Origin of the sequence: Sulfitobacter pacificus, from assembly GCF_030159975.1 — a bacterium.
GTDB classification, from domain to species: domain Bacteria; phylum Pseudomonadota; class Alphaproteobacteria; order Rhodobacterales; family Rhodobacteraceae; genus Sulfitobacter; species Sulfitobacter pacificus.
Map to the genome: position 1 here is coordinate 1 of NZ_BSNL01000024.1, position 54,379 is coordinate 54,379.

Sequence of the window (54,379 nt, forward strand, 5' to 3'; positions counted from 1 at the left end):
CCTGCGATATTTGACGTCTCCGGGCTGCCAAGCCTTGCTACCGTCAGCGCTCGTGGTGACATCCCTGCTTTGCGCAACCAGTGACATTTCTGAATGGCATTTACAAACTTGCTGTGGGGGCGCGCGCTACTTTGAAGTCGGTTTAGACATCATCCGCTTAAACCACGCTTATCTTAGCTGTGAGCCAATCGCTGCAACAACGCCCTATCGCCCCGATTTTCATTCCGCACCTGCCAAAGATCCCGCTACAAGCTGGCCATCCATAAAGACGGCTTTGGGGTAAACTTTGTAAATCTCATCAGCTGGTACTTCAAAGATGTCTTTGTCGAGAATTTGAAAATCAGCGATCTTGCCCACCGTCAGCGACCCTAGGTCATCATCGACACGAAGCTGCATGGCACCGTTGATTGTGTACCCGGCGAGAAGATCGACAAGATCTGCCTTTTCATCCACTGGGGGGAAAGCCGCGGCGTCAAGGGCGGTGCCGGGTTCGCGTCTATTATGTCCGATATGGATACCTAAGTAAGGATTGGCACGGTCGGTTTCCCACTCAGGGCCTTCGGTAATGTCGCTGGACAAGGCAACCACTGCACCCGTTGCGATAAGGCTCGCAAGTTGATTGGTACGTTTGGCTCTTTCCGGGCCAAGTGTACGTTCCTGCCCGCGAAAATATCCACCGTTCCAATGTGGTGTATGGTTGACGTAAATTCCCAACGACTTGAACCGGTGCATATCCGCAGGATCAACGAGTTCGACATGGGCCATCGTGATCTGAGTTGCCGGCTCACCCACACGTTCGCGCAGCGCCTCAACGGCATCAAGAACAAGCCGGACAGCGCCATCGCCAATGGTATGGACATGGAAATCGATCTGTTCTGCATGCAATTCAGCAAGCAAACCATCGAGTTCTTCACGACTGATGGTCGTAAGCCCGTAGTTGTCAGGCTGCCCTTCATAGGGTGCCAGAAGTCGCGCCGTTCCAATTTCGCTCACACCGTCCAAAAACAGTTTCACCGAATTGAACTTCAGTCGATGGCCACTGTATCTTTCCCGAAGTCGCTTAAATTCATCGACGGCACCGGCCAGTTGGACCGGGCTGTGGACGACAAGACTGCCAAAGTAACGTATTGGCAGCCGCCCTTCTCGGTCGAACCGAGACAGGATCTCATAGGCTTCGTCGTTTCGGATCGCCACATCCAGCAGTTCAATTCCCGCGTCATAGACTGAGGTCACTCCAAGTGCCCGTAGATAGGTCAGAAACCCAAGGAGGTTTTCACCATCCAGCTTGGTAGGAATATCCAATTGTTCTGTGTGAAACCACAGCGCGGCTTCCTTTGCCCACCCTGTTGGACTGCCGTCACTATCTCGCACGAAGACAGACACGTTGGGCACTGGGTCAGGCGTTGCTGCGCTGACGTTCATCTGCTCAAGGGCTTTCGAATTCAACCACTGGCTGTGACCTGAGGAATCGAGGAGCAAAACCGGTCGGTCAGATACGGCCTGATCCAGAAGTTCCTTATTCGGCCCCTCAAGACCAAAAGCATCAATGTCCCACGCACGACCCTTGATACAAGAGAGCTCTGGATGCGCCTTCGCGTAGTTCGCCACCGCTTCGATAATTTCGTGTGGTGCTGCCCCTGGTGGAAGTTCGAGTATCGGCCCGGTCTGCGTGGCCGTGACAGGATGTGTGTGGGAATCGATAAATGCCGGCAGGATCACGTCCGACGAAAGCAATATGTGACGCGTATCTGCGCCGATCAGAGCGGTGGCCCCGTCATCATCACCGACATAAACGATCTTCTCCCCTTTTAAGGCGATAGCACTTGCCCATGGTGTCGCTGGTTCAAGCGTGAAAATCCTGGCCCCGGTGATCACCAGGTCGGCAAAGCCAGTAGTGTTTTCAGGATCAATCTCACGTGTGTTCGGCAATTCAGCGGGGTTTTCGGCCAAGCTTGTTTGCAGCGAAGTACTCGCCATTCGTTTGGTTCTGGTCATCTCGACTTTTCCATTGGGGCCCAGTTTGCGCTTTTCGCGTCAATCGTTTTTCGGCTGGGCAGACAGAATATGCTCACGCATAAGGTTGGACGCCCGCTGCATCTCTCCAGCCGAAACGGCGTCTAATATGGCAATATGTTCCTCGCAGGCCTGCCGAATACGCTCGCGATCCTGATAGTGCCTGTATTCGTCCAGACGGCCTGACGGGGTCGGAAAATCCAGCGCATTGATGAAGTATCTGCTGCCACAATAGGAGGTGAGATTGACATGCAACTCCTCATTGGCTTCGAAAACTTCGGCCACGTCGAAATCCGTTCCCAGTTTTTCAATAAGGGCCACCTGTTTGGCCCGCATCATCGCAATCTGTCCAGAATCGGCCTCAAAAGCGGGTTCCAGCAACAAGGCAGGCTCAAGGACCAAGCGAAAACGGTGCATGTCTTCCGTATCGGCCTCGCGAGACTTCTTGAGTGGTACAAAAACCCAACCATAACCTGGGTTGGGTCGCATAAAACCTTCTGCAGACAAGCGCGACAAAGCTTCCTGTAGGGGCTGGCGATCAATATCGAAACGGCGCATCAACTCGGCGACGCTCACCCGATCAGACAATTCTCCGCTGAAATATGCGTCGACGATCTGATTATACACGCTGCGTACAGTTGTTTCCGCCGCATCCACCTCGATTTCAGGAAGCGCTGTGACCTCCTGATCAAGAAAGTAACCGCGCTGCGGAATATGCTTCACGGCTCCGATTTCGGTCAGGTAACGCAAAGCTGCACGCACCGGCGTGCGCGACACCGAAAACTCCTGCGCCAGCACCGATTCCTTAAGCGGCGCACCAATGCGCAATCCATTTTCCCGTGCTAAATCAATAACCTGCACGGCAATTTCCCTTTGGAGTCTGGAGGGCGTCCCGTCATGTAACGTTAAAGAAGTCATAGCACGGGGATAGCGGACACCCTGAATTTTCTCAAGTGTGTTTTTTCTTACAAAGTGCATTTTTGTTATGGACAACATATTTCGTACTTTGTAGTAAAAAATACATTAGCTTGAGGAAATCGGATGACAGACCCTGCAAGACCCGACGACGCGCCCTATCGGATCGGATATTATGACAAGGGCCCGACCCCCTTTTTCGCACTGCAAAGCGACACACGGCTGAGTTATTGCCTCTATGTTCCGACAGACTACGACCCGGATGGTGACCAGACCTATCCATTGATCGTGCTTTGCCACGGTACAGAGCGTTGGCCGGCTCATTATCGCGACAACTTCTCGGATTTCGCCAAGCAGCATCAGGCCATCGTTCTGGCACCACTCTTTCCCTGGAACCTGTTTTTCGTCGGTGACAGCGAGAACTACAAATTGCTCAAAATGGGCGATATCCGCTTTGATCTGGCGCTCTTATCGATGGTTGACGAAGTCGCCGCGCGCTACCGGCTCAGATCAAGCAAGTTCTTGTTGCACGGGTTCTCGGGCGGCGGGCATTTCACTCATCGCTTCCTTTATGCCCATCCCGAGCGGCTACTTGGCGCCTCTATCGGTGCGCCGGGCGTTGTGACGCTCTGCGATGCGACACTAGATTATCCTCTTGGTCTCAAAGGCATGGCCGAATTTCTGGGTGGGCCAATCAACCCAGATGGTATTGCACATGTGCCGGTGCAATGTGTTGTCGGCTCTGCCGATACCGACACTTGGGAAATCACGCTTACACCGAATGAAACGATGTATTGGGTGCCGGGTATCAACGACACGGGCCGCACTCGCATTGAACGCCTGCGCAGCCTCGCCACCTCGCTGGAGAAAGCGGGCTGTTCCGTGCGCTTTGATCTCGTTGATGGTGTGGATCACGATCAGGATGGCATTGTTCCTACCGTTCAGAGTTTCTTTGCCGACATCCTGAATGCTGAGGTCAAGCCATGAACGCGCCTGTCAGCTTCCCTTACTTCGAAGTTGAGGGTGATCCCGAGGCCATCGGTCGTGATTACGGCAAGAAGGCGATGGACCGCATTCATGAAAGCCTCAATATCTACCGCCCCGTGTTCAAGCGGGTTGGCCTCACCTGGGACGAGGCGTTAGCCCGTGCGTCCGCCTTCATCAGCCAGCTCGAAGGTTTCGATGCCGATCAGGCCACAGAGCTGCGCGCCATCGCCAAGGGCGCGGGGGTTAAGCCCGAGGAGGTTATGGTCGTCAATGCGCGCACGGATATCATCTATGGCGCGCCCAGACCGCCGAGCACGCTGGATGACGGTTGTACCGGGGCCATCGCCCTGCCGGGGGCAACGGCGAACGGCCATCTTATCCACGGTCAGAACTGGGACTGGCGCGATGATTGCAAGAACTCCGTCGTGATCGTTCAGCGCCATCCCAGCAACGGCCCGGCTACACTGAACCTGTTCGAAGCGGGGACTTTGGCCCGATGTGGGCTAAACGAGCACGGCATCGCGCTTACCGCGAATTTCCTGCACTGTGACCATGATACCGACCGCAATCGCCCGCGTAACGGTGTGCCCTCGCCTTTTGTCCGTCGTCAGGTTCTATCGTCGCGGCTGTTGGCAGAGGCGGCAGAAAAAATGATGAACGCGCCGCGTAGTTTCTCAAACAACATCATGTTGTCCGATGCGATCGGTATCGGGATCGATCTGGAAACCACCCCGCGGGAATATTACTGGCTCAAGCCGGAAAACGGCCTGCTTGTACATGCCAACCACTTCATTTCCCCCGCCGGACGCGCCCGTGTGTTCGACACAGGTCTCGGGATCTCTGCGGATAGTCTTTATCGCGACGACCGGGTGCGTGATGCGCTGTCCAAGGAACATGGGCAGATTACCGTTCAGTCCATGCTTGACGCGCTGGCTGATGATTTTGGCTCGCCTGCCTCTGTCAACAGCCCCCCCACCACCGGCGTTGGCGGTGAATCAAGCGCGACGGTCGCCAGCATCGTCATGGATGTGACAGAGCGCAGCATAACCGTTGTGGCGACCCCTTATGCCCAAACCCATTCGGAGACTTACAGGCTGACAACAAAAAACTAATGCCGGAGCAGCCCCGGCTTCACCAACAGAGGAAACGAAACCATGAAACATCTAAGATTGGCCTCAGCTCTGGTTGCGGGGCTTTCTGCCTCGGCAGTTCTGGCTGATGCTCCCAAGATGGGCGGTACCGCAAAAGTCGTGATCGGCTCTGATATATTGGGAACGCAGCCCGGCGTCGCCCGTGATAGTGGCACCGATATGATCCTGCACCATATCTTCGAAGCCCTTGTCGCCTATGATGATAACCTCGAAGTACAGCCCATGTTGGCTGAAAGCTGGGAAATCAGCGATGAAGGCAAGACTTACACCTTCAAACTGCGCGAAGGTGTCACTTTCCACAACGGTGCACCCCTGACCAGTGCCGATGTCAAATGGAGCTGGGACCGCTGGCTGGACCCGGAAACCGGATGGGGCTGTACCTATTGGTATGATGGTTCCGAAGCGCTGAAGATTGAAGCGATTGAAACGCCTGATCCGCAAACAGTGGTGTTCCGCCTGAACATTCCTTCGGGATTGTTCCTTGCTCAAATGGCGAACTTTCAGTGCATGACGGCAATCGCACATTCTGACAGTGTCGGTGCGGATGGCACGTGGAGCACTCCCATCGGCACTGGCCCGTTCAAACTTGGTGAATGGAAAAAAGGCGTGTCCGTCACCCTTTCTAAAAACCCTGAATACTCCCCTGCCCCCGGTGAGAAATCCGGTTTTGCGGGTGCGCGTATCGCCTATCTCGATAGCGTCGAGTTTTTGACTGTCCCCGAGATTGCTACGGCTATGGCCGGGCTGCGCAGTGGTGAATTGCATGTCGTGACAGATATCAACGCGACACAAGAGACGGAGCTCAAAACCGCTGAAAACGTCGAGGTCCAGTCAGGCCCGGGTCTGGAGTGGAGCGCGCTTTTGCTCAACGTCACTGATCCGGTGATGAAGGACCGCAACATGCGTCTGGCTGTTGCGCATGCCATCGATTTTAATGGTCTTGCTCTGGCAGTGACACGCGGTGCGTCAGGATATAACGCGGCCCCATTCTCAAGCCAAAGTGTATATCACGGGGAGGTCCAGAAAGGCGGTTACACGCGCGATCTGGATAAAGTGAAGGAGCTGCTCGCGGCGGCAAATTACGATGGAACTCCGCTCAAGATCCAGACAAGCCGCCGGTATGATGTTTTCTATCAGACCGCTGTGATCATTCAGGCAATGTTGGGCGAGGCTGGAATCAAGGCCGACCTTGAGGTACTCGAATGGCCCGCGCATCTGGACAATTACTTCAATGGCAATTTCCAGATCTCATCCTTTGGATATTCTGCCCGGACCGACCCGGTCATGAACTATTGGTCGATTATCGGTCCACGTGAAGAGAGCCCGGCCTACCAATGGCATGACAAGGAAATTTACGGCATGACTTTCAAAGCTGCTGCCGAGGTTGACCCCGCCAAACGTCAGGCGATTTTCGACACGATCCACAGCAAGATGATCGCCGAAGCGCCAACACTCAATCTGTTTAATTCGGTCAACTCAGCCGCTGTGAACTCCGCGCTGGAGGGATATGAAATCTGGCCCGGCAACAAGCCGCGCCTCTGGGGGACTTGGCTTACCGAGTAACCACATCTGAAAATCGCCACGTCTGGCGGGACGGACCATCGCCCGCCAGACCCTCCTAACTTCCAGCAAGAGAACACAGGCATATGTTGAGATATACCACCTTCAGGATTCTCGCCGCCATACCCACATTGTTCCTCGTCACAATTCTGGTGTTCTTCTTTATTAGGCTCGTTCCCGGAGACCCGGCTGCGGTTCTGGTTGGTGACATTCAGAACATTGGACGCCTTGAAGAGGTCCGCCGCGAGCTCGGGCTCGACCGCTCAATTCCAGAACAATTCTTTGCTTGGATCGGCAAGATCTTCCAAGGCGATTTTGGCGTGTCCATCATGAACCAAGCACCGGTTCTGGATACCATCCTTGACCGGTTTGCTGTTACTGCACAGGTTATCCTTATCGCAGTGCTGTTCACGACGCTGATTGCGGTGCCTGCCGGCATGATCGCCGCTTGGCGGCAAAACCGGCTGACCGACAATATTATCGTGGTTTCGACCATCGCTGCCATGTCGGTCCCGTCCTTCTGGATTGGTCTTACCCTCATACTAATTTTCGGGATCGAATTGGGGTGGCTGCCTGCTGTCGGCTATGTCTCGCTGTTTGAGGACTTTTCACGTGGCGCAGTCTATCTCATCATGCCCGTAGCAGCGCTTGTGCTGGGAGAAGTGGGCGGTGTCCTGCGCATGGCGCGTGCCTCTACCATCGAAATCATGCGCCGCGATTATATCACCCACGCCCGCGCCAAAGGGCTTTCGGAGGCTGCGGTGCTGTCGCGGCACGCCTTCCCCAATGCTTTCGCACCGACCCTGACAATCCTCGGCATGATTATCGGCTCATTGCTTGGGGGGGCCGCCGTGATCGAAACGGTGTTCACACTGCCCGGTCTGGGTCGCCTCACGATCGATGCAATTTCCTCCCGTGATTATCCCATGGTTCAGGGCATCCTGCTGGTGGTCGCTGTTATTTACGTATTGGTCAATTTGATCACTGATCTTCTCTACCCGCTGTTCGACCCACGCGTAAAACTATGAAGGACATGATGATGCTCAGGTTCAACCTGCTAATAGGTGCTTTGCTCGTTTTCGCTGTTGTTATCGCAGCCTTGGTCGGCCTTCTGGCACCGCCGGCTGATCCCCTGCATATTGATTATTCTGCCTTTCTGGCACCGCCGACAGTGCTTCACCCTTTCGGGACCGATGATTTCGGCCGTGATGTGCTTTCACGCGTGCTGGTCGGTGCATCGGTGAGCCTTATGTCGGCACTTGGCACGGTCATTGTTGCTATTCTGATCGGCGGAACGCTTGGGGCCATCGCGGGTTTTTTTGGCGGCTGGACCGACCGAATTATTGGTGTTCTCACGGATACCTTGATGGCCTTTCCGGGGCTCTTACTGGCCCTCGCACTGATCAGCATCGTCGGTGCAGGCATCCTGCCGATGATCATCACGCTGGGCGTGTCTTTCTCGACCATTTTCATTCGTGTGGTGCGCTCGCTTGTCCTGTCTTTGCGCGAGCAGGAGTTCGTTGAGGCAAGTCGCGCGATGGGTAACAGCGAAACCTTCACCATTCTCCGTCATATTCTGCCTAATTGCATGTCTTCCCTCGTGGTGTTGGGGACATCTACCTTGGCCTTTGCGATCCTCGCGGAAAGTGCGCTCAGCTTTCTGGGGCTTGGCGTTCAGGCCCCTTACCCTAGTTGGGGCGGCATGCTCGCGGACGGGCGTGGCCTGATGGGTCAAGCGCCCTGGCTCGTGCTCTTCCCCGGATTTGCCATTTTCCTTGCGCTTCTTGGCATCAACCTTTTGGGCGACGCATTGCGCGATTGGCTTGACCCATGGATGGAGGGCGAACGATGAACAATACAAGCACACCGGTCTGTCGTATCAAAAACCTCTCCGTTGCAATTGGCCGCAGCAATCAAACAGTGGTCGAAGCCGTCAACCTTTCGATTGCTCAGGGAGAGTTTCATGCCATCGTTGGCGAATCCGGTTCTGGCAAAACCATGCTCGCACGCTCTGTTCTGGGGCTGTTGCCTCCGGGTGGGCGCGTGGCGCAGGGCGAAATTCAGTTTGATGGGCAGGATATTGCCCGATTACCCGCCGCCGCGCTGCGTAAGATCCGGGGCAATCAGATCGGCATGATCTTTCAGGACCCGCTGAGTTCGCTCAATCCGGCGCTGCGTATCGGACAGCAGATGACCGAAGCCTTGCGTCTGCATAGCGGTACCGACAAGGCCACCGCACGTGACAAGGCGGCAAAGTTTCTTGATCGCGTTGGCATTCCCAATCCACAACGGGCGCTTGATCAATATCCACATGAATTCTCAGGCGGGATGCGCCAGCGGATCATGATTGCCTCTACCCTTCTGCCTGGCCCGCGACTGCTTATTGCTGATGAGCCCACCACCGCGTTGGATACGATTGTTCAGGCTAATGTGATGGAGATCCTGAAGGAGGTCACTGCCGAGTTTGGTGTGTCAGTGCTTTTCATCAGTCATGACCTTGGACTTGTTGCGCATCGGGCCGACACGGTGACCGTGATGGACAAGGCCCGCGTCATCGAACAGGGCAGCTTTGAAGAGGTGCTTTTCAATCCGCAACACGACAAGACCAAAGCGTTGCTTGCTGCTGTTCCGCAAGGGACAGCAAAGCCAGAAAACAACACCCAGCGCGAAATCTTGCTCAAGGTGCGCGATGCGGTTGTCGAATTCCGCACGTGGGGCAAATTGCCTTGGCAAACCGCGCCCGCTACCCGTGCGCTTGATCATGTAAGTTTTGATCTGCACCGGGGTGAAACACTTGCAATCATTGGCGCGTCCGGTTCCGGCAAGACGACCCTTGGACGGACGATCCTTGGGCTGACGCCCTTGAATGCTGGTGAAATCCGCCTTGGGGATACAGTGATCTCCGGGCTGAAACGCACGGAGCATCGACAGAAAACACGTGGCATCCAGATCGTTTTCCAAGATCCTATCGGGGCGCTGGATCCACGTATGCGTGTCCTCGAACTTGTTGCTGAAAGCCTTCGCCATAGCCCGGACCTCTCGCGCAAGGACAAGCTGCGACGCTCGCACCAAGCGCTGGAGGACTGCGGCTTGGAAGCTGAGCTACACCACCGTTTGCCTCATCAACTCTCGGGGGGGCAACGACAGCGTGTTGCCATCGCGCGTGCCCTTGTCGCCCGGCCCGATATCATAGTGCTGGATGAACCCGTTTCAGCACTTGATGTGACGGTACAGGAACAGGTGTTGCACTTGCTTGACCGGCTCAAAACCCAACATGGGTTGTCCTACATCTTCATCAGCCACGATATCGGCGTGGTCGAAGACATCGCTGACAGGGTCATCATAATGGTCGACGGAAAAATCGTTGAACAGGGTTCCGCGCATAAGGTTTTCAACGGACCAGAACATCCCTTCACACACAGGCTTCTTTCGGTCCTGCCCGAGCTGCGCGAAGTCGATGGCCGGTTCCAGCTGGTTTACCGAAATACCGACGCCCAATCCAAAGGAGAAAAAATTGGCTGATATTGTCATCCAGAATGGCCGCCTCATTACTTTCAACGGCCCCGACCAGCAAGCTCTGGCCATTACGGACGGACTTATCACAGCTGTCGGATCAACTGCCGACATGGCCCCGCACCTCGCCGGAGCCGAAGTGATTGACGCAGAAGGTGCCACCGTTCTGCCAGGGTTTATCGACAGCCATGTGCATCTATTTCAAGGTGCGGTCGAGGCCACCTGGGTCAAACTCTTCGGGATTCGCAGCAAAGACAAAATCGCCGAGGCAGTGCGCGCCCGCTCCAAGGCACAGCCGGAAGACAAGATCATCTTTGCCATCGGGATGAGCCACGGCTGCATGGACGGTGCGGAACCCGACCGGCATCACATGGACGATATCCTGCGCGACCGTCCATTCGCTGCGATGCATGCCGGGCACCATACAGTCTGGGCCAACACCAAAGCGCTGGAAGCGGCTGGCATTCTTGACGGGGCCGATGTGCCTGACGGCTGCGAAGTGGTCATGGGTGAAGATGGCAAGGCGACCGGTGTACTTAACGAGGTTGGTGCTTTTGGCCCGGTCCTACGCCTCACTGCCAGTGGTGCACGCGAGCTTGCCGGGTATGAAACCGGTAGTAACCCCGTGCCCGCACCCTCCGCTGCCGAGCGCGAAGCAGACAAGACCCTTATTGAACTTTCACTTAAACAGATTGCATCCAAAGGGATCACCGGCCTGCATAACATGGACGGCAATTTCTATCAGCTTGAATTGCTTGCCGCCCTTGAGGCCGAAGGCCGCCTTACGGCACGTACCGAAGTGCCCATGCATTTCAAGAATTTTGACAGTATCGACCGGCTGAGCGAGGCCGCAGATATGCGCAGCCAATATTCCGGCGATATGGTCTGGAGCAATCGGGTCAAGATGTTCATGGACGGTGTTATCGAGTCGCGCACGGCAGTAATGACACGTCCCTATACCGACACTGGCACCCTTGCCGATCCGCTGTTTTCGCAACCGTTTTTTGACGAGGTCTGCACCAAGGCCGACGCGATGGATTTGCAAATTGCGGTGCATTCGATTGGCGATGGTGCCGTGCATCGCGTGCTTAACGGGTATGAAGCCGCACGTCGTGCCAATGGTCCCCGCGACAGTCGCCACCGCATCGAACACATCGAGGTCCTTTTGCCCAGCGATCTGCCGCGCTTTGCCGAACTTGGCGTTGTAGCGTCGATCCAGCCGCCACATGGGCCGGGTGGGGGATACTTTGATTTTGGGGACGCTGAAGACAGTATTCTGCGTGCGGAAGAACTGGGGTGGAACTATCCAATGCGGCGACTTCTGGAAGCCGGGGCCAAAGTGATCCTCAACACCGACTGGCCAGTGGTTCCAATTGACGTGCTGCCATCAATACATGCCGCCGTGGTTGGGAAAGATCTTCCTGCACCCTGGGTTGATGACCGCCTCACACTGCGACAGGCGCTCGCGGCCTATACACGTGACAACGCCTGGGTAGAGTTCAATGAAAGCCGCAAGGGTCGGCTTAGCGCGGGGATGATGGGCGATGTGGTCATTCTGGACCGTGACATCGAAGCCGCCCCGCTGAATCAGCTTAATCAGGCAAAGGTCAGAACAACCCTTCTGGGTGGGCGGATCATTTATGATCGTACCAGCCAAAACGCAGATTTTGGTTGAGAGGGAAACGCACCGGTGTTGCTGGCTGCTGATACGACCTGGTTTCCGATCAAGGTGCTGTCTCAGGCGAATTTCGCCGTTGCAGAGAGTGCATGATGGCCCGGAATGCGACATGGGCGGTCTGTTGGACCGCCCATGTACTTGTTTCCATTCGGCTGTCACTGCATTGAGTTCAGGCCGAACATATTGCCTTCGGTATCCTGACAAAGCGCAACCCAACCGTATTCCCCGATCGAGAACTTTGGCCGGATCACCTTGCCGCCAGCCGCCTCGACCCGTGCTTGTTCAATTGCACAATCTTGGGTTGCGAAATAGATGATGGTGCCGCCCACCCCTGGGGAAGCATGGGGCGATTTGGTCAAGGCTCCTGCGGCCCCATAAGCACCCATATCGGCAGGAAAGCTCATCATCTGGGTTTCACCAGTTGGATCACCCATCGCTTCCAGCTTTTGACCAAGCACAGTTTCGTAAAAATCTACAGCCCGATCCAGATCGTCCACGTAGATATCAAACCAGGCCACCGCGTTCATCTTACTCATCTCAATCTCCATTTTGAGTGTCGCTATGACACCCAAATACCAAGGGGCCCTCCCCCTGTATTGTAGATTTCAGACATCAAATTTGCGGGCATATTTTCCCGGTGTATATCCTGTCGCTTTTCGAAATGAGTGGATGAAATGGCTTTGATCCGCATAGGACCAGGTGTCACTGCCGTTCAAAGATTGCTGTAACCTCAGTATCTTAAGGAAATCATGTGGCGCAAACCCGGTGGTGCGCTTGAGGGTGCGTTGTAACTGACGTGGTGACAGGTTTGCCAGTTCTGCCATATCCGCAACGCTCATTACATCATCCAGATGCTGGAATATTTTTTCGGTGATTGGGTTGGGTGCAACCAGCTTTTGCGCAATCAGCATCTCGACCAATTCGCAAAGCAGGGTCTGACTGTCTGCGAAACCTTGTTTGGACAGTTTTTGATTAACCTCCAACAGTGGCAGATCACCAGTATAGGGTGCATCGACAATGCCATGGATCATCTGGTCGGGATTTCCCTGCCAGACACCGGGAAGGAATCGGATGTTAATGAAATGAAACATCTGGCCCAGATTGAATTCTTCCGACTGTGCCCGAAGACGGGAAACCCCGGCAATGTTGCGGTTCAACTGGTCAAAGACGATATAGGTGCAGGCATCCGGCAGGGCGTGAAAACGATAGTCCTCGGGCAAGGGACCATGGGTGTTCAGCTTCAGAAACCGGTGCACGATACCCTGCAGATGGACCGGCGGTTCGGTCTCGACAAATTGCACTTCGCGCACTGTCTTTTCTTTGCCGTTGCCCTTGGGATTATACATGTCGCCCCTGCTTGGTTGCGCTCTGCGTCCTGATCGCGATTTGGAACATAGCCGCAGATATGTACACGATGTTCAGCGGGTTTTGTGAAAGCGTCGTCTTATCAGCCGTGATCAGCACACTTTGATCACCGGCACCCCCGTGACAATCTTGCCGCCGTGGCCGGTGCTGTCGCCAATGCGCATCACACCCTTGCCGTTGATTTTGACCTTCGATGACCCTTTTTTATGCTTATCAGGTCCCGGCAAACCGGTACAAAGCGCCGCGCCGCCTTCGACGGCCCAAGGGATGCCATTGAACTTGACGTGGCTTTGACCGGCGCTGATCACCGGCCCGCCGACATGCGGCCGCGGGCCCGGTGCAACCTTGGGACAAACATGCATCATACCGAGGATGGCAAGGGGTTTGCTACTCATGAAGGGGTTCCTTTTAACCGGCGGTTGCGGGATCTTGTGCGGCTTTGGCCAGCAATTGGGCAACATCCTCCTCAGAGGGGGGCTGTATCCGCAGCGGCATGCCAGTTTCAATCAGATCAACATGGCGGCTTTGCAATGTGCCGTCGGGGCGGAGTTTATGGCGCTGCAAAAATTTGGGATCGCCATGGGTCTCGGCAAAGATCGCGTCGAGCCCACGCAGGAAACTGCTCCGCTGGCTATCGTCAAAGGTGGGCAGATATGTATTCAAATGCTGCGGACGGTAGTATTTGAAGAAATAGGTCTCGCCGTCTTCATCCTCAATCTTGATGAATTTTTTCATCTGCGTTTTCAGGCGCATCAGTGGCAGGCGGCTGTGGATGATGATCCCCCAGTTCTGGCCATAGCCGTCTTCGACGAACCAGTCCCATGCATCGCCGTAACGCCGCAATTCCACCAGCCATGGCCCGACGTCGCCAAGATCCTCAAAAGCCGCGCCGTCAAACAGACAACGCGCCGGCTCTGAAAAGGCTTCAGCGCAGACCGGGATGTCAGGATTGATCGAGGCATCCAGTAGCAGATAGGCCTTAAGCGGTGGTGTCTCTTCGTCTTTGGCCTCTACACGTTTGACTTCATCAGTTTCCAACGGCTCGAAAATCAGTGCATCCAGCGCCAGCTCTACCGCTTCTTTTTCAGGGGGAGGGGAAATAAATTCAGGCAGATCCATGGCTTACTTTCCCTTACAATCCTGCGCGAACGGCTTGTCTGATTTCAAGGCATCCACCTGATCCGGCGCGCCGGATGTGAAATCAACCTTGGGGGATTTCACTTTCAGATGTTTGGTTTTGATGGTGATCCCGCTGTTATCGATGATGATCGTGCCACCGGGGCCACCGATCACAAACTTGTCCTTGGCATGCAGCGTATGTTTGCGGGTGCGGCTGAAAATGGATTTTTTTGTTTCAAGATCGTAATCTTCGCCCACCTTGGTCTGCATCAGCTTGCCCACAGAGGTTGACAGAACATTGCCCACCAATACGTTTTTCGCCAGACCCACCTGTTCGGTTGATCCGGCACCAACGGTTTCCTTTTTGTATTTCTCAACCGTGAGGTTCATCGTCCCGGAGGATGGCATGATCATCTGCAACAGCCGCGCCATGGTGGCCCCCTTGCCCAGCTGATCCGCGCCACCCGCGCTGCGATGGCCGCCAGAGCTGGTGAATTGCCCCTTCATCGCAATGGCCGCCAGTTCATTTGGCAAATCGGACACGCCGGCCACGATCCCGGCAAAACCCGCGACACCGGCCCCTGATCCTGCTTTATTGGCCCCTTTCTTCATGAATTTGCCACCGGCCTGCACCAATGGCATCAGCATTTTCAGCAGGCCCATGCCGCCGCCACCGACAGATATATTCTTGTTCGCGCCGACCCGCTCCATCGAGTTCGCGGCAACATTCAGCGAGGCATTGGCCCCGATCTGCTCCACCCGGTTGGCCGAGATATTGGCGCTTTGGTCGTTCAACACCCGGATCGTCTGGTCTTTTTGCGCATGGATTGCCATGTTTTCCTGACCGGCCTGCGCTTCAAAACTGATCTCGTTAAAGCCTGCCCCCTCGTGGGTATCCGCGCGGATCACATGTTTGGTTTTATGCGCGGGCAGGCTGTAGGGCCGGTCGGTTTTGCCGTTGAAAACACAACCGGTCACCAGCGGTTTGTCGGGATCGCCTTCCAGAAACTCCACCACCGCTTCCATGCCAATGCGTGGAATGACCATGCCGCCATATTCACCAGCCGCTGAATGCTGCAAGACGCGGCAGCGCATTGAATAGGCTTTTTGCAAATCCCAGTGGAAATGCACCAGAATGCGCCCGTATTCATCACAGTCAATCTCGCCCTCGCCCACAACCATAGCGGTCTGTGGCCCATGGATGCGCGGAACATAAGTGTTGCGCGGCGGCAGGATCGGCGCATCCACCGGGGTCAGCACATATTCACCGCTGTAAGAGGCCATATCACTGCCCGATCCACCTGACTGATAGCCATTGGCGGAATAGCTGTGCCGCGCCTCCAGACAGATCAGCGTGCCGGGTTTGCGCCCGGGAATGTCGTCGCCCGTCAGGTCCAGCGACAGACCTGAGGACAAGGAGGGGGCATTGCCGACGATCCGTTGCCGATGGTCAGCGGATTCAATTTGCTTCAACCGCGTCTGAGACAGGCCCTTGCCAGTGCCCGCCTCAAGATAGTCGCCGGGATAGGCATAGGATTCAATCTGCCCATGCGGATGGGTCCGGTTTGACAGCTGGCTGACCTGCATGGCGGCCTTAGGTGTTTTAAAGTTGAAATCGGTGAGTTTCACCGCGCCGGTGGTCAGCCCCCTGCCCGATCGCCAGTCCCAGAAATGTTCGTCATCGGCATTATGATCCTCAACCGAGTTATAATAATCCCGTGTACCCCCCGCGATAGCGCTGAAACTCAGCGGATCGTCTGTCATCACCAGCGTATGCGCCCCCGCCTGATGATCAAAACAATAGTTGATCCCGAAACGCTCCATCTGGCGGCAGATGAAATTGCGATCCGTTTCGCCGAATTGCACCGTATATTCCAGAACAGGGTAATCCTGCAAAAGGCGGTTATCGAACAGGGGCTGCGACGCCTCTGCCCAATCGCCAAAGACTTCCTCAATAATCTCGACCACGGTTTTATTGTGGAAAATACGCTGGTTCTGACGCTGATCCGCCAGCCACAGCCACGGTCGCAAGGTCAGCGAATAAAGATAACCGCCATCGCCAACGCCAAGTGTCTCTGCATCTGTGACGATGCCATCATAATAACGCGGGCCATGCTGCTGGTTGGAAAACGCGACATGCGCATGGGTGCCCATCAGCGCGTTCAGATCAATATCCGGGTTCAGCGATACCGCCTCGACCCGATATTCGAACAAATCGTTAACCGCGTCCTGCCCGGTAAAGCGCAGCAACACCAGTTCGGTTTCACCCAACATCGTGGTCAGGATGGCGGGCCGGTTCTCTTGGCTAAGAATTAAATTCATAAAACCCACTGATCTTATTTAGAATCATCCAAAGAGTAGCCCTTTGGCAGCGCAGCAATCAAATCGGAATGCGCCTTTAGGTAGAATGGAAAACTTCTTACTGATGTACAAGTAGGCAGAGGGCCATTTAACCCGGATTAGGCGCAGGGCTGCATCTTGCGGGCCAGATATATTTAACATGGATTGACGTGGCGGGTTTTTCGGCGAAACTCTGCCGTTATGGCCCCTCATGATCATGCGCCCCCTGCTGAACCGGACAAGACCCAGCCGCCGCTGGCTGCGCTGCGCTATGCCACACCCGCCGAACTATATGCTAAAATGCCGCATGTTTCTCAGCTAACGTTGCACCGCCCCACAGTTACAGAGCGGGCGATAGAATACCTGTATCGGTTACGGGCGTCGACCACACCGGAAGAGGCGGTGACCTATACGGCGTTTGCGACGATGCCAAAAATGGGCGTGTGGTGGGGCTATGAATGTCTGCGCCTGTCCGGAGAGGATCTGAGCGCACAAGACCGTCAGATGATGGAGCTTGTGGCGAATTGGACGCAATACCCGGATAATGAAAACCGCTACCGCGCGATGAAGGCTGCACTTTATGCGCCGGTGCGGACGCCGGCCACATATCTTGGGTTGGCCGTGGGCTGGTCCGGTGGATCAATCGCTCCCAATGATCCTGCAGGGGTGCCCGCACATCGCGGCCCCAAGGCGCTGAATACCGCGGTACTTTCCTGCCTTGCACAGTCCGACCTGCAATCGCGGCCCATCCGTCTGGCGCGGTTCATCGATCAGTCCGAAGTGCTGTATCATGCGAGCTAGGGTGGCAATATGACCCGGTCCTGAGGCCGGATGTTTCGGGATATCCCACTGGAATTGACCGTAATTTTGGCGCAAGTTGGTCCTTAATGACACTGCGTATGCGAATCGATAATTTTGACACGCTGGAAGACGGCGGGCCGACATGGATCACTCTTGATCAGAGAGGGGCAAGTGTCGGACGGCGTGCATCAATGGATTGGATTTTGCCTGATCCCGCCAAACATGTGTCCAGCCACCACTTTGATATTCAGTATCATGACGGGGCCTATTGGCTGCGCGATGTATCGACCAACGGGACCTATCTGCAAGGCAGCTACTACCGGATCGACGGCCCTGTGCAGCTTAAAGGTGGCGAGAGGCTGATTGTCGGTCACTATATCATCGCTGTGGAACTCAGCACACGTCAGGCACCCGCGCCCGCACGCCAGCAACGGCCCGGTGTTACTGTTGATCCCTGGGGGGGCATTGGTACGGATGCGGATCCCTGGGATATGGGGGCGGACCCCAATACCGGTGGGCTTGCGCCGGTGAACCCCCTGCCGAACCCTGCGGCGAACCCGCATCATCTTGATGAAATGGCGCAGGATTTCGTGCCGCTGCAACAGCCCGCCAATCCGCAGCACAGACCGCCGGATGCTTCCCAGCTTCAGCAACCCAATGTTCATCCCTCGCAAGGCGATGCTGTGCAACACCCGCCGCAACAGCCGGTCCAATCACCCCCGCCGCCGCTCGCCGCGCCCAAGGCTGTGCCGATGCCGCCGGTGGGCAACCCTGCCGAAACGGTGATCAAGCCGCCGCCGCGTCGCACCACTCCTGCGCCCGCCGTGGCAGAGCCCATCCCTGTCGCTGCGCCAGGCCGGCCGGACGGTCAGGCAATCCTTGCTGCCTTTTGCGCAGGTGCAGGCATTGACCCGAAAAGCGTTGAAGGGGTTGATCCGCTTGCGCTGGTCGAGGCGCTCGGCAAAAGCGCACGGGTGACGGTGGACGAGGTGATGCTGATGCTCAAGGACCGCGCCAGCGTCAAACAATTCACCCGCAGCGGCGAGCGCACAATGCGCAGTGCTACCGGCAACAACCCAATGAAATTTATGCCTGACAGCGATCAGGCGCTTGCCGCTCTTCTGCTCTCTCCGCGTGAAGGCTTTCTGACAGGGGCCGAGGGGTTCGAGAATGCGTTAAGTGACTTGCGGCGTCATCAGACGGCAGTGTTTGCCGCATTGCAACCGGCACTGGCCGAGGTGTTGACCGGGCTTGCCCCGGATGAGATTGCCGAGCGTGACGGCACGTCCAGCAACCTGTTGAGCGGGTCGAAAAAGACTCGCAATTGGGATGCTTTTGTCAAACGCTGGGATCAAAAGGCCAGTACCGGGGATCATGGGATGCTAGATGTGTTTCTGCGGGCCTTTGCCAAAGCTTACGCCGATGCGACGGGTAAATCCGATCAACCTTGACGGTAGCGGGTTTTTACGCCGTATTCACAACATTCATGAATTGGGGACAAACCCGTGACATTAGACGAATTGCTGACACCTGTTGCGGATGACGCGCCCTGCGGTCCTGATCTGGATGCGACGATGGATGCCGGATATGAAGAATATTATTTCGGTGCCTTGGGCCGGTTGCCTGCCTATTATTACCGCCCCGGTGTTGAACGCCCCGATGGAACCGCTTCGCAGGACATGATCTTTGACAGTGGCGAGGTGGATATCACGACCGAACGCCGCGAGATTGAAAGCCTGCTGACCCGCAGCCGCGATATTCGTCTGCTTGTGCTGCTCGCCCAATGGGAGGCGCTTGCCGGCAGGCTTGATCCCCTGGCCGATGCGGTACAGTCAATTGCCGCACTGCTTGAGACATATGGCGACGATCTGCATCCCCGGCTTGGTGACGGGATAACCGCGCGGCGGGACGCTTTGGGCGATCTGAACAGTCAGGTTACCCTGATCCAGCCGCTCCAGTTTCTCGGGCTGACCGGTACGGATGAGGTCAGCCTGCGCAAAATCCGTGTTGCTGCCGGTGCTGTTACTCCGCTGCAAAACGAACAGGATCTGACTCCCGGTATGATGACCGACGCGCTCAGCGATCCGGGCAATAAAAAACGGTTGGAGCAGCATCATAAGGCATTGTTGCGGCTGGCAGAGGCGCTGGGGCGGATCACCCGGAGCTGTCAGGCGCATGAGGCGGCGGCTTTCACACCTTCCTTTGATCTGCTCACCGCGACGGTCCAGGAAATGCTGGGCGCGATCAGTTCCGCCCGCCCCGAATTGCGCGCCGCGGAGGTACAGGCCAGCGCAGCGCCAGCGCCCACACCATCCCCCGACATGCCTGCAGCCCCGGTTGCTGAGGCAGCTACGCCACCCGCTGAGGCAATCACAAGTCACAGCCATGCCCGCCTGACACTTGAGGCTTGCGAACATTATTACCGGCACAGCGAACCCTCCTCGGCGGCACTGTTGCTGGTCACGCAGGCGCGGCTGCTGATTGGCCGCCCCCTGATCGAAGCGCTGGAAACCCTGTTGCCGGAAAAGGCCAATCAGGCGGTTGTCGATTTTGGCCCGCAAACCGGGTTTTCGCTGAACATCGACCGCTTGCGTCAGTTGACCGACAGCGCCCCGCAAAGCCCGTCACCGCAAACCGATACCGCAGAGTCCGACTCGCCGGCCCCCGACATCCAAAGCAGCGAACAGGCGGCAGGTGCAATGCGCGCAGTGGAAACCTATTTTCTGGCAAAAGAAAGATCATCGCCGGTTCCCCTGTTGTTGCAACGCGCTAGAAGTTATCTTGCCCGGGACTTTCAATCATTGGTTGACGAATTGGTTCCAGTGGTGGAAACAAACCAATAAATATGATTGCTTTGTCAAATATCCTTTCGCCCCAATGCCTAAGATATGGCGTGGCGTTGACTTTGATGGTTAACGCTGCTTCACTTTTGATTGAAAAACCTAGGTTACTTTCTTGGAGTAGTATGAATGGCGTCTGATTCTGGTTCCGGTTTCATCAAACGAAACCGCCCGCCCCGCGTGCAAATTCAATACGAAGATCCCTATGACAGCGAAAAGATGGTCGAGTTGCCATTTGTCATGGGTGTGATGTCGGATCTGTCAGGCAATAACCCCGGGGTTGAACCCGAACCGGCGGATGACCGCAAGTTCTCGGATGTGACCAAAGACACGCTTGATGACTACATGGCCGCGACCAAACCCGGCATGACCTTTATGGTGGGTAACAAGCTGGATCCCGACAGCGGTCAGAAGATGGGCGTGGATCTGCAATTCGAAAAGATGGAAGACCTTGAGCCGGCTGCGATTGCACGTCAGGTGCCCGCACTGCGCAAGATCCTTGAAGCGCGTGAACAGCTGGCAAACCTGCAGCGTTACATGAGCGCCAAGCCCAAGGCACAGGAACATTTGCAAAAGCTGCTCAGCGACCCCGAACTGATGGCCGCATTGGCGGATCGTGCCGGACCTGACACCGATGATGATTAATGTAGGCGGCCCCAGCCCCACATGTCAGCAGATAAGCCGGAAAAGAGATCAAGATGAGCAATGAAACACAACAGGAAAACCAGCAGGGTGCAGAGGCGCTGAACGAGCTTTCCGAATTCTCGGATATCCTGAAACAAACAATCAAACCTCGTTCCGAAGTGGCCGCCAAAGAGGTGGACAATGCTGTTGTGGCCTTGGTGCGCGAAGCCATGGGCGACCAGTCGCTGATCGCCGAGGATGTGATTGATACGCTGGATGCGATGCTGGCCAAGCTTGACGAAAAGCTGACCGACCAGATGAATGAGATCATTCACAACGAACAGTTCCAGCAGTTTGAAAGCAGCTGGCGCGGTCTGGCCTATACGCTGAACAACGCCGAGACCGACAGCACCCTGCGGGTCAAGGTTCTGAACATCTCGAAAAAAGAGCTGCAGGCGATGATGCGCCGCTACCCTGGTGCAAAATGGGACAAATCCCCGCTGCATGACATGGTGTACGAACAAAACCTTGGCACTCTGGGCGGCAAACCCTTTGGCTGCCTGATCGGTGACTATCACTTCAGCCAATCCTCGCCGGATGTGAACCTGCTGAACTCCATCGGTAAGATCGCCGAAGCCTCTTTGGCCCCATTTGTTTCCGGTGCGTCGCCCGAATTGCTGGGTCTGGACAGCTGGAACGAAATCTCCGTCCCGCCGGACCTGAGCGAGATTTTCGAAACCCCGGAATATGCTCAGTGGAACAGCCTGCGCGACAGCGAAAACGCGCGTTTCCTTGCGCTGACCCTGCCCCGCGTTCTGGCCCGTGAACCTTACGGCCCAAACAGCAATTCCGTTGTGGAAGAGTTCAACTTTGTCGAAGATACGGATGGTCACGGCGGCCAGATGTATTCCTGGATGAACGCAGCCCATGCCATGGCGGCAAACATCAACCGCGCGTTTAAAGAAAGCGGTTGGACCGTGCGCATTCGCGGCGTGACTTCGGGTGGTGAGGTGGCCAATCTGCCAACCCATCTGTTTGATACCGGCGATGGCTCCAAGGACCTGAAATGCCCGACCGAAGTGTCGATCACCGACCGTCGCGAGGGCGAATTGTCTCAGGCTGGCCTGATCGGCCTCATTCATCGACAGCACACAGACAAGGCGGCTTTCATCGGGGCGCAATCCCTGTACCGCCCCAAGAAATATGTCGACGATCTGGCCACTGCATCGGACAATATGTCGTCACGTATTCCTTACATTTTCGCCGTATCGCGGTTCAGCCATTACCTTAAGGCGATGGTACGCGACAAAATCGGGCAAAGTCCTGACAGAATGCAACTTCAGATGGACTTGCAGGCGTGGATCAATAAATATGTTTCAGGAAACCCAGACAGTGCCAGCGAATTCGAAAAGGCGAAAAAGCCTTTGGCTGGTGCGAAAGTCGAGGTGGTAGAGGATGAATTGAACCCAGGTTATTACCAAGGCAAATTTTTCCTTAAACCTCATTTCCAACTGGAAGGCATGGATATCGGCATGAGCCTCGTATCCAAGCTGCCAACAGGAAAATAGAAATAAGATTTCCTGCCGCGCAATTAGGCGCGTCAGGTTCCAAAATCCCAAAAGGAGTGAACTAGATGGCCATTGATTGCTTTTTGTATCTCGACAACAACATTGTAGGTGAGTCGCAGGACGACAAGCACCGCGACTGGATTGATATCCTGTCCTGGAACTGGGGTATGACGCAGTCCGGTACGACCCATCAGGGTGGCGGTGGCGGCGGCGGCAAGGTTGACGTCAACGATATCACAATCAGCAAATACGTCGACAAAGCGACCCACGATCTGATCGCGCGCTGCTGCTCTGGCGAGCACATCAAAAGCGGTCAGCTGGTGGTACGTAAATCAGGCGGCCAAGCGCCGGTTGACTACCTCAAGATCGACATGGAAGACATCATCATCAGCACCTACAACACAGGTGGCAGCAAGGATGGTCTGGACCGTGTTCAGGAAACACTGACCCTGAACATGCGTCGTTTTCAGGTGACCTATACCTTCCAGGAGCAGTCCGGTGCCGCAGGCCCCGAAAGCATGGCTGGCTGGGAAATCGCCGAGAACAAGACCTGGGGCAAGTAAGACTGGCTTTTGCCGTTCACTTGTTTTGATACCAATGAGGCTGGCCTTTGGGCCCGCCTCTGCGTCCGAGGACCTTGGGGATAGCCGGCCATGGTTGGCCCAAATGCAAGCGAGATTATGCAAAACGCCCCAACCGACAAACGACTTGCAGCGCGGCGCAACTGGCGCAAGGGCGAACGTGCCAAGGTTTCCATCCTTCAGGTTTTCCGCAATTCCTTTGAAGCCGGGGATGCCCGTGGCAGCGCACCGGGGGACGGCCCCCGCAGCCTGCAACGCCGCGACGGTTTGGACGAGGCAACCTTGCGTAAATATCTTGAAACCGATTTAAATGCCTTGCTGAACACGGTTGAACTGGGCTCGGTGGTCAGCCTGCATGATGTCCCCCATGTTGCCGCATCGATTGCCAACTATGGGTTCAGCGATCTGTCCAGTGTTGCGACCGCAGATATCAACAGCCCACGGATCAAGGAAACCATCCGCAAATCCCTGATCAACCATGAACCCCGGTTGGTCCACGACAGTATCGAAGTAACGGTGGTAGAGCCGGATGGCGACAACCGCCAACGTCTGTCGATCTCTGTCTCTGCCGAGTTGATGGGCGATCCCATTGATATTCCACTGGATTTTGACGCCGAAGTGGATATGGCCGCAGGCAAGCTGAAAATGTCCAAGCTGAGGATGCAGGCATGAAACGCGCCCTGCGCGAAGCCTATAACCGCGAATTGGCGCTTCTTAAGGAACGCGCAGCAGAGTTTGCGCATGACTACCCCGGTCTGGCCGATCGCCTTGGCGGGCTGGTCGAGGAAAATCTTGATCCTACGGTCTCTGGCCTGCTTGAGGGCAGTGCCTTACTGGCCGCGCGCGTCCAGACCAAGATGCAGGATGAGTTCAAGACCTTCACGCATGAACTGCTGGATCAGATCTTTCCTGATGCATTGGCCCCCACTCCTTCTGCGATGCTGGTGCAGGCCAATCTGCCGCTTGAAAACACCGATCTGGCCAAGGGTATCCCGTTTAACGCCGGTGCCTATATGGATGCCCGTTTCAAGGACGCAGACAAACAAATCGCCTGCCGTTTTGCACTGGCCGCACCGCTGAAAATCTGGCCGCTTGGGGTGCGGGATGTAAAATACCACGCCGGTGCAGGGCCAATCGGCGCGTTGGGTCAGGAAATAGCGCAGGGCACCAAAGCAGGCATTGTTCTGACGCTGGAACGGCTGGGCGCGAAAGGTACCGATCCCGCTGATCTGACTCTTGCCGGTCTGGGCGACGATGCCGGGCTGGATGAACTGGTGGTCCATCTGACCGGCCCGTTAAAAGACAGTGTTGCGCTTTTTGAGCAATTGTTTTGTGACACCACCCGCATCTCGCTGCGCTGGCTGAACGCACAGGGCGATCCGGTGTTTGCCACCCTGCCCCAGCATAGTCTTGAACAGGTCGGTTTTGACCGGGACCAACGTCTGTTTGCCCATAACACCCGCCTGTTCGAAGGTTTCGCCTTTCTGCGCGAGTTTTTTGTTTTTCCCCGCAAGTTTGCCGGTTTCCGCCTGAGTGGGATGGCCGATGTCCTGCGCTATATCCGTCAGTCACAGGTCGAGGTGATCTTTGAATTTGATACGGTGAACCGCGGCCTCGCCTCGCGGCTTGAGAAAGAGCATTTTGCCCTGAACGCCGCTCCGGCGATCAACCAATTTGAAGAAATGTCTTCACAGGTGCGTATCAACACCAAAGAACACGAGGCAGTGGTCACCCCCAACTCCACCCCGATCACCCATTACGAGGTGCAATCGATCAAGGATGTCTGGGCGTTTTATCAAGGTCAGCAGAACAAAGTGCGGGTCTATCCGCTTTATGCTCTGCCGCCGGATGCCAAGGATCCGCGTCAGGTCTTGTATTACACTTATCGCCGCCGCCCGCGCCGGTTGACCGCGTCTGAACAGCGCTATGGCGCGTCGAACTATCGCTACCGCGGGACCGAAACCTTTGTGTCCATCTATGCCCCGCCCGGCGACGAGGTGGTGCAGCGGTTGCAGCTCAATACCCTGTGTTCCAATCGGCATCTGCCCGAATTCTTGCCGATCGCGCAGTCAAAAGATGACTTCTTTTTCTGCGACGATCAGACGGTCACCTTGTCTTGTGTCGCCGGTCCCACACCGCCAACCGACAGCCTTGCCGATCTCGAATCCGGGGCCGCCCATCGTACCACTTCGGGTGATGTCTATTGGCGGCTGGTGTCCTATCTGTCGCTGAACCACTACGGGCTGGAAAGTCGCGATGGCAAGGATGCTGCCGCCAGCCTGCGCGAGATGCTGTCGCTGTTTACCGATCTGTCCGACAATGTCAGCGAGGCGCAGATTGCCGGATTGAACAAGGTGGAAACCCGCCCCGTGGGCCGCACCATTCCCCATGCTGACGGATTTCACACTGCGCGCGGGATCGAGGTGACCCTGACCTTTGATGAAGAGGAATACGAAGGATCCGGAGTGATGTTGCTGGCTGCGGTCCTCGACCGTTTCCTGTCGGAATACGCCGCGGTTAACAGTTTCACCCAAACGGTTGTGCGCACCGTGCAACGCGGTGAGATCAAAGTGTTTCCACCGCGCTCAGGCTCTGGACCATTGTTATGAGCAAGCCAAGCAAGACCGAAATCCTGAACCAACGCGATGCACAAGCCAAAGCCGCTTTTGGTCAGGGTCTGTTCAACGTGTTGCGTCGGTTGGAGCGCGAGGGGCAGGACGCGCCGCGCATCGGTCAAAACACGCGGCTCAAGGAATCGCTTGTGCGTTTGGGGCAGGACCCGTTTCTGGCCTTTCCTGATGCCGATATGGCGCGGGTCGATCTGGAAGCCAGCCCGCCGATGATCCGCGCACAGTTTATGGGGTTTTTCGGACCACAAGGCGCGCTGCCGCTGGTCTGGACCGAAGAGGTGCGGCGCTGGTTTGATGCAGGCGACCCCAGCTTTGTCGCCTTCACTGATATCTTTGCCGCCCGTTTTCAGGAACTGTTCTTTCGCGCCTGGTCCGACGCCCGCGCCATCACCCAGTTTGATCACGAAACTCAAGATCGGTTTTCGGCCTATGTGCTGTCGCTGCTCGGCAGCGGCTCTCCCTCCTATCGCAACCGCGACTCTGTGCCGGATACGGCAAAACAACGGCTGGCTCCTCTGGCTGTGGGGCGGATCAAAAGCCCGGTCAAACTGCGCCAGATGTTACAGGTGCATTTCGGTGATGCGGTTCGGATTGACATAGATGAGTTCGAACCCGCATGGCTTGAGTTCGAACCAAACGCCTTGTGCCAGATGGGCCGACAGGCGGCAACTATGGGGCGGGATGCGAACCTTGGTGAACGTGTTCTGTCGATTGGTGAGAAAATCACCATTCAGATTTATGTCAAAGACTATGACGCCTACCTGCGGTTCCTGCCCGGTGGCACTGATCACGCCCATCTGCGCGATCTGACCTTCTGGTATCTGGGCCGTGCTTTTGACATTGAAGTGGCGCTTTGGCTGCCCAAACCCGAAATTCGCCCTGCCGTATTGGGCCAGACGATCATGATGGGATGGATGGCCTGTATCGCGCCAGATCCCGATAACCCCGAACACCTTTTACGGGTGACACGGTTTGAACTGGAACCGCTTGATCATACGCAGCCCGAACAGACCGCCGCCTAGAATAGCGAAGGACACCCGATGACCGAGATCACAATCGAAAAATACGCCGGCAAGATGAACCGCGCCGGCTATGACGCGTTTTTGCAGGCGATGCGCCATGCGCGCAGCGAACGCAACCGGTCTGTCGAATTGTGTCACTGGCTGTTCTATTCCCTGTCAAACAAAGATGCTGATCTGTCGGTGACCCTAGCGGAACTGGGGTTCGATCGCGGACGGGTGTTGAAAGACCTCGACAAGGCGATGAGCGCCCTGGACAAAAACGTGACCGAGACTCCGGGCATTTCCGATTTCCTGTCGGATGCGCTGAACCACGCGTGGACCTATGCCACCCTGTTCTTTAGCGAAGCGCAAATCCGCACCGGCCACGTTTTGGTGGCCCTGCTGAGTGATCCCCATCTGAAACGCCAGTTAACCCGCTATTCCATGGTGTTTGACGAAATCTCGGCAGAGCAAATCAGTCAGGACAGCCGCACGATTTGGGCCAATTCCGAAGAAGAAACCATGCCGCCGATGGATGGCTCCGGCCTGTCTTCGCCCAGTGTCGATGGCGCGGGCGAGGATCGCAAAGGGGCCGCCACGCCGCTGGGACGCTTCGCCAAGGATATGACCGCCGTGGCCGCCAATACCGATCCGATCAAAGGGCGTGGTGACGAAATCCGCCAGATTATCGACGTGTTGTTGCGCCGTCGCCAGAACAACCCGATCCTGACCGGCGAGGCCGGGGTGGGTAAAACCGCCGTGGTTGAAGGGTTTGCACAGGCTTTGGCCGCCGGCGATGTGCCGCCAAAGCTGCAAGGCACATTGCTCTATGAACTGGACATCCAGTCGATGCAGGCCGGTGCCTCAATGAAAGGTGAATTCGAACAGCGCCTAAAATCCGTCATCGACGAGGTGCAGAATAGCCCGACACCGATCATCCTGTTTATAGACGAGGCACATACGCTGGTTGGTGCCGGCGGTGCGGCGGGCACGGGGGATGCCGCCAACATTCTGAAACCCGCACTGGCACGCGGCACCCTGCGCACCATCGGGGCGACCACATGGTCCGAATACCGCCAGTATTTTGAAAAAGACCCTGCCCTGACCCGCCGTTTCCAACCGGTCGGCGTTGATGAGCCTACGGTTGAACAATGCTGCTTTATGCTGCGCGGCATCCTTGGCCCGATGGAGACGCATCATGGTGTGCGCATCTCGGACGAGGCGATTGTTTCGGCGGTCTCCCTGTCGCACCGCTATATCCCGGCACGGCAATTGCCGGATAAAGCTGTGTCATTGCTGGATACTGCTTGTGCACGGGTTGCGGTCAGCCAAGCTTCGGTGCCAGCGCGGATCGCAGATACCAAAGACAAGATTGAAGCCCTGAGCAGCGAGATCGCCAGCAAGATTGCGGAGCGTGATCTGGGCGAAACCGACGAGGAGCGGCTCGCCGAGGCCGAAGCGGAAAAGACCAAGTTTGAGGCGCGGCTGGCCGAGCTGGACGCCAGTTTCACCGCCGAAAAGGAAGTTGTCGATCGGATTCTGGAGCTGCGCTTAAGCCTCGCTGCCAAGGATGCCCAGGAAAGTGACGAAGACGCAGGCGAAACGCTGGACCCCGAAACCGCGCGTGCGGAAATGTACGAAAAGATGGCGCTGCTGGATGGCGGCAACCCCGACAACCGCATGGTCTATGCCCATGTCGACGGGCAAGCCGTGGCCAGCGTGATCAGCGACTGGACAGGCATTCCAGCCGGTCGCATGGTGCAGGATGAATTGCAGGCCGTGCTGCAACTTGCCGACCGCTTGCAGGAACGTGTCATCGGGCAGGACCACGGGCTTAAGGCCATCGCCAAAAGGATCGAAACCAACCGCGCCGGTCTGTCCAACCCGAATAAACCCATCGGGGTGTTCATGCTGTGCGGGCCGTCCGGCGTGGGCAAGACGGAAACCGCACTGGCCTTGGCGGAACAGCTTTATGGCGGCGAACAGAACGTCATTACAATCAACATGAGCGAGTTTCAGGAGGCCCATACCGTTTCCCTGCTGAAAGGGGCACCTCCCGGCTATGTCGGCTATGGCGAAGGCGGACGATTGACCGAAGCGGTGCGACGCAAGCCCTATTCCGTGGTGCTGCTGGACGAGATCGAAAAAGCACACCCCGACGTGCACGAGTTGTTCTTTCAGGTGTTTGACAAGGGCATCATGGAAGACGGCAATGGCCGCGTGATCGATTTTAAGAACACGATCATTTTGCTCACTTCGAATGTCGGCACCGACGTGATCATGGAAATGGCCGAGGCGGGTGAAACCACACCGGATATGGAGGAGCTGGAAGCCGCGATGAAACCTTTCCAGCTCGACGTTTTCCCCCCCGCACTTCTGGGCCGCATCGTCTCGATCCCCTATTTCCCGCTGGGCCGCGACGTGCTGACCGGGATTACCAAACTGAAACTCGGCGCTGTTGAACGCCGCCTGAAAGGCGCGCATGGCGCGGTGATCACCTATGCCGACGGGGTGATCGAACATATTGTTGAACAATGCCGCGACCCCGATAGCGGCGGGCGGATGATCGACAACATCATCACCAATTCAATCCTGCCCGACCTCAGCCGTCAGGTGTTGAGCCGGATGGTATCAGGGGATGCTTTTGCTTCTGTAGAAGTGTCAGTCGAAAACAATGATTTCTCCTACAGTTTCAAATAGCCACCAAAAGGAAACAAGAAATGTCTACAATTTCTCAGACCTATCATGATCTTCGTTTTGCGCCGGAACAGCTTTATTTCACCGATGAGGAATACGCATCCATCGCCAAGGAATTTTTTGGCGTTGAAGGGCCCAAGGAAGCTTATACCAATCGTGACCGCGCGTTTTTGCAAGCTGCTCTGTTTGTCGCTGTCGACAAAAGCGAGAAAGCCAAACTGCTGTTTGATATCTGGTCCTCTTTTGTGTCCGCCGCGCCCAGTGGCTCCATCACCAAACTGATGAAAAAACTGGTGCAATCCGGGGCGAAACACGCGTTTTCGGCCTATATCGACGACAGCCCGAAATATTCTTCTGTTGGCCGGGCTGGTGTTCAATATGGCCCGTTCACTACCCAATGGCGCCTTCGTGTTGGTGTCGGCGATGTTTCAGCGCTGGAAAACTTTCTGAAATACGGCAACTAGCAACAAATCTCACAACTCTACCAACATCGCATCCACTGCGGCACGATAGGCTATCACTTCGGGCGGAATGCGCCGTACCGGAGGCGGTGCTGCCGGTCCTTTGCCCCGCTGCCGCATCTTGCGATCTGACCAGGCGCGTAAGTCGGCGATGCTTTTGCCGCGCAGGAAGGGGTTTGCATTCACCACCTGCGCGCCCATCACCGACAGGACAGAGGCATCCGCATCCGCACGCAGCGCCATATGCGCGCCCGCTGGTCCCAGAAAATGCGCCAGATACAGACGCCCGGCAGTGATTTGATGGCCGCGCGTACGCAGGAACGCCTCGTTTTCGCGGGCCAGATTGCGCACCATGTCACGGCTTAGCGCCGGATCAGTGCGCAGCGCCAGCAATTGCGCACGGTTCATCTTGCGCACCAGATCGGGGCGATAGTCGCGCATCATGCGGAGCCATGTGCTTTGAATAAACTGCCCCAGTCCTGTTGCCGTCGAAAGTGGGTTTTTTGCGGTTGCCACACCGGCACTTTCCACACGAATGATCTGGTTCACCAGCGCATCAACAGCTTGGGTCGCCTGACCATCGCCGCTGCCACCATAGGTCAAGGGATCAACCGGTGTGCCATTCGCGTGCAATTCGAAATGCAGATGCGGTCCGGTGCTGCGCCCTGTGGTGCCGACAAACCCAATGACCTGTCCTGCAGCGACCATTTTGCCTTTCTTCAAGGCTTTGGCAAAGGCATTCAAATGGGCATATCGCGTCTCAACCCCACCGCCATGATCCAGATAAATCACATTGCCATACCCTCCGCCATCGCCAATCCGGGTCACCCGCCCCGCTGCCACGGCCAGCACCGGCGTGCCGGTTGGGGCCGCCCAATCCACCCCGTTGTGATTGCGCACCTGATTAAGGATCGGATGATGCCGTGGCCCAAATCCAGAGGTTTTCACACCGTCCACAGGCACCAGAAATCCGCCGCCCAGACCTGCCCCACCCTGTGACGGGGCGTCGAAGTCGAAACAGCTGAAATCATCCCCGCTGGGCAGAAGATAACAGCGCATTGTCTGCGTGGGGCCGTGGATGCCGACATAAAGCACCTCACCAAGGCCACGACCCAAGGGGCCGGGGTCCGCCGCGCGCAGCACCACCAACTCGTCCCCGTCAGCGACAAACCGATCCAGATCGAACCGCTGTGACATCAGTACAATCAACTCGCCCACCATACCTGTCGACATCCCGTTGCGGATCGCGGCGGAATACAGCGCATCCAGCAGGCGCACTTCACCCGGTTTGCCCGCCTGTTGCCGGACCTTGCCGGAGCGCGACAGCAGATCCGCATCGATCCAGGGGTCCGCCGCCGGTTCAAACCGCCCCGCTCCCACCTGTGCCAGACTGGCCAGATACCCGCCCGGCCCATATACCGACATCAGCATCAACCGACCTGCAAGGGCATCGGGACGCAGCCGCAATGCCACCACAGAACCGGCGGGCAGAGGGGTGGGCAGGGTCAGCTTTTGCTCCGCTGCGCGGGCGGCATTGGCAGCCTCATTCGCAGCCAACCCGCCAGAGACCAGCACGTCCGACAGGTTGCGCCCCGCCTGTAGTACAATGACCTCGTCCTCATACAAAACCCTGCGCTGGCTTTCACGCAGGGTGACGGCGGTGCTGGTTGTGTTTTCAATTTGCGTTTCGACATAGACCGCAGGCGCAGCAGCCGGATCAGCGCCGTTTTCCTCTGATCCAACCAAGCTGCCCCAGCTGCTGTCTTCCTTGACGGCAACCAGCTTGCCTTGCGCGACAGGTGCCGCCGCGCTGCGATCTGTTGTGGCACGAAACCCCTGACTGCGCTGCGCCTTGAACAGGGCAAAGTCATCTCGGCTGGACGGCAGGGTTGTGATCAACCGCCGCTCCGCCACAAACAGGCTGTCCTTCAGCGCCAGAACCGCATCGGGACCACCACGGGACAATCGACCCTGTGCAAAGCTGGCCGGGGCAGGCAGTCGTTTCGACAGATCGCTTTCAGACCCGGCAAAATGCAGGATCATCGGATCGCGGCGCAGATCAATAAAGGAGTTCAGCCGCTCAACATTGATTGACGCCTGAGCGGTTTCGGAACTTTGCACCAATGAAAACGTTTCATCCTCATCCTCCGGGTTCTGTGCCTGTTCGGTTGGGTCAGGCCCCTCGCGCCCCTCATCCGCACCCCAGCCAGTGATCCCCCAGATCAAACCGGCAAGAACACCAAGGGCCAATACCCCGGCACCTGCCCGAAGACCCCAACGGCGGCGGCGTCTGATTTTGGCATGTCGTGCAGTGGTTTGGAAACGTGGATCTACGTCAAACGGCATATGTTACCGGAACACGCCGCCCAGTCTGCCACCAGAAATCGTTCGCTTGGGTGCCGCCTTTGCCGCAGGTTTGGGGGCTGCACGGCGTGTCGTCGTACGCGGCTTGGCTGCTGTGCGATTGGTGGACCGGGTTGTGGAACGCGCAGTGGTCGCGCGCGGTGCTGCGGCAGCCACAGGTGCGGCACAGACGATATCGTCTTGCAAAACGATTTGGCGGAACAGGTCAATGGTCGGGTCCAGTGATACGGCTTCCACGCCATCGATCTCATCAAAGTAGCGCCCGACCGAACGGCGCGAACCCGGACCCCACTGCCCGTCAATGCCAGCCGAATAGCAGCCCATCCGCGCAAGCTCTGTCTGGAGCGCTGTCGCCAGCAAGGGCGCTGGTGGATCAAAGGCACCTGACCCCACCAGGCTCGCGAATAATCCGGCGTCCTGTTCCCGCAGGGTGCGGCGCGCCTCCAGATTTTCGTAGCTTATTTCATTACTGGTCACGTCGCCCAGTGGTTCAGCAGGGGAAAAGGACGCAAGGGTAAGATGCTCGATAATGCCCACGATAATCGACGGCTCTGGCAACCCGGCAGCGCGAGGCAAGGCTGCCTGCTGCGCCTGTGGCGTAGGGGCAAAAATCACAACCTCACCGGCATCCGGTGATGATGCCGGCGCCGGCGCTTCCAACGCAACCGGCAGCAGGGCCACACCCGCCGATGGTGCGGTGACCGGCGTCAGCGAAACCACTGCACTGGCGGAACTAGAAACCACATCATTGCTGATCAGCGAAACAACCGGCGCGGCAACAGTGGGCGCGCGCAGCAAAAGGTCTTCTTGTATGTTGGACGTGACCGTCACAGACGACAACAAAGCACCCAGTGTCATGTCAGCCTCAAGGTCGGCTTTCAGCAGATCCGTCATCCGCCGCCCCATGTCCGGGCAGGCCTCCCCCGTTGGGGCCGAAACCGCGCTTAGCATTTCGATACCCGGTTGGGGCAAGGGCAGCACAAGGTCGACATCCTGTGCCGGGCAGGTTTCGACAAGCAGTGCAAATTTGTTCAGACCCGCAGAAACCAGACGGCTGACCACATCGTCAAAGCGCAATGCGCCCCCTTCCAGCGCAATTGCTGTGCCCTCCTGTGTCAGCGGACCGGTCAGATAAATCACGGCATGATCGTCACTGCCCAACAGATCAAGGGCCGCCAGAACCGCATCGCGCGGCTGGTCGCGCAACATCTGAACCATATCTAACCCGCCATTGCGTAGCGCACCGGCAACATGGAAAGCATCCGCAAAGGCATTTGGCACCGCCGGACCGGACTGGCCGATCACGATGCCCTGCCAGTTTTGCGCGATGGCCGGTGTCGACATCATTATTCCGGCCGCACATCCCAAGGATGCCGCCCATTTGCGCAGATTCCAGCATGGTCGAGAGGGGATCATCGTGCCCGAGCTCCTGTCTTTGAGATCATCCTACATCGAAAATCCGCTCAAGGGCGAGTCGCGATTGGAATTTGAGGCCTGGAAAAACATCAATTTGGTGGCGGATAGATAAAGAGAGTCCAGCGTTCGCTTTTGCGGGTGTCCACCTCGTGAAACCGCGCCTCAATCAAACCGCGCACAAGGCAATCCCCCTCGCCCCTGATCTCAAAACGGTCCGGGGCAACGCACATCGGTGTAGCCCCTGTCAGCACCTCACGACCAAAGACATCCTTGGCAAACACATAAAAATAGCGCGCCGTCAAAGTTTCGTCGATGACATTGGCACATTGGTTGGGGCCAATCGTCCACCAGCCAGAGGTGTTGAATGCCCTGCGTTCATAGGCCCCCAAGGCAACGTTGATCACATCAAAGGTTTGATTGCAGACCGCAAATTGCGCCTCGGCCCGGATCGGCAGAAACGGGGATATTCCCACCGCGCATGCCACAAGGCGGATCAGTTTCCTCTGCATTACCTGTCCTGTCACAAGAGTTTCCAAGATACGTGGCCAGAATTGATCCCGAGAAGGCAATGGATTCAAATGCTTCAGTAGGGCAGCGTGGGGAATATACCACAAATTTGACAGGCCCCGATAAAAAAGCTGAAAAACCAAGTGATATAGGCTATATAGAGGTCATGATACGTTTTGTAGGCATAACAATCGGGTTGGTGATCCTGACCGTTGGCGGCGGCATCGGCCTGTCCAATGCACATGGATCTGCGGGCAAGGCGGCAATTTCTTCGCCTGAACCTTTCGCGCCTGACAATGCCGAACTTGGCCGGCTTGCATGGCCTGTTGAATCTGCACAGACCGCAGAGACTCCTACAGCGGAAGAAATGTCGAATATCGTTTCCAAAGACGTTTCGCGAGCCAATGTCCTGCGCTGGCGGCTTTTCGGATCGGAGCTGGCCCCTGAAACCGGCCACCGTCCCAAATCACGGGGCAATACAACCACCCATACTGCGCATGCCTCTGGTGATCTGGTGTTTGACGCGCCCGTCATTCCCCGAGAGGTGAAACCGGCAGCGGCTTCAATGCCGCAGGCCAGACGAGTCGCCGAACCGCGTACCGTTCCCATGCCCGCAGTAAAGCAGCGCAGCATGAACAATCAACCAAACCCCGGATTTCTGATTGGCGTTTTCCGCTAGCGTCCATCATCATTCCCTTGGTTGCAAATTTCCGATTTCATATCAGAAAAACACGGTTTATCTCATGATTCCGATTGACTTGTCGCCCGGTTCGCGGCGCTATGGTCATGCAATTGTTTAACGAATTTGCAAGGAAGATTGATGTTATTTAAACGTATTTTTGCCGCCACCGTCGCCGCCGCCCTCACATTCTCAACGGCCTCTTTTGCACAGGAAACCCCTGTATTTTCGCTGGAATTAAATGGTGCAACTGAGACCGAGGCGGGCAGCTGCCGTCTGACCTATGTTGCCGCCAACAGAACCGGAAATGCCTTGGATAGAACCGCCTATGAAGTGGCGGTTTTTGATTCCCAAGGGGCCGTGACACGCCTGTTGGTGCTGGAGTTCGGTGATCTGATTGAAGGCAAGACCAAGATCTTGCAATTTGATCTGGCCGGAACCCCCTGCGGGGCGATTTCGCGCATTGTGGTCAATGACGCAGCGGCCTGTGTCGTTGCCGGTTCAGAGGCCCCAATTTGCATGCAGGCCCTGACCGCCTCTTCACGCACAGCAATTCAGTTCGGCATCTGATCTTTGGATCACGGCGTGCCCTGGCACGGATGACGATGGAAAGGATGTTATGGAACAGTTCTTTGGGACGTCTTTGAACCCTGCCACCTTGGTGGTTTTTCTTGCATTGGCGGTATTGTCCCTGATGTCGGTCACCGTTTCGGTTTTCAAACTGGTGCAGTTTGCCCGGATCGGGGTCGGTAAACGACACCGCGCCGAAGAGATCCTTGATACCTGGCTGTCTGGGCGTGGCGACGATGCCATGCGGCTGGCGTCAGATCGCAAATCGGTCCTGTCGCGCATCCTGCAGGCGGTGTTTTCCGGCGTGCAGGCCAAACCGGGCGAAACCGCCTATGCAGAAGAGCTGGGCCGCCAGACCGCTGTGATCGAACTGGCACGGATGACCGAAAAGATGCGTTTGTTGGAAATGGTGGTACAGGCCGCCCCGATGCTGGGTCTACTGGGGACAGTGATCGGCATGATTGATGCCTTTTCGGTCCTGTCCCTGTCGGATGGTGGTGTTGATCCTGCGGCCCTTGCCGGGGGCATCTGGACCGCGCTTACGACCACCGCGGTGGGTCTGGCGATTGCGCTGATCGCTTATTTCTTTGCCAGCTGGTTCGAAAGCCGGATCGACCGTGAACGCAACCTGATCGAGGCGGCCATTTCTGCCGCGATCTATGGTCGGGTTGACCCAACCGCAAAGGCATAGTGGGGGCGTGGCAAGCGGCTTTTCCCTCAATCTACCCCAGCGGCGTACAAACTACCGCTTCGCATTGACGCCTTTGGCCGATGCCATGTTTCAGCTGTTGATTTTCTTCATGTTGTCCTCTGGACTGACGCCCTATTCCCTGCTGCCTTTTCAAAGCGCGCAGGCCCAGGTGGATGCCGGCCCAAGCGTTGCTGGAGAAGAAGGCGAAGACCCCGAACCACCCGCCCCTGAGCAGGCGGAAGATGTGGCGCTTTGGACCATCGAAGCAGAGGCCGTTCTGGTTGGCGGCCAGCGTTTTGGCTTTGATGCGCTGGATGATCTTGCCGGTGCCCTGGGCACTGCCGGCTCCCCCGGCTCGGTTGTCCTGATTGTACGACCCTCTGCACAGGTGCAGGATATCACGACGGTTCTGGCCCGCCTCAGCGCTGCCGAAGTCGCCTCGGTTCAGGTCAGCATTGGGGAGGAATTCTGATATGGCACCCCGTCGTCGCCCCCTGCCCCGTCCACGTGAACCGATCCGGCCTGATGTATCGCTGTTCATCGTGAATATCGTGCTGCTGCTGATCCTGTTTTTCCTTGCTACGGGGTCGCTGGTCAGCACACCGGATGAAGGTGTGCGGATATCAGAAACCCGTGATTTGCCGATTGATCAGCTGCCCAAACCGGTGCTGATTGTCGAGGAAGACGGCAGGTTGACACTGGATGGCGCGGAACTGGCGGTGGAGGGGCTGCCGCAGGCCATGGTCGGGCATAGTGTTCTGCATGTGCTGATTGACCGCACGGCACCTGCCCTTGATCTGCTGAAACTGGTCAACCGACCCGGTATGGAAAACCTTGATATCCGGCTGGTCACCATTCACCGGCGTGAAGGGACATGAGTTTTCTACCCTATCATGGCAGCCGCCCCGGCGGCTGGTGGGCGGCAACGGCAGGGGCTGTTGTGCTGCACGGTGCCGCAATCGCCATTGGGTTTGGTGGGTTGCAGAATGTGCTGGCCGTCGCCGCCCCCGATCCAGAGGAGCGGCCTGAATATACCATCACCATTGCCCCCCTAGACAGCGATACAATTGCCGGTTTGCTGGAGCAGGAAGGTGAAGCCGGGGCTGATGACGGGGATGGGATTGATCCTGCCACCCCCGAAACCCTTGAAGATGCTGAACCCGAGGAACTGGCAGCCCTTGCGCCGGAAGAAACCATCGCCGCAGAACCGGTGGCACCCGATCCGGTGGAACCGGAACCGATCACACCAGAGGTTGAAGAACCCGCTGCTCTGGAACCAGAAACGCCTGAGGCTCTTGAGGCCATCGCCGCCGCACCTGTTGAAGCAGAGCCAGAAACCATCGAACCGATCATACCGGCGGCACCCGAGCCGCTGGATACCGGTCCGCTGATCCCCGAAACCGTCACTGCCCTGCCCACAGCGCCAGCGTTAAGCCCGATCGTGCCGGAAGGCACAGCCGGGTTGATCGCCACGCCGGTTCCCTCTGGCGCGGAAACTGTCACCCGTGTGCCCAGCCAGACCGAGGTTGTGCGCCCGGCTGCGGCTGCCAGTACGGTGGTTACCGCCGTGGGGCGCCGGCCTGAAATCAACCCGCCCAAACCCAAAGTCGCGGCACCGGCGCCTTCAGCACAGGATATCGCGGTGGGGGATCTGTTGCGCAGGATCAAAACCTCTGTGACCGATCCGTGTCTGTTGGCATTGCCCCGGCGGGACGGGACAGAGGGTGTCGGACTGGCGTTGATTGCCAATTCCGATGCCGCAATGGCGCGCTTCAGTGACGCGGTGCTGACGGAGGAAGACACCGACATTCGCCAGACCCGCGTGTTGATTGATGATCGCCAATGTGCCGCGCTGAATTATGTCCGGCTGAACCGTGATTATCCTGCGACCCAATTGGGTCTGCGCCTTGATGCCGCCGAGGTGCCTTCCGGTGGCAATCTGACCGGCGTCCTGCGGGGCACTGCGGGGCGTTATGTCACCTTGGTGTTGGTTGATAACAACGGCGTGGTTCAGGATCTGCAACGCTTTATGTCGTTCTCCGGGAATTTTGCGCGCTTTGATGTGCCGGTCACCCGTCCGGGTGCGCCGCGTGACACCAAGCAAATCCTGCTGGCAATCGCCACCCGCCGCCCCGCCATGGAGATTAGGGACCGCGCCGGACAGCTGGCGCAGGATGTATTTTCAGAATTATCCGGCGAGGTAGCCAGTCAGGCAGCCCTTGCGGTTGCAACTTTTGATGTGCGCTAGAATTCGGGCCTAGTCTTCCGGCGGCAGTAATTTGACATACCCCAAACTTGCCGATGCCGCGCCCTTGCGACCGGAAATTTCTTCCAACACCAAGGCCAGCAGTTCGGCCGCAGGGATGCCATCACCCGCCGTTGCCGTGCGCGCCAAGGGGCTGTCACTGGCGACAACCAATACCAGTTGCGGCACCGCCTCTGATCCCTTGGCCAGCGTCAATCCGAAGTTCAGACTGCGTTGCCCGCCCACCGGATCCGATAACCGTTCCGTCAGGTTGAAAAGCGCCCCACTTGGGGTGATCAGCGCGGCCCAGACCGACTGTCGCCCGATGTCGCCGATCCGCACAGTTGTCGCCTGCCCCGAGATCATCTCGTCTTTTGTCATCTCGATCCGTGGGGCCTCTCGCCCGCGCCCCTGAAGCGCATGAGTGAACTCAAGCGCGGCACATTGATCCGGCGTGATCTGGCGCGGCAGGATGGCAGGGCGGGCGCCAAATTTCTCTTCATAGGCAACTGGCAGCCCGGCCAGCTCTTCTCCGGTTTGTGAAAATACCTCGATCATCCCCGCGTTACGGCCAGCCGGCACGCGCGTTAGAAACGTGCAGCGCCCGGCATCGAAATCTGCCAGAAAACCGGCACGGGTATTGGTCCGTCTTGCCGGCATGCCAGCGGTTTGCGCCCCAAGGTCTATGCCCGATGCGGGTGGCGGCGGGGCCTCGCCAAACATGCCCATCTGCCATGCACCAAACCCTACTGCCGCGCTGATCACCACAAAGGAGCCAACCAGCAGCCCCAGCGCCTTGTTACCACCGCTGGTTTCCGGTTCCGGCTCTGGCAGGGTGGCGGGGCCCATCGTCTGTGGTGAAATGGTGCTGGGGTAAATACTTCTTTGGGTCATTGCCGTCCCCGGCATTTGCAACCCATGAGGCGGGGCGGTGAATTGACCGGTGCCGGTGGTTTCCGCCGGATAAAACCCCACACCTTCCCGATAGGCCGCCGGTATCAGCTCTGGGTGATCCACCATCTGGCCCACCAGATCCATCGAGGCAGGGCGACGGGTTTCGTCCGGCTCCAGCATATGGCTGAGGATCGGGCGCAGCGCCATCGGCACCGCGGAAAGATCCGGTATGGTCAGCCGCGATTGCACCGCTACAACGATGGAGCTGCCCATATCAAGCGGTGTACCAATTGCCGCCGCAGCGGTCAGCAGCGCCAGCCCGTAAATATCCGCGGGCGAGCTGACCTCACCCCCGCCCAGCTGTTCGGGCGCAACATATTTATACTTGCCGGCAAATTGCCCATGGGTTGTGCCCTCGGTCACAACCGTTGATTTGGCGATGCCAAAATCGATCAACCTGGCCTGACTCACGTCACCACCGGGCAGCATGACATTATCCGGCGACAGGTCGCGATGGGTCACCCCTTGCGCGTGCGCTTTGGACAAGCCGCTGCTCAACCGCTTCAGCAGTGTCATCACCGCAGGAACAGGAAGGGCACCAAATTCCTTGATGTGATCCGACAGCGGAATGCCCTCGATAAACTCCATCACCAGGAAATATTGGTCCAGATCGCGGTCGTGGACATAGTTGTAGTAGCGAACAATCGCCTCATGAGCGAGCTGGCGCAGGGTGCGGGCCTCGCGTTTGAACATCAGCCCGGCTTTTTCATCCTCGGCCAGTTCGGGCAGGATCGCCTTGATCGCAACCGGATCACCGGTGCCAATTTCCACACCGCGATACACCGCGCCCATGCCGCCGGATTTCAGAACCTGTTCAATGCGGTAGTTGTTGTTGATTGTGGTGCCGATACCAAGTGCAGTGGTTTGCGGTTGCACGGGTGGTGCCCCGACAGGCGGATCAAGCGGTGGCAGATCATCCTTTGGCGCGTTCTGCGCAGGTGCCTGTTGCGGGTCCGGCGTATTGGCCGACGGATGCGCCTCGAACTGGGTGCGTTCGGCATCCTCTTCGGGCGGCTGCGCGGGGGGGCGGCTTACGATCCGTGTCTTATCGTCGTCCTCATCGTCCGATACCGGTGGCACGCTTTGGTTTCCCTTGCTGTTGTCTTTCCCGCTCACAATATCGACCCTGTATCTAAACTACTGTTATCGAGATCATACAACATCTCATCTTCCGCCGGTGGAGGCGCATCAGAGCAGCGCATCGCGATAACCGTGACATTATCACGTGCACCCCGCCTCACTGTCTCTTCGATAAGTTGCGCGCAAGCCTCTTGCGGTGGATACCTCAGCAACACTTCTGCAATTTCCGCATCCGCGATGTGTTCTGTCAACCCGTCCGAGCAGATCAGAAACAAATCACCAAGCTGCAATTCACCAGTGACCCGTTCACAAATCGGTTTTTCGCTGACACCAACCGCGTGGGTAATGACATTTTTGCGCGGCCAGTTCGCCGCCTCTTCCGCGGTAATCGACCCAGCATCCAGCAATGCGCGTGCCTCTGTATGATCGCGGGTCTGCTGGATCAACTGTCCGTCGCGCAGCAGATACAACCGGCTGTCACCTGACCAGATACAGTCAAATTGGGTTTGATGCACCAGAAGTGCGGCAACTGTGGCACCGATCATCCCACTTTCCAGTTTCGCGGCCTGCGCGCGGATCACATCATTGGCCCGTGTCAAGCGCTGGTCGAAACGCGCCACCAGATCATCCGCAGAAACCGCTAGCCCGATCGAATTAAGCTCATGCACAATGGTTTGACTGGCGAAATCACCCGCTGCATGGCCGCCCATGCCATCGGCAACCACCCAAAGCCCGTATTCGGGCCGTGCAAGATAGCTGTCTTCGTTGACCTTGCGTTTACAGCCAACATCGCTGCCCTGCCCAGTCTCAAAGGTGAAGTAATCGTTTCGGTTCACGTTTGTGCCCCCGTTTCGCCCGCCACGCCACCCAAGAGCCAGCCCAGGGCCTGCGCTTCGGGCAGACCGGGACAGCCCAGCCATGTCGCCGCGCGATCCCCCTCTTTGCCCTGCGATCCCGTCGCCCACCAATAAGAGCGGGTTAATTGCGCCCGCGCCGCATCCGGTCCGGCAGCAGAGGCCAGCAAGGCCTCCAGATTGCCCTCCGGGTGATGCGCCCAGAGGGTTGGCCCCACGGCTGCATGGCTTTCCCCTTCGGCGACAATCTCGATGTTCACACCCTCCAGCAATGCCGCCGCACCTTGACCTGCTTCCATCTGATCCAAATGCGCAGCCATGGCTTCCCAGGGGGATTGATCCGCCGCATCACCCAAAGGCACCGGCACATCCGCGCCACTGGCCAACAGGATCAAGGGAAAACGCCGGCCCACGCGATCCCGCGAAGGATGCAGCAGGCCCACCACCGTTTGCCCCAGCACACCACGTCCGATCCAGAACCGCAGATCCTGCGCCCCGTCCCAGAACGGGCCCCACCCCTCGCCCATCTGATCCCGCAGCACCGGCAGGCAGGCATCAAGCCAGCTGTTCATCACATCAACCAGCTGTTCGGAAACACCCGCCTGAAGGAAATCACCGTAGCCGGGATGTTTGCCCATGATACCGATAACGGCCTTGCCCATCCTATTGCTCCAGTGACGCGGGGCAGGAAAAGTCTGCCAGCTCGCGCATCAGAAACGGCACCGTGGTGCTGTTGAATTCAATCCGGTAGGTGATCGTGCGCCCGCCCACATCATGGGTCACATCTACCACGTTATTGCTGACACGGGACCGTCCTTTGCGCAGAAAGTTCACAATGTCCCAACGCCCTTCTGCAAAGGTGATGTTGGATTGGCGATCATCCGCACCGGGAAACAGCTCCAGCGCCACGCCAGAGCTTTGACCCGGCCAGCTTAGTGCGGCGGGAATGCTGTCAGGCTGGGTGCGCACCGACCCGCCGTTCATCGACAGGATCGCCAGTTCGACAGAGGGTGAAGAACTGAGGTGGGTCACGGACATATCCACCTTGGGCTCTGACGAACCTGTCGCGAAAAACGCCAGCTGGATCGCCTGTGCGCGGTCAAACTGCTTCAGCGCGGCTGGCGAAAGCGTCTGGCCGATGGCGCTGTCCGGTGCCGGTGCCAACCCATCCGCGCCACGGATCACATGGGGTTGCAGATAGGAGGTATAAAACGTGTCCATCCGCCCGCCGGGGCCAAAGAATTGACCGAATACCGCGGGTGACAGATGCCGCCCGGTGCCGAAGGGATAAAGCGGCGCGATCAGGTCACGGCAAAACTGAGAGACATCATCATTCAAGGCCCGGTTCAGCTGCGTCATGGTGGCCGCTGTGGCCACCGCACGGAATTCCGTATCAACCTCGTTCAGCATCCGCGCCAGATCATCGGGCAGCGCGGTATTGTTGCGGGTCAGCGCCGATAGGGACTGGCTCAGCATGGTTTCATCCGCAGGCGTCGGCGCAACGGCAGACTGGCGCCGGTTTTCACGCAGATCCGCCAGATTGACGAGGATCACATCAATCGGACGATTTGGGGCCTCACCTTTCAGCAAAGCATGCCATTGGGCGAAATCATCACTCATCCGCTCGACCTGACGGCGCTGGGTATCCTCTGCCACGGCATTGCCTGCGCGGGTCTGGACCTTGCCCTTTTTGGCAATGTTATCCAGCACAACCCGCTGGAACACACCGGACTGGCTGTAGATTCGCCGGAACACCGCGTCCCCCATGCCGTCACTTAGCGCACCACTGGCAATCTGTTCGGCAGAGATGTCGCCAATCTGGTCATAAAGCCGTGTCAGCCGGGTTTCTTCCTCTACCGCTTCTACATATTCCAACAAAGGTGAGGCCACGGAGGATGACAGAACCGCCAGCGCATCATAACTTGGGGCATCGGTGGAAAGCGGACCAAGGCCGATACGGCCAAACATCTCGCGCCAGGCTTCGTTAAATTCGATCCGGTAGGCGCGATGTAAATCGCGTTCCAGATTGGACAGCTGCGCCTCATATCCGACGCGCCCTGCGGCTTCGCCCAGCACCCATTGATCATCGCGCAAACGGTCCCGCGCCGAGGTCAGTTCTTCCAGAAAGAAACCCCAATATCCTTCAAACGTATAGATCCCCGGCACGCCTACTGAATCCAGCGGGCTGCCGTCGGTGGTTTCAAACACCCGCTCCACCTGTCCCGACACCCGTTCCACCAGATTGAAGTCCGGCACACCCGAGGTCACCGCGCGGTCCTTGATCGAGGCATAGGCCTGATCCGCCAGTGGCAGATTCACGATCGCTTCGCGCGCGCTGCGCACAATCTCGGCGTCGATGTCCAGCGCCGGCAAGCGATCCTCGTCCAGCGTCAGCATCGCGGCCAGATGGGCATTGATCCTGTCCCGCTCATCCCCTTGACCCGGACCGGAAAACAACTGGCCCCAGACCTCTTCGAAATAGGCCTTGATGGCAGCATCATCGCCCTGCCCTTCGCCCTGTCCGCCCAGCAGCAGATAAACCTTAAGCGCACGATAGATGCCGCCGGTTTCCTTATCCGCAATCAGCTGCGGTATCTCATTCTCAAGATGCAGGATCATACGCGGCCGCAGCATCCGCTCCAGCCCGTCAGAATAGGCCCGATCCGCAGCCAGTGACACTTCGCTATGGCGTGACAGGCCAAACCCCTCCCAAACCGGCGGCTCGCGGGTGTCGCCATAACCGGCAGTCATGTTGCGCAAATCTTCAAGGTGCAACAGGATGACGGAAGGGTCGGTGCTATCAACCACGGGGCGTGAAATCTCGCGGCGGGCTTTGCTGAAATAGCTTTGCGTTTCCAGATCAGCGGTGCGCAACAAGGTGGCGTTTTGCCAGAAGCTGAAGCCGAAAGCGCCCATCGCCGCCATGGTTGCCCCGACAATAATGCCAACCGCGCCGGTGCGCAAAATCCGCGCACGCCGGATCGCCTTGTAGTCAAAACTGACCCAGTCACGTTCCTCAAAGATCACCCGTTTCAGGAGATCATGCAGGAAGAACGATTTCCCCTTGCCCGACATGAATGAGGGCTGGAACTCAATGCCATCCTGATTGCGCGACATCGCGCCCAGAACCTGATCAATCGGCGTGCCTTCCTGTGTGCCGGAGCTGAAATAGAACCCACGTAGAATGGCGTTGGTTTTGTAACGTGTCGGCTCAAACACCTGCCGGATAAATTCAGCCACATTGGCCCGCATCATTGCCATCTGGCCAGGCAGACCAAAGATCGCAATACGGCTGACGCCATCGGGTTCTTCGTTCATCCGGTCGATGACCTCGTCACTCAAGCGGGCAAGAAGCGCGTCAAATTCGGCCTCAACATTCTTGTAGGTCTCTGCCTTGCGGTCCTTGGTCTGGAAAGTCACACCCCAAACGCTTTTGCGTCGCATGGTGCTGAAACTGGCAAAATATTCGCGAAAACCTGCGATCAGATCGGCCTTGGTGAACAGCACGTAAACTGGAAAGTCGATCTTAAGCTGTTCGTGGATCTCGCCCAAGCGTTTGCGCACGGTCTGCGCATGCGCGGCAAGGTCCTCTGGCGTGGCGTTCAACATTTGCTCCACCGAAAACGCCAGAATAACCCCATTGATCGGCTGATCAGGGCGGCCGTTTTTCAGCAGATTAAGGAAAGAGCCCCAGCTTGCCTCGTCTGCGATGGCATCACTGTCCTGCGTGGTATAACGCCCCGCCGTGTCGATCAGAACGGCATCTTCCGCAAACCACCAATCGCAATTGCGCGTACCACCAAAACCGCCGCCCTGTTCGGGCATCGCATCCAGCCCCGGAAATTCTATCCCGGAGTTGCGCAGTGCCGTTGTCTTGCCCGCACCGGGGGGGCCGATAATCACATACCATGGCAGGTCATAGAGGTAATTCTTGCCGCCGGATTTCTTCAGCTTGTCCAGCGCCAGTTTCATATTCTCGGCCAGCACCTTGCCATCGCCGGTCTGGTCCGGCAGCAGGCTTTCTTCCAGCTTGCGCGCCTTCTTGCGCCGGGACCGCCAGCGCAGCAGATAGATCAGACCAATCAGGCCAAGGATGCCTGCAATCGACGCCAGTCGGGCAAAGACAGTGCTGATTGGCGCATACCCACTCAGCGGAAAACCGAACCAGATGGCGGCAAAAATGGCCAGAAATCCGCAGAGGATCAGAAACGCTTTGCCCCATTTGGATTTGAACATCCGTTGCAATAGCCGGAACAGCCTGACCACCGGATTAAAGATCGCGCGCATGTCAGCCTACTCCGGTGCTTCTTCTCTGGGGATCATGATCTCGACCCTGCGGTTGCGGGCGCGGCCTTCACGGGTGGTATTATCAGCAATCGGATCAACCGCGCCTTTGCCCTCGACCAGCAGGCGTGCGGGATCAATCAGGACGCCGCTCAATATGTCACCCACCGCCTTGGCACGGGCCACCGAGAGATCTTCATTGGTTTTGAACTGCCCGCGTCCCGTTGGTGGCACGCTGTCTGTGTGGCCTACAACCCGCACCGGCCCTTTCTCATCATCAAAGGTGCGTCCGATGGCCGCGGCCAATGTGCTGAAATCACTGGTTAATGTGGCCGATCCCGATCCAAATTGCAGCACATCACCAACCCGTACAAACACCCAATCATTGGTGCGCGCAACCTCTACCTGTCCGGCTTCAATCTCTGCGGCCAATGCCGCGCGAATGCGTTCCAGCTGGGTCGATTGGGGTGCCTCATAGCTGCGCACGATCGGTGCGGTACGTTCAATTGTCACCGGCGGCTGGCCCGCATGCAGCGCCAAAATACGTCCACGCACCTCTGCCCCTTCGCGGGTCAGCAAGGTCGAAAGCGTGGCAAAAAGTGATACCACCATCACCGCCGCAATTGCGGCAATTACCCAGAGTGGGGTGCCGCCCTGCCGCCGTTTCCCGCCCAGCAAAACCGGCGTCCAGCGCACCGAAACATCATCGTCCGGGCGCGGTTGCACGCGGCGCAGGGTTTCATACATTGCCGTGCGAATCCGGCTCAGCTCTACCGAGCCATTTGGCATCGCGCGATATTGCCCTTCAAATCCCAGCGACAGACAGGTCAGCATCAGCTCAATCAGATTGAACCGCTGACCGGGCGCGCGCATCGCCTCATCCATCTTCTGGAAAAACCCAACACCAGAGGAGCGTTCACCAAAGAACCGCGCAACCATGGAATACTCCATCCATGTGCCACGATCCGCTCCCGGCAGGTTCTGCACAATATCATCCGCGGTAGCACAAAGCGCGTATTTCGCATCAAAGGCATCTTGCTGACCCACACCTGCGTTCAGCGCGTTGCGCTCAAACGTGTCGATCTCGCGGGTAACATGATCGATCAGCGGGGCGGGTTGCATATCGACCAGACCGGTGCGCAACCGTCCCAGCAGGATCAGCAGACCCGACGCTGCACGTACCAACGGGTTTGACGACCCGCCGGTTTCCGGCCCTGCCGCCCGCAAGGCGTCCTGAAAGGCGATCCTTGGACGCTGTGCATATTGCGGCTTTTCCTCTGCGGCGCGGATCTCCGGGAAAATTTCGGAACCTGCCGGGCGCTGGCCCGTGCCGGGTTGATAGATCGGCTGTTGCGGTGCCGGATGCCCATAGGGGGGCTGCAAGGGGGGCGGCGGGGTCGGGGTATAGGCCGGTTGTGGCGGCCTTGGGGGCTGGGGTTGAAACTGCGGTTGGGGGTGCGGGTTCAATGCCCCGCCCAGCCAGGTGTCATCCACGCCGGGATTGTTTATCGGTTGCTGTACTGGCGCGGCCCGTCCGCCGCCCGTGGGTAAACCGCTGGTGGGCGACAGGGGTTGACCAAAAACAGTCTTATCCGCCCCGTCATCCGTTGGCGCGGAGGGCGGGCTTGCCGGTGGTGCCCCTGCCCTGGAGGTTCCACGCGGTTCTGGCACAGGCAGCCGCTGGCCAAAGACGGTTTTGTCGTCATCATCCGACATCACGCGCTCTCCGGTATGGCCCACATTTCTAGTTTCAGATCCGGCCAGTTGCCCGCAAAATGCATGCCGATGGCCGGTGCGGTCGAAAACTCGCGCCACAGTTCAGTGGACTTATCCAGTACGAAGTAGACATTGGTACTGACCACCCTGATCTGTCGCGGCGGGTTTGGCAAATGTACAATCCCGATGCCGGGCAGGTTGTTGTTGATGATCTGTTTCATACTGGTGGACGGCCCAACCTTGGCCAGTTGCGGGAACTGGGTCTGCACCTGCGACAGCGGCAGGCCCGAGCTGACCTCAATCACAAAGGTTGCCTGTGCAAACAGGTTGCGGTCATTGACCAGCGCGGCATAGGAATTGGCCCGCACTTCTTTCAGCGGCAGGCGGATTGCGCGGCCTACATCGCGGGCCAGCAACCGCTGGATGTCCTGCACAACAGGGGTGAAGCTGGCCTTGGGGTTCTCATGCTCATAGCGGGCATAATTCGGTGCGCGCCGTCCGCCCTGATCAAAGGTCGACAGCTCTCCCGCCAGTCCGATCAGTTTTTCATAAAGCCGTTCAGGATGGACCGCCGCCATTCCCTTGAGGTGTTGTAGCACCGGTAATTCGCGGTTCAACACCATCAGCATCAGATAATCCGTAGCCTGCATGCCGCCGCCTGACGAAGGATCAGACGCAAAACGCGCCAGCGTTTCCAGTTTGGCCTCGATCCAGCCGACAACCCGGCTGAGGTATCCCTCATAGGCGTTGTGCACCCGCACCACCAGACCGGTTGGTGGCACGGTATCATCCAGCGTCACAATGCCATCGCGCATTTCGATGATGCGGCCCAGATGAATGTTCTGATAGCCCGGACGCGGGGTCTTGCGCAGCACCAGCTCCAGACGTGGATTGGCGATTTCCAAAGTCTGTTCGTTGCGCGAGGCCGAAGAGGTCTCTGTCACGGTTTCCGTTGACAACACATAACGTGTGGCGGCATTGCCCGCCTGCGGCGAGACATTTTGCCCGCCAATGCTGACATCCGGCAGAGTCAGCCAGATCGACAAGCCCTGCGCCTCTTCCTCGGGGACCGGCACAGGCAGCGGCAAGGGCGCACCGGCGGGGGCGTCAAATGTTGTGCCATCTGGAAAGATCCCGGCAACAGAAGTCAGGCCGATCTTGGCCTGCTGGGCCAGATCACGGTTAAACCGCAATTCGCTAACCCCCCAAGGATAAGGCGTAATATCAGCCGTGCGTGCCTGCACCAACCGCTCTGTATAGCGGTCGGACTGCTGCATATGGTGAGGATGCAAAAAGAGCCCCTCTTTCCAGGCTACCTTGCTGGTCCAAGACATCTGCGGGCGGTTTCCTTGTTCTCTGGCGCAGGCAATGCCTGCGCCGTTATGTTCGGTGTCCAGATCAGTGTGGCCACCCCAAGCCGTGGGGTCAAGCAGAGGTGGTACAGTTCAGGGCGTTAACCCTTAGAACTGGAACCGCATTTGCCCTGTTATGCCATAACTGTCCAGTCCACCCGAGAACCGTCCGTCAATCCGCAAAGAGGCATCAAACTGACGCGCACCGCCGGGGGCACCGGGCTGGAGCAGCTTGGTGTAGTTCACCCCAAGTGACAGCTCTGCATAGGCCCCCAGATTGCTGCTCGTTGTGGTCAGCGGCTCGCCTTCCGGCAGGCCGTTGGCATCCAGCGCAAAATAGCGTGACGTCGTATCATCCCCAAAGTCGTGGTAATAGGTGATTGTTCCGAACATGTTCAGCGCCGCCGTTCCGCTCGGCAAAACCTTGCTGCGTGACAGGGTTGCCGAGACAAAGCCCACAGTGCTGACGATATCGTCAATCACAAGGAAACCGTCATCACCGACGATATCCGGCGTGCCCCCGTCAAAACGCAGATTGTCCACCGAGGTCCTGCTGTGTGACACACCCACCGCTGGCACAAAGACCAGACCAGAGGCTTCGCTAAGTGGGAAGGCATATCCGACAGAGCCGCTGATGGTTGTGCTGCTGCTGTCATATTCCTGATCCGCAACCCCAAGGTCATCCAGCCCTCCGTTCGCGGCACTTTCAATAAAGGCCGTGTTCTTGAGGTCAAAGGCCGTCCGGTCAAAGCGCAGCTGGATATCCCCGAACAACCGGCCCCGAGATGCACCAATATAGGCACCCGCATAGGTCTGGTTGAAATCGGTATCATTCACGCTGACCTGTTGGCTGCGGTCAAGGCTGATCGAGGTTGGATCAAACTTGAATACCGGCTGCGACAGGGAACCCGCGTTGGCCCCGATGATCCCGCCAAAGCTCAGATCGAAACCGGCATAGCGGCTGTCAAAGCAGGAATAGTCGAAGCCGACCTGCAAACCGCCGTAGCTTGCCGAAAGTTCGGATTCAAAGCTCCCGATCGATGTTGAGGTCTGTCCGGTTGCATCTGCCACACCGCCCACACCACGCGCCCAGCTGCCAAAGCCGCAAGGGTCGTCATCCTCTGCGGCCAACCCGGCCACAAACGGGCTGGAAGGCCGGTTCACCACTGTGTTGATCAGCGATTGGGTCAGGGTCAGACCAGAGGCGATGCCGGCAACTGCCGGGTTCGCACCGGATTGCACAACAATTGCATTCTGCTCAGGATCGTTCTGGAAGCCGTAGATCAGGGCCCGACCCGCAGGCAAGCCGGTTTGATCAAAGGTGAACCCATCGTCCAAGGTGCCATAGCTGAAAACGGTCAAACCGCCGTCCAAGGTGCCGAACTCTTCGCTCATGTCGTTAAAGTCGACCTGAACATTACCACTCAGATGGCCGCCGACGTTGATCTGGTCCACGCCTTGGCGGTCAGGGCTCAGGTTCAGGTCTGCAGTGACCCGGCCATTCAGATTGGCATCACCCGATACGGTGATTACGTCCGCCGTGGACCCATTCGCCATCAGGATTTCACCGGAAGCTGAGTTGGTCAGCGTACCACCAGCCTGGTTGTTACCAACTGCGGTCAGGGTGGCATTGTTGATCACATCCGCCCCGATCAGCCCGCCCCCCGGCAACAGCAAGGTGGCATTGTTCACCACTGTGCCTGCCGCGATCCGGCCACCGTCACGCAGGGTCAATTCGCCCGCGTTGGTAAACACGCCACCCGACAGGATACCGGCATTGCGAATAGCGGCGACACCATTGTTGGTGAAGCTGCCATAGGTCAGCGTGCCAATATCCGCAATGAACTGGGTGTCATTCACAAAATCCTCGACCGTCGACACACCCTCTTGCAGGGTGGTTAGCCCGGTATTGGTCAGCGTACCATCGACCCGGCCACGCAGGTTCAGATCACTGGCATTGGCCAAATCACCCGAAACGCCGCCGTTCAGGTTGATCACTGCACCATCTCCGACGCGAAGACGGATTTCCGACGATGAAGCACTGCCGTTGTTGATCACGTCGCCAGTCACTTCACCGTTCAGTTCAAGAATGGCGGTGTTGAAGATGTCACCGTCAACCGTGCCCTCGTCCGCAACCGTCAGCTGTTCATAGTTGATCACGCCGCCTACATTGGTGCCCGTAACCGTCACGTCACCCCGGTTTTCAATAACACCGGTCTGGGTCCCGGCAAGGTTTACCTCGCCATCGGCGGCGTTAATGATATTGCCGGTCATACTGCCCGCGATATTCGCCGTGCGCCCCGCGCTATTGGTCAGATCACCGGTGATTGCGCCATCTGCCTGCAAAATACCGTTGTTCGTGATGCCCATGCCAACATTGCCGGTCTCGCCGATGTTCAATGTGCCCGTGTTCAGCAACACCGCACCGCCGCCCAGCACACCGTCGACTGTCAGGCTGCCCGCGTTATTGACGAGGCCACCACTGTCCACGGTTGTTGTTCCTGCTGCAATCACCAGCGCGCCGCTGCCATCATTGGTGATGCTGTCAACACCGGTGAGTGGTCCCGTGATGGTCACATCCCCATTGCCTGCCACCAGCGCCCCATCCAGACGGCCCGACAGGCTGATCGTGCCACCAGCGGCATCAAGCGCCCCGGTGATCACCCCGGTTGAATCCAGATTGCCCGCAGAAACCGTAACACCACCGTTAAGCGCGCCGGTATTTGTCAAGCTGCCGCCTGACAATGTCGTCGGGCCAGATACTGTTCCGCTGACCGTTGTCGTGCCACCGGTATTGGTCAGGCTGGTTGCAGACCCTGACAGGACCAACGTAGCGGAATTTGTCACCGCCCCCGCATCAAGGCCCAGTGTCAATGTGCCAGCCTCGTTGGTAACCGCGCCAACGGTGCCGCCGGACAATTCAACACTACCACCGTTGTTGGTGATACTGCTAATGGACCCTGCACTGCTGGTAAAGCTGCCGCCGTTGGTCGCGACATCGCCCATCGAACCCGTGTTGGAAACAATGCCACCTGCAACAGTTGTCAGGCCGGTGATCGTACCACCGTTTTCAAATGTTCCCTCAAGGTTGTTTAAGCTGGCAACTGTCCCAAGGTTCACCGCCGTGGCAGAGTTGGTCACCGCACCGGTCTGACCGCCATTTGCAACACTCAAGGTGCCCGTTTCATTGATAATCTCACCGGCGCTGCCGCCGGTAATGTTAACTGCGCCGCCTGCATTGGTCACACCCCCCAATGTCCCTGCGGCATTGGTGATGGAGCCGCCACTCAGGGAAACGCTCGCCATTGATCCATTGTTGGTCACACCACCTCCACTGATGGTTGTGCTGCCACTGACGATGCCGGTGTTTACAAATGTGCTGCCGGAGATGTTCGCCTCACCAACACTGCCCGCATTTGTCGTACTTGCGGAAGAAGACAGCGAGCCGACCGACCCACCTGAAATAGTCAGGCTGCCCCCTGTGTTACTCGCCGCACTGACTGTCCCCCCCTGAATTTCCGAAGTCGCCCCGGCGTTGTTCAAACTTCCTACGGTGCCGGTTGTCGTGAATGACCCGCCAGAGAGATTGGCGGTGGAAATATTGCCCGCGTTAGTAAATGTGCCACTGCCCTGCGTCAGCTCACCCACCAAGCCTGAGTTGCTGGCCGTTGCGCTGTTGGACATGGATGAAACGCTGCCGCTGGTGATCGTCGCAGTGCCGGAATTGTTGCTCAATGACGCAACCGCGCCGCCGGTTACGGAGACTGCCCCACCATTGTTGGTCAGCGATCCGGTCACACTTCCCGAGGTGGCGAAACTGCCACCCGAGACAGTTGCCGTGCCCACGGATCCGCCGCCGTTGTTGGTAAATGTGCCCGCGGTCACCACAGCCGTTGTCACAGTGCCTGCATTCGATGTGGTCGCCGCGCTGTTCACTGTCGAAACCGTGCCGCCGGTGATGTTCAACACACCACTATCGTTATTCGCTGCCACAACCGTGCCACCGGTGACCGTCATGATCCCACCGGCAATTGTTGCGGTACCCGTGACTGTTCCGGCCGAATTGAACGCGCCCCCGTTCAGGGTCACATCACCAAGGCTGCCTGTAGCGCTCATCGCCAGCGTCCCGCCGTTCACGGTTGTCCCACCGGTAAAGGTGTTCACCCCGCCAAGTCGCAGCGTATCGGGTCCGTTGTTTACAACCAGCTGGCCACCCGCGCCTTGGATCACCCCGTCAAAGTCGGTTGTGGTTCCAGCGCCGGTTCCCGCAACGGTCAAAGTATTGCCGTTGATACTGACAATGCCCGATCCGTTTCCGGCAAGTGAACCGATGGTCTCATCCGTTGTCATCAGGTCAAGCGTGCCATTCACAATAACCGCGCCGGTATCAACCAGCGTGTTTGCATTGGCCAGACGCAAGGTTCCACCATCTACCGTGGTCGGACCCATATATGTGTTCACATTGGTCAAGGTCAGCGTTCCCGTAGCGGTCGGCGTACCCACGGTCAGCCCCCCCATCCCGGAAATAACACCATCAAATGTCGTGATCAAAGGCGTGGCCGAAAGATCGGTCTGCGCACTTGTCAGTACATGGGTATCCGCAACCGTGATTGACCCCGCTCCAGTGATCGATCCCACCGTCTCGCTGGCATCAACATCAAAGATGGCTCCGGCAGAAACCGTCACCGCGCTGGCATCGCCAATCGCGCCCCCACCAGAGACTTGCAAGGTGCCAGAGGTGATCGTTGTGGCACCAGAATAGGTGCTTGAGCCCGAGTTCAGCTGCAAGGTATTCGGGCCACCTACGTTTACATCAATCGACATGATGCCCGTCGTGCCATCGACAAAGGAGCCGTTGAATGTTGTTGGCCCATTAAATGTAAAGGTCGCATTCGCTGCGTTTGATGTTATCACCCCTGCGCCGGTCAGGTTGGATGTGGAAGGATTCTGACCGTTCAGATCCACGGTGCCATTCACTGCAATACCGTTGTTCAACAGGGCAATGCTCTGGGGGCTGCCCAGAACCAGCTCAAGGTTTTCAGAAACGACCGTTGATCCGGTACCGGAAAAGCCTGTGCTGTTGACAATGACCTGCCCGCCACCGGCAAGCGTCCCATCACCAAAGGTCAGGGTGCCGTTACGCGTAATATCACCCGTCAGCGTTGCGACTGTTCCTGCTGTCGCACCAACTGTGCCGCCATTGGCACCCACGGTGATTGCATTGGCCACCGTAGAACTTGCGGTTACATCCAGTGTCCCGCTGTTCAGCGTGATGGCACCTGTGCCATCGCCAAAGGCGTTCACATCACCTGCGATGGTGCTGCCGCCGCTGATGTCAAAACCACCGGCATAGCTAGAATTGTCACCACCCAGCGTCAGCGTCCCGCCACCAGTGTTGCTCAGCACACCCGAAGCACCCCCGCTCAGCGTCCCGTCAAATGAGGTGTTCCCGCTGCCGGCTATCGTCAGGGTGTTGCTGTTTACATCAACCACCGCTGAGGCCTCTGCCCCCGCAAGCGCGTTGATGCTCACATCAGCCTGCACATCATAAGTGCCTGAAACACCAACCGTCACGGTGTTCAAAGATCCGCCGCTTTGCGTCAGTGTTGCATTGTCAATTGTCGTGGCACCGGTCACTGCAGCGCTGCCAGAGATTGAATGAGCTGTTCCGCCATTCACATCCAAAGATGCAAGTGTCCCGCCAGACGCGTCAAGCGTACCACCAGAAATTACAACAGCGCCAGAGGTCCCGCCGTCCACATCAAACGTCCCCGTGCCCGATACCGTCACCGCGGCCACATCGCCTGCGGTCAGGGTCAGGGA

The 54,379-nt window shown here is 57.5% G+C and carries 41 protein-coding genes; 24 read left to right on the plus strand and 17 right to left on the minus strand.

Annotated features, from left to right (window positions below; all coding sequences use genetic code 11):
* Positions 1-219 precede the first annotated feature (219 nt).
* Together QQL78_RS21030 and QQL78_RS21035 are read right to left on the minus strand one after the other, a co-directional pair.
* Positions 220-1,995 carry an amidohydrolase gene (locus QQL78_RS21030; RefSeq protein ID WP_284376784.1) on the minus strand — a complete coding sequence of 592 codons (1,776 nt, stop codon included), beginning with the start codon at positions 1,993-1,995 and terminating at the stop codon, positions 220-222.
* Positions 1,996-2,034: 39 nt separating this feature from the next.
* The gene (locus QQL78_RS21035; RefSeq protein WP_348540775.1) at positions 2,035-3,009 is read right to left on the minus strand and encodes a GntR family transcriptional regulator; all 975 of its coding nucleotides are present in this window, start codon (positions 3,007-3,009) and stop codon (positions 2,035-2,037) included.
* 45 nt (positions 3,010-3,054) lie between these two features.
* On the opposite strand from QQL78_RS21035, the gene QQL78_RS21040 reads away from it, so the two are divergent.
* From QQL78_RS21040 to QQL78_RS21070, 7 genes are all read left to right on the plus strand, one after another.
* Entirely contained in the window at positions 3,055-3,915 is an 861-nt protein-coding gene (locus tag QQL78_RS21040) for an alpha/beta hydrolase (RefSeq protein ID WP_284376786.1), read from the plus strand.
* A complete protein-coding gene (locus QQL78_RS21045) occupies positions 3,912-5,027 on the plus strand; it encodes a C45 family autoproteolytic acyltransferase/hydrolase (RefSeq protein ID WP_284376788.1) in 1,116 nt (371 codons plus the stop codon). Before QQL78_RS21040 ends, QQL78_RS21045 begins: the two co-directional genes overlap by 4 nt.
* A gap of 42 nt (positions 5,028-5,069) precedes the next feature.
* Positions 5,070-6,629, plus strand: coding sequence for an ABC transporter substrate-binding protein (locus QQL78_RS21050; RefSeq protein WP_284376789.1), 1,560 nt, complete (start codon positions 5,070-5,072; stop codon positions 6,627-6,629).
* An 83-nt stretch (positions 6,630-6,712) separates the two neighbouring features.
* Positions 6,713-7,654, plus strand: a complete 942-nt coding sequence (locus QQL78_RS21055; protein ID WP_284376791.1) for an ABC transporter permease — start codon at positions 6,713-6,715, stop codon at positions 7,652-7,654.
* Positions 7,655-7,665: 11 nt separating this feature from the next.
* Positions 7,666-8,478, plus strand: a complete 813-nt coding sequence (locus tag QQL78_RS21060; RefSeq protein ID WP_284376793.1) for an ABC transporter permease — start codon at positions 7,666-7,668, stop codon at positions 8,476-8,478.
* Positions 8,475-10,148 (plus strand): dipeptide ABC transporter ATP-binding protein, encoded by a 1,674-nt coding sequence (locus tag QQL78_RS21065; RefSeq protein ID WP_284376798.1) that lies wholly within the window; start codon positions 8,475-8,477, stop codon positions 10,146-10,148. The genes QQL78_RS21060 and QQL78_RS21065 overlap by 4 nt, the downstream gene beginning before the upstream one ends.
* Positions 10,141-11,814 (plus strand): amidohydrolase, encoded by a 1,674-nt coding sequence (locus QQL78_RS21070; RefSeq protein WP_284376800.1) that lies wholly within the window; start codon positions 10,141-10,143, stop codon positions 11,812-11,814. Before QQL78_RS21065 ends, QQL78_RS21070 begins: the two co-directional genes overlap by 8 nt.
* A gap of 158 nt (positions 11,815-11,972) precedes the next feature.
* On the opposite strand, the gene QQL78_RS21075 is transcribed toward QQL78_RS21070, so the two are convergent.
* The 5 genes from QQL78_RS21075 to QQL78_RS21095 all read right to left on the minus strand — a co-directional run bounded on the left by QQL78_RS21075 (position 11,973) and on the right by QQL78_RS21095 (position 16,623).
* The gene (locus tag QQL78_RS21075) at positions 11,973-12,353 is read right to left on the minus strand and encodes a VOC family protein (RefSeq protein ID WP_284376802.1); all 381 of its coding nucleotides are present in this window, start codon (positions 12,351-12,353) and stop codon (positions 11,973-11,975) included.
* 69 nt (positions 12,354-12,422) lie between these two features.
* Complete coding sequence (locus tag QQL78_RS21080; protein ID WP_284376803.1) at positions 12,423-13,163, minus strand: helix-turn-helix domain-containing protein; 741 nt, start codon at positions 13,161-13,163, stop codon at positions 12,423-12,425.
* A 111-nt stretch (positions 13,164-13,274) separates the two neighbouring features.
* The gene (locus QQL78_RS21085; RefSeq protein ID WP_284376805.1) at positions 13,275-13,577 is read right to left on the minus strand and encodes a PAAR domain-containing protein; all 303 of its coding nucleotides are present in this window, start codon (positions 13,575-13,577) and stop codon (positions 13,275-13,277) included.
* A 13-nt stretch (positions 13,578-13,590) separates the two neighbouring features.
* Complete coding sequence (locus QQL78_RS21090; protein WP_284376807.1) at positions 13,591-14,301, minus strand: DUF4123 domain-containing protein; 711 nt, start codon at positions 14,299-14,301, stop codon at positions 13,591-13,593.
* A 3-nt stretch (positions 14,302-14,304) separates the two neighbouring features.
* Entirely contained in the window at positions 14,305-16,623 is a 2,319-nt protein-coding gene (locus QQL78_RS21095) for a type VI secretion system Vgr family protein (protein WP_284376809.1), read from the minus strand.
* A 219-nt stretch (positions 16,624-16,842) separates the two neighbouring features.
* Here QQL78_RS21095 and QQL78_RS21100 point away from each other — a divergent pair, with 219 nt between their 5' ends.
* From QQL78_RS21100 to QQL78_RS21150, 11 genes are all read left to right on the plus strand, one after another.
* Positions 16,843-17,442: a DUF6931 family protein gene (locus QQL78_RS21100; protein ID WP_284376810.1), complete on the plus strand. Its 600-nt coding sequence runs from the start codon at positions 16,843-16,845 to the stop codon at positions 17,440-17,442.
* A gap of 98 nt (positions 17,443-17,540) precedes the next feature.
* On the plus strand, positions 17,541-18,893 hold the full coding sequence (tagH, locus tag QQL78_RS21105; protein WP_284376812.1) for a type VI secretion system-associated FHA domain protein TagH: 1,353 nt from the start codon (positions 17,541-17,543) through the stop codon (positions 18,891-18,893).
* A gap of 54 nt (positions 18,894-18,947) precedes the next feature.
* Complete coding sequence (locus QQL78_RS21110; protein WP_284376814.1) at positions 18,948-20,285, plus strand: type VI secretion system protein TssA; 1,338 nt, start codon at positions 18,948-18,950, stop codon at positions 20,283-20,285.
* Positions 20,286-20,411: 126 nt separating this feature from the next.
* Entirely contained in the window at positions 20,412-20,927 is a 516-nt protein-coding gene (gene tssB, locus QQL78_RS21115) for a type VI secretion system contractile sheath small subunit (protein WP_284376816.1), read from the plus strand.
* Positions 20,928-20,980: 53 nt separating this feature from the next.
* On the plus strand, positions 20,981-22,474 hold the full coding sequence (tssC, locus tag QQL78_RS21120) for a type VI secretion system contractile sheath large subunit (RefSeq protein WP_284376817.1): 1,494 nt from the start codon (positions 20,981-20,983) through the stop codon (positions 22,472-22,474).
* Between the two features lie 65 nt (positions 22,475-22,539).
* Positions 22,540-23,037, plus strand: coding sequence for an Hcp family type VI secretion system effector (locus QQL78_RS21125; protein ID WP_284376819.1), 498 nt, complete (start codon positions 22,540-22,542; stop codon positions 23,035-23,037).
* Between the two features lie 90 nt (positions 23,038-23,127).
* Positions 23,128-23,727: a type VI secretion system baseplate subunit TssE gene (gene tssE, locus QQL78_RS21130; RefSeq protein WP_284376821.1), complete on the plus strand. Its 600-nt coding sequence runs from the start codon at positions 23,128-23,130 to the stop codon at positions 23,725-23,727.
* Entirely contained in the window at positions 23,724-25,664 is a 1,941-nt protein-coding gene (gene tssF / locus QQL78_RS21135; protein WP_284376824.1) for a type VI secretion system baseplate subunit TssF, read from the plus strand. Before tssE ends, tssF begins: the two co-directional genes overlap by 4 nt.
* A complete protein-coding gene (tssG, locus tag QQL78_RS21140; RefSeq protein WP_284376825.1) occupies positions 25,661-26,707 on the plus strand; it encodes a type VI secretion system baseplate subunit TssG in 1,047 nt (348 codons plus the stop codon). The genes tssF and tssG overlap by 4 nt, the downstream gene beginning before the upstream one ends.
* A gap of 18 nt (positions 26,708-26,725) precedes the next feature.
* Positions 26,726-29,386, plus strand: coding sequence for a type VI secretion system ATPase TssH (gene tssH, locus QQL78_RS21145; RefSeq protein ID WP_284376827.1), 2,661 nt, complete (start codon positions 26,726-26,728; stop codon positions 29,384-29,386).
* A gap of 20 nt (positions 29,387-29,406) precedes the next feature.
* The gene (locus QQL78_RS21150) at positions 29,407-29,847 is read left to right on the plus strand and encodes a hypothetical protein (protein WP_284376829.1); all 441 of its coding nucleotides are present in this window, start codon (positions 29,407-29,409) and stop codon (positions 29,845-29,847) included.
* A gap of 9 nt (positions 29,848-29,856) precedes the next feature.
* Here QQL78_RS21150 and QQL78_RS21155 read toward each other — a convergent pair whose 3' ends face one another.
* The 3 genes from QQL78_RS21155 to QQL78_RS21165 all read right to left on the minus strand — a co-directional run bounded on the left by QQL78_RS21155 (position 29,857) and on the right by QQL78_RS21165 (position 34,133).
* The gene (locus QQL78_RS21155) at positions 29,857-32,190 is read right to left on the minus strand and encodes a M23 family metallopeptidase (RefSeq protein ID WP_284376831.1); all 2,334 of its coding nucleotides are present in this window, start codon (positions 32,188-32,190) and stop codon (positions 29,857-29,859) included.
* Positions 32,191-32,193: 3 nt separating this feature from the next.
* Positions 32,194-33,555, minus strand: coding sequence for a hypothetical protein (locus QQL78_RS21160; protein WP_284376833.1), 1,362 nt, complete (start codon positions 33,553-33,555; stop codon positions 32,194-32,196).
* 158 nt (positions 33,556-33,713) lie between these two features.
* Entirely contained in the window at positions 33,714-34,133 is a 420-nt protein-coding gene (locus QQL78_RS21165) for a DUF1036 domain-containing protein (RefSeq protein ID WP_284376834.1), read from the minus strand.
* Between the two features lie 164 nt (positions 34,134-34,297).
* Here QQL78_RS21165 and QQL78_RS21170 point away from each other — a divergent pair, with 164 nt between their 5' ends.
* The 6 genes from QQL78_RS21170 (at position 34,298) to QQL78_RS21195 (ending at position 38,319) form a co-directional block, all read left to right on the plus strand.
* Complete coding sequence (locus tag QQL78_RS21170) at positions 34,298-34,810, plus strand: hypothetical protein (protein ID WP_284376836.1); 513 nt, start codon at positions 34,298-34,300, stop codon at positions 34,808-34,810.
* Positions 34,811-34,951: 141 nt separating this feature from the next.
* A complete protein-coding gene (locus tag QQL78_RS21175) occupies positions 34,952-35,380 on the plus strand; it encodes a hypothetical protein (protein WP_284376838.1) in 429 nt (142 codons plus the stop codon).
* Between the two features lie 49 nt (positions 35,381-35,429).
* A complete protein-coding gene (locus tag QQL78_RS21180) occupies positions 35,430-36,071 on the plus strand; it encodes a MotA/TolQ/ExbB proton channel family protein (protein WP_284376839.1) in 642 nt (213 codons plus the stop codon).
* Positions 36,040-36,543, plus strand: coding sequence for an ExbD/TolR family protein (locus QQL78_RS21185; protein WP_284376840.1), 504 nt, complete (start codon positions 36,040-36,042; stop codon positions 36,541-36,543). Before QQL78_RS21180 ends, QQL78_RS21185 begins: the two co-directional genes overlap by 32 nt.
* 1 nt (position 36,544) lies before the next feature.
* Entirely contained in the window at positions 36,545-36,949 is a 405-nt protein-coding gene (locus tag QQL78_RS21190; RefSeq protein ID WP_284376841.1) for a biopolymer transporter ExbD, read from the plus strand.
* Positions 36,946-38,319 (plus strand): serine/threonine protein kinase, encoded by a 1,374-nt coding sequence (locus QQL78_RS21195; protein WP_284376843.1) that lies wholly within the window; start codon positions 36,946-36,948, stop codon positions 38,317-38,319. The genes QQL78_RS21190 and QQL78_RS21195 overlap by 4 nt, the downstream gene beginning before the upstream one ends.
* 9 nt (positions 38,320-38,328) lie before the next feature.
* Here QQL78_RS21195 and QQL78_RS21200 read toward each other — a convergent pair whose 3' ends face one another.
* The 7 genes from QQL78_RS21200 to QQL78_RS21230 form a co-directional block, all read right to left on the minus strand.
* A complete protein-coding gene (locus QQL78_RS21200) occupies positions 38,329-40,350 on the minus strand; it encodes a serine/threonine-protein kinase (RefSeq protein WP_284376845.1) in 2,022 nt (673 codons plus the stop codon).
* A 32-nt stretch (positions 40,351-40,382) separates the two neighbouring features.
* The gene (locus tag QQL78_RS21205) at positions 40,383-41,186 is read right to left on the minus strand and encodes a PP2C family protein-serine/threonine phosphatase (protein ID WP_284376847.1); all 804 of its coding nucleotides are present in this window, start codon (positions 41,184-41,186) and stop codon (positions 40,383-40,385) included.
* The gene (gene tagF / locus QQL78_RS21210) at positions 41,183-41,866 is read right to left on the minus strand and encodes a type VI secretion system-associated protein TagF (protein ID WP_284376849.1); all 684 of its coding nucleotides are present in this window, start codon (positions 41,864-41,866) and stop codon (positions 41,183-41,185) included. Before tagF ends, QQL78_RS21205 begins: the two co-directional genes overlap by 4 nt.
* A 1-nt stretch (position 41,867) precedes the next feature.
* On the minus strand, positions 41,868-45,491 hold the full coding sequence (gene tssM, locus QQL78_RS21215) for a type VI secretion system membrane subunit TssM (RefSeq protein ID WP_284376851.1): 3,624 nt from the start codon (positions 45,489-45,491) through the stop codon (positions 41,868-41,870).
* A 6-nt stretch (positions 45,492-45,497) separates the two neighbouring features.
* Entirely contained in the window at positions 45,498-47,204 is a 1,707-nt protein-coding gene (gene icmH / locus QQL78_RS21220; protein WP_284376853.1) for a type IVB secretion system protein IcmH/DotU, read from the minus strand.
* A complete protein-coding gene (tssK, locus tag QQL78_RS21225) occupies positions 47,204-48,538 on the minus strand; it encodes a type VI secretion system baseplate subunit TssK (protein ID WP_284376855.1) in 1,335 nt (444 codons plus the stop codon). The genes icmH and tssK overlap by 1 nt, the downstream gene beginning before the upstream one ends.
* Before the next feature lie 126 nt (positions 48,539-48,664).
* Entirely contained in the window at positions 48,665-54,355 is a 5,691-nt protein-coding gene (locus QQL78_RS21230; RefSeq protein WP_284376857.1) for a beta strand repeat-containing protein, read from the minus strand.
* Between the last annotated feature and the right edge of the window lie 24 nt (positions 54,356-54,379).

What these genes read in the sequence shown, in the direction of transcription:
- QQL78_RS21045 (WP_284376788.1), top strand. Translation starts at nt 3,912, where the DNA reads ATGAACGCGCCTGTCAGCTTCCCTTACTTCGAAGTTGAGGGTGATCCC.
- QQL78_RS21100 (WP_284376810.1), top strand. Translation starts at nt 16,843, where the DNA reads ATGGCCCCTCATGATCATGCGCCCCCTGCTGAACCGGACAAGACCCAG.
- QQL78_RS21190 (WP_284376841.1), top strand. Translation starts at nt 36,545, where the DNA reads ATGGCACCCCGTCGTCGCCCCCTGCCCCGTCCACGTGAACCGATCCGG.
- QQL78_RS21165 (WP_284376834.1), bottom strand. Translation starts at nt 34,133, where the DNA reads ATGCAGAGGAAACTGATCCGCCTTGTGGCATGCGCGGTGGGAATATCC.
- QQL78_RS21060 (WP_284376793.1), top strand. Translation starts at nt 7,666, where the DNA reads ATGCTCAGGTTCAACCTGCTAATAGGTGCTTTGCTCGTTTTCGCTGTT.
- tssH (WP_284376827.1), top strand. Translation starts at nt 26,726, where the DNA reads ATGACCGAGATCACAATCGAAAAATACGCCGGCAAGATGAACCGCGCC.
- tssM (WP_284376851.1), bottom strand. Translation starts at nt 45,491, where the DNA reads ATGCGCGCGATCTTTAATCCGGTGGTCAGGCTGTTCCGGCTATTGCAA.
- QQL78_RS21160 (WP_284376833.1), bottom strand. Translation starts at nt 33,555, where the DNA reads ATGATGTCGACACCGGCCATCGCGCAAAACTGGCAGGGCATCGTGATC.
- QQL78_RS21180 (WP_284376839.1), top strand. Translation starts at nt 35,430, where the DNA reads ATGGAACAGTTCTTTGGGACGTCTTTGAACCCTGCCACCTTGGTGGTT.
- QQL78_RS21185 (WP_284376840.1), top strand. Translation starts at nt 36,040, where the DNA reads ATGGTCGGGTTGACCCAACCGCAAAGGCATAGTGGGGGCGTGGCAAGC.
- QQL78_RS21090 (WP_284376807.1), bottom strand. Translation starts at nt 14,301, where the DNA reads ATGGATCTGCCTGAATTTATTTCCCCTCCCCCTGAAAAAGAAGCGGTA.
- tssE (WP_284376821.1), top strand. Translation starts at nt 23,128, where the DNA reads ATGGTTGGCCCAAATGCAAGCGAGATTATGCAAAACGCCCCAACCGAC.
- tssB (WP_284376816.1), top strand. Translation starts at nt 20,412, where the DNA reads ATGGCGTCTGATTCTGGTTCCGGTTTCATCAAACGAAACCGCCCGCCC.
- QQL78_RS21085 (WP_284376805.1), bottom strand. Translation starts at nt 13,577, where the DNA reads ATGAGTAGCAAACCCCTTGCCATCCTCGGTATGATGCATGTTTGTCCC.
- QQL78_RS21040 (WP_284376786.1), top strand. Translation starts at nt 3,055, where the DNA reads ATGACAGACCCTGCAAGACCCGACGACGCGCCCTATCGGATCGGATAT.
- QQL78_RS21195 (WP_284376843.1), top strand. Translation starts at nt 36,946, where the DNA reads ATGAGTTTTCTACCCTATCATGGCAGCCGCCCCGGCGGCTGGTGGGCG.
- QQL78_RS21075 (WP_284376802.1), bottom strand. Translation starts at nt 12,353, where the DNA reads ATGAGTAAGATGAACGCGGTGGCCTGGTTTGATATCTACGTGGACGAT.
- QQL78_RS21170 (WP_284376836.1), top strand. Translation starts at nt 34,298, where the DNA reads ATGATACGTTTTGTAGGCATAACAATCGGGTTGGTGATCCTGACCGTT.
- QQL78_RS21035 (WP_348540775.1), bottom strand. Translation starts at nt 3,009, where the DNA reads ATGTTGTCCATAACAAAAATGCACTTTGTAAGAAAAAACACACTTGAG.
- QQL78_RS21175 (WP_284376838.1), top strand. Translation starts at nt 34,952, where the DNA reads ATGTTATTTAAACGTATTTTTGCCGCCACCGTCGCCGCCGCCCTCACA.
- QQL78_RS21055 (WP_284376791.1), top strand. Translation starts at nt 6,713, where the DNA reads ATGTTGAGATATACCACCTTCAGGATTCTCGCCGCCATACCCACATTG.
- QQL78_RS21080 (WP_284376803.1), bottom strand. Translation starts at nt 13,163, where the DNA reads ATGTATAATCCCAAGGGCAACGGCAAAGAAAAGACAGTGCGCGAAGTG.
- tagH (WP_284376812.1), top strand. Translation starts at nt 17,541, where the DNA reads ATGCGAATCGATAATTTTGACACGCTGGAAGACGGCGGGCCGACATGG.
- QQL78_RS21050 (WP_284376789.1), top strand. Translation starts at nt 5,070, where the DNA reads ATGAAACATCTAAGATTGGCCTCAGCTCTGGTTGCGGGGCTTTCTGCC.
- tssK (WP_284376855.1), bottom strand. Translation starts at nt 48,538, where the DNA reads ATGTCTTGGACCAGCAAGGTAGCCTGGAAAGAGGGGCTCTTTTTGCAT.
- tssC (WP_284376817.1), top strand. Translation starts at nt 20,981, where the DNA reads ATGAGCAATGAAACACAACAGGAAAACCAGCAGGGTGCAGAGGCGCTG.
- icmH (WP_284376853.1), bottom strand. Translation starts at nt 47,204, where the DNA reads ATGTCGGATGATGACGACAAAACCGTCTTTGGCCAGCGGCTGCCTGTG.
- QQL78_RS21155 (WP_284376831.1), bottom strand. Translation starts at nt 32,190, where the DNA reads ATGCCGTTTGACGTAGATCCACGTTTCCAAACCACTGCACGACATGCC.
- QQL78_RS21150 (WP_284376829.1), top strand. Translation starts at nt 29,407, where the DNA reads ATGTCTACAATTTCTCAGACCTATCATGATCTTCGTTTTGCGCCGGAA.
- QQL78_RS21030 (WP_284376784.1), bottom strand. Translation starts at nt 1,995, where the DNA reads ATGACCAGAACCAAACGAATGGCGAGTACTTCGCTGCAAACAAGCTTG.
- tssF (WP_284376824.1), top strand. Translation starts at nt 23,724, where the DNA reads ATGAAACGCGCCCTGCGCGAAGCCTATAACCGCGAATTGGCGCTTCTT.
- QQL78_RS21065 (WP_284376798.1), top strand. Translation starts at nt 8,475, where the DNA reads ATGAACAATACAAGCACACCGGTCTGTCGTATCAAAAACCTCTCCGTT.
- tagF (WP_284376849.1), bottom strand. Translation starts at nt 41,866, where the DNA reads ATGGGCAAGGCCGTTATCGGTATCATGGGCAAACATCCCGGCTACGGT.
- QQL78_RS21125 (WP_284376819.1), top strand. Translation starts at nt 22,540, where the DNA reads ATGGCCATTGATTGCTTTTTGTATCTCGACAACAACATTGTAGGTGAG.
- tssG (WP_284376825.1), top strand. Translation starts at nt 25,661, where the DNA reads ATGAGCAAGCCAAGCAAGACCGAAATCCTGAACCAACGCGATGCACAA.
- QQL78_RS21095 (WP_284376809.1), bottom strand. Translation starts at nt 16,623, where the DNA reads ATGAATTTAATTCTTAGCCAAGAGAACCGGCCCGCCATCCTGACCACG.